We start from the raw sequence: 57,671 nt of genomic DNA on the forward strand, positions 1-57,671 counted from the left end.
TCGCATCCATCATTGAAATTTACAGCGGCGGATCTTTCTGAGTACTTACAAGTGACTCGGCGATCGACGGAAAGGCTGTTAAAGAAATTAGTTGATTACAGATATGCCAATATTTGCGGCGAGGAAATGCCCTATCAACAAGGGCGCCCTCGTGCAATATATGAGCTAAATTTACCGTTGTATTCGTTTCAAAAATTTTAAGCTTCTAGTTGTGCTTTTTGCTTTTTCAGTAGGTCTGCTTTTTCAATATCAGATAGCTTCGTAATTGTGAAGCCAGTTATACCATAAATGATTGAGATAATAGGTACGATGAAATTCAATATAGCATAAGGAGCATATTCGAATGCACCGACTCCAAGTGTTGCGAGTATAAATACACCACATGTATTCCAAGGTACGAAAACAGAAGTTAATGTTCCACCATCTTCTAATGCTCTGGATAAATTTTTAGAATGTAGTCCTTTTTCTGTGTACGCATTTGCATACATTCTTGAAGGAACAACAATCGAAATATATTGTTCAGAGCAAGTAAGATTCGTTGCAAAGCAAGATGCGATGGTAGAAGCGATAAGTCCTTTTGATGATGTCGCTAATTTTAAAATTTGATTTACAATTGAGCGAAGAATGCCAGTATGTTCTAGTACTCCGCCGAAAGTCATAGCGACAATTGTCATAGAAACTGTATTCATCATAGAGCTTAAGCCACCACGGTTAAATAGTTCATCTACTAGCTTGTTTCCAGTGTCTATGACAAATCCACTTTGGAGTGCACCGACAGCTGATGAGACAGAGCCACCTTGAATAAAGACTTGTGATAAGAATCCTAAAATAACACCTACGAGAATAGCTGGTATAGCAGGGACTTTTTTAGCGACCAATACCATAACGACTACGGGTATAATTAATAGAAAAGGCGAAATAACAAAGTTTTGTTGCAATACTTGTAACGTTTGATCGATGCTTTTTGCATCGATATTGTTATCGCCGAAGCTTCTTCCTAAGAAAGCATAGACGATAAGAGTAATAATTAAACCTGGAATTGTAGTAAATAACATATGACGAATATGTGTGAATAAATCTGTATTTGTTAATCCCGCTGCTAAGTTTGTCGTGTCTGAAAGCGGTGACATTTTATCGCCAAAATAAGAACCGGAAATTATAGCGCCAGCAACCATTGGAGCTGGGATTCCCATACTTAGGCCAATTCCCATTCCAGCAACACCGATTGTTCCCATTGTAGACCAAGAGCTACCGATTGCTAATGCAACGATAGAACAAATAATTGTAATTGAAACTAAAAATAGTGATGGAGTTAAAAGTTTTAAGCCGTAATAAATCATAGTAGCGACTATTCCGCCGCCAATCCAAGCACCGATCGTTAAACCTACAAGAATAATGATAACGATAGCGGGTAATGCAAGGCGAATTCCTTTATACATCGATTCTTCAATGTCATTCCATTTGTAACCGTACCGCCAAGCGACGATCGAAGCAACGGTTGTACCGATAATAAGTGGGACGTGAGGGCTTTGTTCTAATACAACAATTGTAACCATCATAACTGCAACTGTAATGATAATAGGGATTATTGCTATGCCAAAAGGTATTTCTCTTTTCATAAACTGCCTCCTCATTATGTATGTTTGTATTTTTAGAATTGTCGCAAAATAGACGTTATTAAGTTATAATAACTAAAAATAGATGTAAGCGTCAATATAAAAACAGAAAATATCGAATCTTCTATTTGTATGGATATCTTTATAAGATGAGTTGAAATCGGGTATTAACGGTATTAAAAAATAAACAATTGACTTTTTTCTTAAAATTCAATATGTTCATAAAAACATCTGTTTTTCATAAGTATAATTAATCTGAATGGTTTGTAATTAGGGGAAGGAGAATGAAGCTTTGAAAACATTAGAACTACAAGAGCGTTTAACTGAAATTTTTCAGCATTTACATGAAAACCCTGAAGTAAGCTGGAAGGAATATGAAACGACAGCTTATATTACTAACTTTCTAAAAGAAGAAGGAATTTCATATAAAATATTTGATGATTGCCCTGGCGTGATTGCTGAAATCGGAAGAGGGAATCCAGTTATCGCGATTCGTGCTGATATGGATGCACTATGGCAAGAAGTAGACGGAGAATTTAAAGCGAATCACTCGTGCGGCCACGATGCTCATATGACAATTGTGATGGGCCTTATTTTACAATTGAAAAATATGAGATGGGATAGTGGTACTGTTAGATTTATTTTTCAGCCGGCAGAGGAAAAAGGAAATGGTTCCTTAAAGATGGTAGAGAAGGGCGCCGTGGATGATGCTGATTTCTTATTTGGTGTTCATTTAAGGCCGATTGAAGAACTGCCTTTGAAACAAGCAGCCCCATCTATTCGTCACGGAGCTGCAGCATTTTTAGAAGGGATGATTCATGGAGATGATGCACACGGGGCACGCCCACATCAAGGTATAAATGCAATTGATGTCATTTCGATGATCAATATTGGATTGAAAAATATATGGTTACCGCCGCAGACGTCTTATTCTGTTAAGATGACGAGATGCCAAGCTGGTGGTGATAATCTAAATATTATTCCAGGTAACGGGCACTTTAGTTTAGATGTAAGAGCAGAAAATAACATATTACTAGATGAATTGAAGCGAAAAATAGAGCAAGTAATTCAGTCAGCTGAATCAATGGGATCTAAACTTTCTTATGAGTGGATTGATCTCGCACCAGGAGCTGAAGTGTCAGAAGAAGCTGAGCGTTTCATGCGGAAAGGCATTCTTGAAGTGTACGGGGAAGAGGGATGTACTGGACCACTGTATACGACAGGAAGCGATGATTTCCATTACTATACAGTGAAAAGACCACATTTAAAAGCTGTCATGCTTGGACTAGGGGCGAACTTACAACCTGGATTACACCATCCGTATATGAAGTTTGATCATAGCTGTATAATGGATGGAGTAGAAATATTGAAACAAACTGTATTGAAAGTATTAGAAGACAGGGGCTAGAAAGCTCCTGTTTTTTTGGTAGGAATTTGTTGTTAAGTCGATATATTCGATTTCGCGATAATATAATTTCACGTACCAATTGATTTGATAAAAATGAGCATTCAGTACGTGGTGTATAATAATAGTAATATTTCTTAATAGGAGCAAACGAATGAACGAACAATATTACGATGCTGTATTAAATATAAAAACTGTCGGCGAGCAAAAAGGATTTAATAAGTCTATGCATTATCACCGTTATGAACCGACGCCATATAGCGGATTAGATGAGTTATTGAATCAATATGAAATAACAAGTAGCGATCGAATTGTAGACTTTGGGTGCGGAAAAGGGAGATTGAATTTTTACATGCACCATAAGTGCGATGCATTAGCGGTTGGAATTGAAATGAATGAAGAGTTTTATAAAGAAGCAATGGATAATCGTGATCGTTATGCGCGAAAAGTGAGAAACAGTAAAGATAAAATTCGGTTTGAATGTTGTTTAGCGCAGGAATATGAGATTGATCCACGTGATAACCGGTTTTATTTCTTCAATCCATTTTCTGTACAAGTGTTTATGAACGTAGTGAATAACATTTTGCTTTCGGTAGAGGAAATAGAGAGGGAAGTGGATATTATTTTATACTATCCTTCTGAAGATTATATTTTCTTCTTAGAGAACCAGACTGCGTTTGAATTGAAGAGAGAGGTTAGATTGCCGGGTGCTTATGAGAAGAATGGGAATGAGAGATTTTTAGTTTATACATTAGGATTATAAAAAAAGCAGGTGCCTTGGCACCTGCTTTTTTAAAACTCACGTCTATATAATTAGTTACGGATTAAGTAATCAAATGCACCTAAAGCTGCATTCGCACCTGAACCCATAGAGATGATGATTTGTTTGTACGGATTATTTGTACAGTCACCTGCACCAAACACTCCTGGTACGTTTGTAGCGCCGTGCTTGTCTGTTACGATTTCACCGCGAACGCGTTCAACTGTTTCGCCTAACCAGTCTGTGTTTGGCACAAGACCGATTTGAACGAATACACCTTGTAATTCAACATGGTGTACTTCTTCAGTTTCACGATCGATGTAAGAAATACCGTTTACTTTGTCAGTACCAGTAATTTCTTTCGTTTGAACGTTTTTCAGAACAGTTACGTTAGGTAAGCTGTTAAGACGTTCTTGTAATACAGCATCAGCTTTTAATTCTGGCATGAATTCAAGAACAGTTACGTGCTTAACAATACCTGCTAAGTCAATAGCTGCTTCAATACCAGAGTTACCACCGCCGATAACCGCTACATCTTTTCCGATGAATAATGGACCGTCACAGTGTGGGCAGTATGCTACACCTTTGTTTTTGAACTCAGCTTCACCCGGTACACCAACATTACGCCAGCGAGCACCTGTTGAAACGATTACGCTCTTACTTTTCAGAATAGCGCCGTTTTCAAGTTCCACTTCAATAAGTTCTTTTTTCTCTAAACGTTTCGCACGTTGTAGATTCATTACATCGATGTTGTATTCTTTTACGTGCTCTTCAAGACTTGCTACTAGCTTAGGACCTTCAGTGCGTTTTACGCTGATGAAGTTCTCAATACCCATAGTATCCATTACTTGACCACCGAAGCGCTCAGCAACGATACCAGTGCGGATGCCTTTACGTGCTGCATAAATTGCTGCACTTGCACCAGCTGGGCCGCCACCAACAACAAGAACATCGTATGGATCTTTATCAGAAAGCTCTGATGCATCTGGACCGTTACCCATTTTAGCTAAAATTTCTTCAAGTGTCATACGACCGCTTCCGAAAGATTCGCCATTTAGGTAAACAGTTGGTACTGCCATGATGTCTTTACTTTCTACTTCCTCTTTAAATGCAGCGCCATCAATCATAGTATGTGTAATACCAGAGTTTAGAACGCTCATTACGTTAAGAGCTTGTACAACATCAGGACAGTTATGACAACTTAGGCTGATATAAGATTCAAAATGATATTCGCCTTGAATGTTTTTGATTTGATCGATTAATTTTTGTTCAACTTTTGGAGCACGTCCACTAACTTGTAGTAAAGCTAACACTAATGAAGTAAATTCGTGTCCTAATGGAATACCAGCGAATACGACACCAGTTTCTTCACCAGGGCGATTTACGCTAAAGCTTGGTGTTCTCTCTAGTTCAACTTTTTCTACTGTAATCTTAGATGACATAGTAGCTAATTCATCTACTAGAGATAACATATCTTTAGATACGTTATCGTCTCCTGCGCTTACTTTAAGTAAAATATCGTTCTCCATTAACTGAAGGTATTGGGATAGTTGTGTTTTTATATCTGCATCTAGTATCATTTTGATCGAACTCCTTAGATTTTGCCTACAAGGTCAAGGCTTGGTTTAAGTGTTGCAGAACCCTCTTGCCATTTAGCTGGGCAAACTTCACCTGGGTTGTTACGTACGTATTGAGCTGCTTTAATTTTGTTAACAAGGATGCTTGCGTCACGGCCGATACCGTCAGCATTGATTTCCATAGATTGGATAACGCCGTCTGGATCGATGATGAATGTACCACGAGCAGCAAGACCTTCTTCTTCCATTAAAACGTTGAAGTTTGTAGTGATTGTGCGAGTTGGGTCACCAATCATAATGTATTCGATTTTGCCGATAGTTTCTGAGCTATCGTGCCATGCTTTGTGAGTGAAGTGAGTGTCTGTAGATACAGAGTATACTTCAACGCCTAAGTCTTTTAGAGTTGCGTATTGGTTTTGTAAGTCTTCAAGTTCAGTTGGACAAACGAATGTGAAGTCTGCTGGGTAGAAACAAACTACGCTCCATTTTCCTTTTAAACTTTCGTCAGTAACTTGGATAAATTCTCCATTATGGTAAGCATTAGCTTTAAACGGTTTTACTTCTGTGCCGATTAATAACATATTAAAATTCCTCCTAAAGGTTGGTTTTGAGCATCGGAAATTAGTTTGCTCATAAAATATATTTTTTAATTAACTATAATAATTCTAATTCGATATTAATTATCATATAGAAGTGGTTATTTTGTCAAGAGAATAAACCAACTTTATACTAATTTAATTAATATTTATTCTCAATTAAGGCTGCTAGGGAATTAAAAGGTAATTTTCAAGTCATAAATTTTCAATGAGTGTTTGAAAGAGTAGTGTGTATGTTAGGACATGGTGTAAGTATAAATTCTTAGGAAGGAAATATTTCTTAGAAGTTGTGGATTTGAAAAGGAACTGCTTACTTCTATTTTACAAAGAATTGTGCAATAAATAAAACAAAATGTATCGGAATCTTTGTGAACAATTATTGTCATCTTAAATATATATAATAAGAAGTATATTGCAATGAGAAATAGAAACATTGACGCTCATTTCTAACAAGATATAATAAAAGCGAGATATGTATTGCAATAGAGAAGATATAGTATAGATTGAAAAAGTTTCAGTCTATTATTTTTTACGGCTTTTAGAAAACGTTTACATTTAGTGTGGAGGGGAAACCATGTCTAAGTTCACGAAGTATTTTTTAATGGAAGCTAAAGATGTGATTGCATATGTGCAAGAGAAATTACCTAAGTTCGAGCATGCAAAGGGGCTAAAGTGTAAAGAAATAGGTGATGGTAATTTAAATTATGTGTTCCGCGTTTGGGATGAACAGAAGAACATTTCTGTCATTGTAAAGCAAGCTGGGGATACAGCGCGTATTTCAGATGAGTTTAAGTTGTCGACGAATCGAATCCGTATAGAATCAGATGTTTTGCGATTAGAAGGAGAGTTAGCATCTGGACTCGTGCCAAATGTATATTTGTTTGATAGTGTGATGAATTGTTGCGTGATGGAAGATTTATCAGATCACACAATATTGCGTACAGCACTCATAAATCATCAAATGTTTCCGAGGCTTGCTGATGATTTAACTACTTTTATGGTAAATACCCTTCTATTAACATCAGATGTTGTAATGAATCATAAAGAGAAGAAGGAACTCGTGAAAAATTATATAAATCCTGAGTTATGTGAGATTACAGAGGACCTCGTATATTCAGAGCCATTCACAAACCATAATAAACGCAACGAATTGTTTCAATTAAATGAAGGATGGATTAGGGAGTATATTTATAGTGATAAAGAGCTTCGTATGGAAGTAGCAAAACTTAAGTTTTCGTTTATGACGAATGCACAAGCGCTACTTCACGGTGATTTACATACTGGTTCTGTTTTTGTAAAAAGTGATTCTACAAAGGTTATTGATCCTGAATTTGCTTTTTATGGACCTATGGGATATGACGTTGGGAATATAATGGCGAATTTAATGTTTGCATGGGTGAATGCAGATGCAGTGATGCAATCTGGTATTGAGAAAGATACATATATGAACTGGATAGAATCTACCATGATAGATGTAATTGATTTATTTAAGAAGAAGTTTTTAGATGCTTGGGATATTCATGTGACAGAGATTATGGCGAAGGAAGAAGGCTTTAACCGAGTTTATTTACAATCTGTATTAGAGGATACAGCTGCAGTGACGGGTCTTGAGTTAATTCGTCGTATTGTTGGTCTAGCGAAGGTAAAGGATATGACTTGTATTGAGAATGAAGAGGCGCGTGCTAGAGCGGAGCGAATTTGTCTTCAGACAGCGAAGAAGTTTATTTTACAAGCGAATCAATATAAAACAGGTAGCAGCTTTGTAGAAACGTTAAAAAAACAGTCAATGCATAGTGCGAAATAAGGGGAGAAGATGATGGCAGAGCAATTAATACCAATTCAGTGGAAAGATGATGCTTTAGTGTTATTGGATCAAACGGTATTACCGAACGAAGTAGTCTATGAATCTTTTAAAACGGCTGAGGGTGTGTGGGATGCGATTCAAGTAATGAAAGTACGAGGAGCGCCGGCAATAGGTGTTTCAGCAGCCTACGGTGTGTATTTAGGAGTAAAGGAAGTTGCGGAAAGTTCGGCGGAAGAATTCATAGCGGAAGTAAAAAAGGTATGTGCATACTTAGCGACATCAAGACCGACGGCAGTAAATTTATTTTGGGCGCTTGAAAGAATGGAAAGTGTCGCGAAAGAGAATGCTCACTTATCAATTGCGCAGTTGAAAGATAGATTATTAGAAGAAGCAAAAGAGATTCATAGAGAAGATGAAGAAATTAACCGTCAAATTGGAGAACATGCATTAACATTATTCCATGATGGCATGGGGGTATTAACGCATTGTAATGCAGGTGCGTTAGCAACGACTAAGTATGGCACTGCGACAGCTCCAATGTACTTAGCGAAAGAAAAAGGATGGGACTTAAAAATCTATTCCGATGAAACACGCCCTAGATTACAAGGTTCAACGTTAACGGCATTAGAACTGCAGCGAGCGGGAATTGATGTAACGGTCATTACAGATAATATGGCGGCAATGGTCATGTCACAAGGGAAAATCGATGCAGTAATCGTTGGATGTGATCGTGTAGCAGCAAACGGGGATGTAGCAAATAAAATTGGAACATTAGGTGTTTCGATTTTGGCTAAATATTATAACATTCCGTTTTATGTAGCAGCACCAACGCCGACAATTGATTTGAAAACACTGACAGGAAAAGAAATTCCAATTGAAGAAAGGGATGCTTCTGAAGTGATCAATCGTTTCGGACAATACTCTGCTCCTCAAGAAAGTAAAGTATACAATCCGGCATTCGATGTCACGCCATATGAAAATGTAACAGCGATTATTACGGAAAAGGGAATTGTGAGAGCACCGTTTATGGAGAATTTAAAAAAGCTATTTCAATAAGTAGATAGTTTTTAGAAAAATAGTCATCATAAGTTTCTTACTAGGGGGATGTATATGTTACTGCAAAAAGAAAGAGAAGAAGTTGTAGCGTACGGAAAGAAAATGATTTCTAGTGGTTTAACAAAGGGGACTGGCGGTAATATTAGTATTTTTAATCGTGAACAAGGTCTTGTTGCAATTAGCCCAAGTGGTCTAGATTATTATGAAACGACGCCTGAAGATGTAGTTATATTGAATTTAGATGGTGAAGTGATAGAAGGAGAGAGAAAACCATCAAGCGAATTAGATATGCACCTTATCTATTATAGAAATCGTGAAGATATAAATGCGCTTGTACATACACATTCTCCTTATGCCAAGACAATCGCATCATTAGGATGGGAACTTCCTGCTGTATCATATTTAATTGCTTTCGCAGGCCCGAATGTACGCTGTGCACCATATGAAACATTTGGTACGAAGCAATTAGCAGAGGCAGCTTTCGAGGGCATGATTGATCGCCGTGCAGTTTTACTTGCGAACCATGGTTTAATGGCCGGAGCGAATAATATAAAAATGGCGTTTACTATTGCAGAAGAAATTGAGTTTTGTGCTCAAATCTATTACCAAACGAAAAGTGTTGGGGAACCAAAATTATTGCCAGAAGACGAGATGGAGAATTTGTCGAAGAAGTTTGAAGGGTATGGACAGCAGTAAAATGAAATGAAAACACCCTCAAGAAAAAATCTTGAGGGTGTTTCTTACACTTTCTTAAGCAACAAATACATAAAGTAAGGTGCACCAATTAAAGCAACGACAATACCAGCTGGAATACCGCTAGGTTCGACGATATTTCGTCCAATTGTATCCGCTAGTAGTAATAACCATCCGCCGATTAAAACGGCGATAGGGATGAATATTTGATGTCTTGGACCTACTAAAGATTTGGCGATGTGAGGAGCCATAAGTCCGATAAAGCTAATGCCTCCTGTTACGGAAACAGCAGCGGCAGCAAGTGCAACGGCTGCGATTAATAAGTATCTTCGTTCTTTTTCAATTTCAATTCCAACACCGATTGCTACTGGTTCGTTTAATGCTAGTATATTTAATCGATTTGCTTTATAGAAGACAAATGGGATTAATACGATTAGCCATGGAAGCATTGCTAAAACAAATGTCCAGTCATCTCCCCAAATGTTTCCGGCAATCCATTTAGCGATAAAGTCTACTTTCATACGATCTGCAGATGAAATAAGTACAATCATCGCGCCAGATAGTGCAAAGGAAAAACCGATGCCGGTTAATGTTAATCTTATTGGCTGAAGGCCTGTGGATTTGCTATATGAAAATACGTAAATTAGAACAGCTGTTAGAAACGCACCGATAAATCCAACGACTGGTAGTAGGTAAAGGAATGAACCTACGTCTATCGGGAAGTATAGAAAGAAAAAAGCAACTGCAACACCAGCACCAGCGTTAATGCCGAGAATACCAGGTTCAGCTAAATCGTTTCGGGTAATACCTTGTAATACAGCACCTGATAAAGCGAGTGCCATACCAGCTAATAATGTAATGACGATTCTAGGTAGCCTTAAAGAATATAAAACGAATTCTTCTTTAAATGAACCTTGTCCCATAAGTGTTGGGATTAATCTGTCATAGGAGAGAGCGGCAGAACCGAGTCCCATTCCAATTACAATTGTTGTGATGGTAAGTATGAGTAATGCAAGTATGATAAGGCGTTGTTTCTTTAGAATAGATTGCATCATGAGAAAGTTCTTCCTCCTTTACGTACAATAAATAGGAAGAATGGTAATCCTACAATTGCGACGATTGCAGCAACTGGTGTTTCATACGGAGCGTTAATTGTACGTCCGATTGTATCTGCGAGCAGCATAAAGGAAGCACCAGCGATCGCTGACATCGGTATAACAAAACGGTAATCTGGTCCAACGATTGGACGAACCATATGAGGTATCATTAAGCCGATAAATGCCATGTTTCCGACAAGCGCTACAGAAGCACCTGCAAGCAAGATAATAATGATAAATAAAATTGTTTTAATGACGATAATTTTTTGGCCGAGTCCAACAGCAACTTCTTCACTGAAACTAAGGACTGTCAATTTTCTCGCAAGTAAGATAGCGAGAAATATACTTATTGAAATAACCGGAATAATAATTTTTAATTGGCTCCAACTCGTTCCAATTACTCCCCCGGCAGTCCACATTGATACATCTTGTGAAATTTTAAAGTAAATGCCAACACCTTCTGAGATTGCAAGTAGAAATGCTGAAACAGCAGCACCAGCTAATACAATTCGAAGAGGGGAAAGTCCGCCCTTTTTCACCATGCCAATTCCAAATACCATAATAGCGCCAATTGCAGCACCGATAAAGCAAGCTAGTGTTAAGTAAAGGTAGCTTATAGAAGGATTGAAGGCAAGTGTTAGTGCAAGTGCAGCATTTGCGCCACCAGTTAGGCCAAGTAATCCAGGATCGGCAAGTGGGTTTCGCGTTAATCCTTGCATAATTGCACCAGAAACAGCGAGTCCAGCTCCTACAAAAATAGCAGCAACTTCACGTGGTAAACGTATTTCACGAAGGATGGATAGCTTATCTCCTTTAGCAGAGGAAGTAAGTGCTAACCATACGTCTTTTATAGAAGTATCTGCAGCGCCTAACACCATTGCAAACATAAAAATAAGAAAGAATGCAATGATACTCAAAATTAATTTGTATGTAAAAGCGTTGGAACGTAGGTTGTCTTGCTCTTTTTTCATTCGTTTCACATCTTTTCTTTTCATAGAATAAAGGAAGAGGAATTCTTAAATTAAGAATTCCTCATGTTTGTATTATTGACCAAGAAAGCTCTTCTTGAAGAAGTCTAGTTGGAAATCTAATGTAAGTGGATCATTGAAATAGAATTCCATCATGTTTGCTTCATATACACGATTATTTTTTACTGCTGGAATGTTTTTATATGATTCTGTCTCTTGGAATGAGTTATCAGTATCTTTGTTTTTACTTACGATTAAGTAATCACCAGCAAACTCAGGTAATACCTCAGTAGATAATGCGTAGTATCCTTCTTTTAAAGCTTTTTCTTTTACTTTTTCAGGCATTTTTAATTTCATTTCTTGGTAAAGAATTTCTGTTCCGCGGCCCCAGTTTTCGCCGTATACGTAAAGCTGTTTGTTGAAGTTTTCAACAACAGAAACGGTTGCATCTTCACCGATCTTCGCTTTAATGTCTTTTCCAGCTGTTTGTGCGCGTTTCTTGAAATCATCAACCCAAGTTTTTGCTTCTTTTTCTTTATTTAATAATTTACCGATTTCTAAGTGTTGTGTTAAGTAATCAACTTTTCCGTAAGTGTATGTTACAGTAGGAGCGATTTTCTTTAACTTATCAACATTTTTAATATTTGATAAACCAATGATTAAATCTGGATTTAATTCAGCAATCTTTTCAACATTCTCATCTGATACTTCAGCGACATTTTTCAGTTTGCTATCGAAACGTGGGTTTTGTTTAGACCATGAATCTACCCCAACAAGATTTACACCTAATGACATTACGTTACCAGCGAATGATGATAGGACAACAACACGTTGTGGATTTGCTGGAACTTCTACTTTACCATTTTCAGATTGGTATGTAATTGTTTCTGATTTCTTACCTTTTGCGTCGTTCTTCTTGTCTGTTGAACCGTTGCTACAAGCACTCATAACAAGGACGAACAGAACTGTTAGTGAAATAAATAATTTTTTCATCGTCTTTCTCCTTTAGATAGATGATATGTGATATACAATAAATTGTTTAGCTTTGATCTTTTGAAAAGTTAGTGGTAATACAAAAGTCTTATTAACAATCTTGAACTTGAGATTTTACCATATAGTATTCACCATAGTAATAGAAGAAGATGTAATCTCACAGTTGCTAATAATTAACAAATTGATAATGATTATCACTATTGATTCTTTAAATACTATAATTTTATATAGGTGTATTGTCAATAGTGATTTTGATTGTAAAATTTATAAAAACAAGTTATATTTTATTGAGAATGATAATCAATTATTAGTAGCTGAGGAGTGACACGAATGAATCAAGAAGAATTGTTTGATGTAACTGTGATAGGCGGAGGACCTGCAGGGCTTTATTCAGCTTTTTATAGCGGACTAAGAGAGATGAAAACGAAAATAATAGAATTTCAACCACAGTTAGGTGGTAAAATACATGTTTATCCAGAAAAAATGATTTGGGATATCGGCGGATTATTACCGGTTACTGGTGAGAAATTAATTGAGCAACTTGTACAACAAGGATTAACATTTCAGCCTGAAGTTGTATTGAATACAAAAATAGAATCAATTATTCGTAATCAGGATGGCATTTTTACGTTGAAAACAAGCTCTGGGGAAGAACATTTTTCAAAAACAGTGATCGTCGCAACTGGGAGTGGTATATTGAATCCACAAAAGTTATCAATTGAAGGTGCTGAGAGATTCGAAGTCTCAAATTTAAATTATACAGTTAAATCGTTAAAACGTTTCAAAGATAAAACGGTAATTATTTCAGGCGGAGGGAACTCCGCAATTGATTGGGCGAACGAATTAGAACCAATCGCGAAAAAAGTTTATTTAACATATAGAAAAGAAGAATTATCTGGTCATGAAGCACAAGTAAAACAACTTATGAACAGTTCAGCAGAATGTTTCTTTAATACATCGATTACAAAATTAATTGCTGGTGATAACCATGAAGCGATTGAATATGTAGAATTAACAAATCATGAAACTGGAGAAGTTTCTCATTTATCTATCGATGAAGTTATTATTAATCATGGATATGAACGCGATATAACATTATTAGAAAATAGTGAGCTAGATGTTGCAATTGTTGATAATTATTATATTGCAGGGAATGCAAATAGTGAGTCCTCGGTAGACGGATTATATGCCGCTGGAGATATTTTAAAGCATGACGGAAAATTACATTTAATTGCAGGGGCATTCCAAGATGCTGGAAATGCTGTGAATAAAGCGAAACAATTTATTCAACCTGATGCAAGTGAGTACGGAATGGTTTCTTCCCATAATGAAGTATTTAAGAAGAGAAATCGAGAATTGATTAAGCAGATGATGAAATAATAAAGGAACAAGTATACCCCCATTTACATCTCTATTTCTATGGACGAGAGATACAAATGGGGTTTTTCCTGTTTACTATATTTTCAATCATTTTCATGACACCGTTTTCATTAGTTCATGTCATATGAATGTATTTCTATAAAAAGGGAACACAAAGACTTGAACATTTTATTTGTAAATCTTTCTAGGAAACAATGAATCTATAGTTGGTTTGTGCGGACCATTATTAAATTATGCTGTCCCTTTTTCCTGTTCATTAGGAAATGGGATATTTTGTATAGAAACAATATATTGTTTTCCATGTTGTCGAGCTAATGATTCTAATATTTGACGAACGCGTTTTGTAAGATTGCCTTGTTTTTTTATAGCTTCACAATATGCATCATAGAAAACGTATTTAGCCCAAAGGAAATCATCTTGTTGGAATAAGAAATGATTTTTGTACCATTCACCAATCGTATGATAACAATTATTTTCATGTACTGCTGCACTTTGTGAAAGAATACGATCGGATAAAGACTTAGATAGATGAGAAATTGTGTTTTCTGTTTCAACTCGTAATGTTTTTTCTAACATTGTAATGATGTGACGAGTAGCCATATGTTAACTCTCCTTTGTGTAAATGGGTAATACCATTCTATATTTAAAAAAATACTTACTATACTATTATACAATATATGGAATGCATCTACCTGCTTTTTAATTTGTATTTACAAAATCTTTTTTATTTGTTTACAAAAATAAAGTAAGATACATTATGTATATGAAAAAATAATAAAGGAATGAACACATTGTATATAACGATAGAAGAGGCTGCGGAGTATTTGAAATTACCAAAATCGTATGTTGAAGACTTAATTCAGCAAAAGAAAGTTCGTGCATTGTTTGATGGAGAGCAATATTTAATAAATAAGGAACAGTTTAATACACATTTAGAACAAATGGAGAAATATAAGCAGTTAGTGGAAGAAATATTAAATGAACCAATTCCAGAAGATATGGATGTTAAAGACGAAGATTAAATTTATAAAAAGCCCCCGTATTAAGATATGCAGAAATGTATCTTAATACGTGGGCTTTTTATATTAAGGGATGAAAAAGTCATCCGAAATCCTAGAGTTACTTTAAGGGAAAGAAGATTTTATGGGGATTAGTATTATTAGTTAAAAGCATATTTTTTCATAGCGGGGACAAACATAGCGAACATAACCTGTACAGATACATATACTATCAGTGCAAAAGCTTATAAATTAATGGAAGGGGTTTTCTCGTGAGTTTATTTCATTGTGATTTTTTGAAAGACTTAATTGGATCTTACGTGAGAGTAAACAGAGGTGGTCCAGAATCTCAAAAAGGAATAATAGTCGCAGTATGTTCGGATTACTTTGTATTAAAGAGTGAAAAAGGAGAGCTTTCTTACTATCAGCTTCGCCATCTAAAAAGTGTTACAAAAAATACGAAAGATTGTGAAGCAGACGATTATGGATGGTTGGAATATGAAGATGACTTTGAAAAGCTACTTCAAAGCTTCAAATATCGCTGGGTGAAAATTAATCGGGGTGGCCCAGAAAAAATTGAAGGTATTTTACAAGATGTTTCTTGTGATTATGTGACATTAATTGTAAAAGAAGAAGTTATATTAATCTCAATAGCTCATATTAAGAGTGTTAGTTATAGCCCAGTAGTGTGCGGAGAGAGCGAAGAAAGTAACAGTGAAAGCAACAGTGAAAGCAATAATTCAGGTCGAACTCGTGCACAAAGACAATCAAGTAGAGGAAGATAATAAGGAAGGAGGATACGAACTTGGAGAGCGTATTATGCTGTGATCAAATTAAAGGTTTAGTCGGTGAGAATGTAAAAGTAAATCTGCGCGGACCAGAAAGTCGAGTAGGTGTACTGTTATCGTTAGGAAAAGATTACCTTACACTACAATTACCTCATGGAGAAGTAGTGTATTATCAGCTGAAACATGTAAAGAGTCTAGTCAAGAAAGTGAAAGAAACAAAATGTGACGATTACTATGGTTCATGTTTCTATTCTGATGAAGATACTTTTTTTGATGTATTAAAAGATCTGAAGTATAAGTGGATAAAGATTAATCGCGGTGGACCAGAGTGTGTAGAAGGTTTATTAAGTGAAGTGCATGAAGAATGTATTATACTAGTAAACTGTGATGAAGTTATTTATATAATTAATTATCATATTAAGAGTGTGAGTCAAATAGTGAAATGTAAAAAGAATGAAGATGAATAATGTTTAATAAATAAGAGGGGCATTATGATTGGAAGTAAAGAACGATTTCATAGTTCGCTACAATTATGAACGATATATGAAAAGGATCTCTTACTATTAAAAGACAGAACATTGCCCTGATTATTTTTTTAGAAATGGAAGGCAGGAAAAGTAGTATTTTATAGAAAGGAGGATATAGATGAATGAGTTAAACAAAAATATTGGAGAAAATATATACGTTAAATTAATCGGTGAAAAAAGATTTAAAGGTGTATTAATTGATGTAGGAAATGATATTGTAGTTCTTTACAATGGACAAGACTATGTATATATATCTTTATACCATATCCAGTATTATAAATTTTTAAGAGAGCATGATGAAGAAATATTAAAGCCTGGTGTGGACTCTGTAATTAAGAGGGAATCACCTTCAATTTCTTTGAGAAAAGTATTAATCACATCTAAAGGGATTTTTACAGAAATTTATGTGGCAGGAAATGTTCCGATACACGGTTATGTTACAAGTGTGATGAACGATTATATTGTTTTTTATAGCCCTGTTTACAAAACTGTATATATATCTTTAAAGCATTTGAAGTGGTTAATTCCTTATAAAGAGAACCAAGTGCCTTATTCCCTCAATAAAAATGAACTCCCCGTAAATCCATTAAATATTACTCTAGCTAGAACTTTTGAAGAACAGCTTATTAAAATGTCAGGGAAAATTATGGTGTTTGATTTAGGCGAGGAATCTAATAAAATCGGAAAGATGACGAAAATTGATGAAGGGCATATTGAAATATTAAAAGCACGTGACGCAAAAATGTACGTGAATATTCAACATGTGAAATCTGTCCATTGTCCGTAGGCTAGTTGAAAGGGCTGGCTTTTTCTTTTATATATAGGGAAGAAAAGGTCGAGCCTATTTGTTTAATTCGATTTGGATATGAGGGGGAAATGAATTGAATATCATATAGGTATGTTAGTGTGATCTTTGAAGGGGCAATCTTGTACTAAAGGTGTACGAGCTACCTTTTTGTGTATTCAACTCACTTTTGAGGAAGTGCTGCTCAACTACTTTATTAAAGGGGTTTTGTTTGTGGAGCAGTTTCCAGATTCGTTTTCGATTACATTACTTGGCAGTGCTGGTGGAGCAGCAAAAGCAGTGTTAGCAATTTTGAATCAAGCGGTAGTAAATGAAAAAGATCCAATTTATGAAGTGATAAAGAATGTGAACTTCCATTTGGTGGATATAAAACAAAAAGAGAAAAGTTATTATGATGAGTTGTTTCCAAATTTGAAAGAGCAATTTTTTTTATATGAAATAAACCTTCAAGATGTAGTCAAATTTAAACATCATTTAAAGGAAAAAAGAACGAAGGTTGTTATTGATGTTTCAGGTGCAGATACAATTAGGGTACTGAGTTGTTGTAATGACCTTGGCATTTGTTATATTAATTCGGCTTTGGAAAATGAGGCAGTAGATCAAGACGATAGTTTACTTGGTTTTCAGCTTACGGAAAGGTATACGAGGTTTGAGAAGGAGAAAGAAACATTTACAAATACAAGAGCGATTATAGGCTCAGGTATGAATCCTGGTGTTGTTCAATGGATGGTTGTTGAGCTTATGAAAGAACGTCCAAATGAAAAGCCGCGAGCATGCTATATTGTAGAACATGATAATTCATTTTTGAATGATAAAGAGCTTATAAAACCTCATACACTTTATGCATCATGGGCAGTTGAGCGTTTTCTTGATGAAGCGATATGGAGTTATCCTATGTATATGAGTCATCATCGCCCACTTTACTTTTATGAGGATGTATATGCTTCAGAGTATAAAGTAAAGTTAGGTGAAAAAGAATTTTATGGTTGCTTAATGCCACATGAAGAAGTTTTAATTTTAGGGAAATCTTTTAATATGGAAGTGGGTTTTCTTTATCGGATCAATGAGTATACAACAAACTTAATTAGACAGAACTTAGACAAAGTGGAAGATTTATGGAATTGGAATCGTAAAGTATTTAATCCAGCAGAAGATGATATTATAGGAGAAGATTTAGTCGGTGTGTTACTCGTTTATGAACATAATGAGACATACATGTATAATGTAATGAATAGTAGCCAAGTTTTTCGAAAATATAAAACAAATGCGACGTACTTCCAAGTAGGGTGTGGAATTTATGCTGGCTTATGTAGTTTACTGTTAGATACTTTTGGACAAGGCGCTTATTATGTAGAAGAATTATTATTAAATACTGAAAGTAAGTATGGGGAATATTTAAATTTATATATGAAGGATTTTGTAGTAGGACATAATAATTTTACAGATGGATTGCTAAATGATAGGGTAAGATGGATATAAATTGTAACTGAAAAGGAAGGAGCTGTATCTCCTTCCTTTTAGTATTAGAAGGTTACATGTTGCTCTGAAAGCAATTTCATAATTATAATTTAAAGAGATAACACTTGAAATGTTTTTTTGTATTGATCAAGAGGAGTTTTTATATGAACAAATACAAGAGCTTGATTTATGAAGAAAGAGAAGCTTTAAAAGTATTTATATTATTATTCTATATTATATTCTTTTTATATGACGTTATCTATTATTTTGTTTATCCCGCTATGAATATTAATGAAGCAAGGGTAGGGTGGCCAGAAGGTGGTATGGGAATAGGTGTATATATATTAGTAATATCTTTATTTCCTATTTCAATATATCTTCAAAAACAAGGTTATGTATATTTTGTGAAATACTTATTTTTAATTGGGTACATGCTTATTGATCTTATTAATAACTTAATGATTTATTTACACAGTGATCGTGTTTTTGAAAATGGAAATATGGTTGAAATATTTTTAATTTTATTTGCACCGATTTTCGTGAACAGAAAATATTTTTATTTCGTTTCCTGTAGTGTAATTGGAAAATATGTATTTTTTACTTTGATATTACAAGATGTAAAAGTTGTGATTCCGCTTGTATTATGTATATTCTTTTTCATCATTTCGCATTCTTTATTAAAGAGATTTCAATCTTATGTAAGGACAGTTGTTGAGATGATGAACAGTATGAAAGAGACAGAAAATTTAGCGGTTATTGGGACTATGTCTACAACAATCGCTCATGAAATTCGAAATCCATTAACAGCTTTAAAAGGATTTACACAAATTCAAAAAGAAAGAAATCCTGAAGATACGATGAGCTATGAGATTATGCTGCAAGAAATTGAGAGAATTAATGGGTTTGTTAGTGAATTGATGTTATTAGGAAAACCGAAACCAACAAATTATGAATGGTGTAATATAGGGGAAATCCTTTTATATGTTGTACAGTTAATGGAAAGCTATGCGACTCAATATAAAGTTAAATTTAATTTGCAAGTAGATGGAAATTTACCCGTTATAAATGGTGATGATAAGCAATTAAAACAAGTGTTGTTAAACATCATCAAAAATGGAATTGAATCGATGCCAGGAGGCGGAAATATTCGGATTCTGGCATATGAAAAAGCTGGAGAGAACTTGTGTATTTCTGTTGAAGATCAAGGTCTTGGGATAGAAAATGAGAAAATAGAAAAGATCGGAAAAGCTTTTTATACAACAAAAGAGAATGGTACAGGTCTTGGATTAATGATTACATATAAAATTATTGAAGAACATCAAGGGAGTATCGCGATTGAAAGTAGTATGGGGATAGGAACGAAAGTGGAAATTTATTTACCAACAGTGTAGTGCATTAGACGAAATTACTTTTCAGAAAAGTGTTCTTGTTGTGTAAATATAAACATTTTATAAAATGTTTCAAGAAGGGTTTTTTTTATAAAAAACTTCGTTTATAATGGAGGAAAATATCGACATAGAGCTTTTAGCTCATGTAACGGTTCAGTAGTGTTATGAAAAGAAAAGAAGGGGTGCACGCGCATCCTTTTTTCTATGCGGATATGATGAAAGGGGTGGTATGATGGAATTAACATTAAATTCGACTGTATGTTTACACACGATTCAATTTCGAAAAGAGCAAAAGAACTATATTGTAAAAGATACGATTACAGGAGAGACATATGAAATGCCGCCACTTTGGATTGATGCACTAGCAATGATGCGTGACGGTTTTTTATTGGGAGAAATTGAGGAGAAATTAAAAGAAGAATATCCAGCAGAAGAAGTAAATATGGTAGCATTTACGAGGCAACTGTTAGAGCTAGAACTTGTCGAAATGGTAGATGGAGAAGAGATAGCTTGTACAAAGAAGAAAGATAAAGATTATTTAGCGTGGATACGACCAAAGGTGGAGCAATTCTTTTTTAACTTAAATAAAAAATATAAAAGCAAAGGTCAAAAGTGATCTTTGCTTTTTTTGTAGACCATGTTTAAAAAATAACAGCGAATGCCCTTGCGAAAGCACCGTCACTATTTTTAATTTTTAAAGGTGCTGCTGAGAAAAAGAATCGTTTCGCTTTAATGGCATCTAAGTTTGTTAAGTTTTCAATTAAGTAAATATTATTTCCTAACAGTATGTGATGAATCGGTGATGTTTCTGTCGTTACCTCATCAGGAGAAATAAAATCTAAACCGACAGATTTTACTTTTAATTGAACTAGTTCTTCAGCTAATTCTTCGGAAAGATAAAACGCTTCTTTCTCATAAGCTTCGGTATTCCATTTATTAGATAGATTGGAATGGAAAATGACAATATCGCCTTCTTTTATGTCGACAGTATGTAATACTTCCTTAGGTAATTTTCGCTCTTGAACATGAGTCACATCGATAAGAACAGCTTCGCCTACAAATTGATTTAGGGGTAATTGATCAATAGTGGTTGCGCCTGAAATGAAATGAGCAGGCGCATCACAATGCGTACCAACATGAACGACAGAATGAAAATTCGTAACTTGATAACCTGTTTCTTCAACGCTTGTAATGGCTTCTAGTTGGATTTTTGGTGTTCCAGGAAATTGAGACATATTATTTTCAAACGTTTGTGATAGATCAATTACTTTCATTTTACATACCTCCAATATATTTTTTTCAAATAATAAAAAGCCCACCCTTCATAATCAAGAAAGATGAGCTTTACATACTAGTTGAGTTTTATCTTCCAAAATGCAATGCATTTTGCAGGAATTAGCACCTATTCAGTTTGCATAAACTGAGGTTGCTGGGCTTCAAAGGACCGGTCCCTCTGCCTCTCTTGATAAAGGTTTATTCGGTTTTAAATTCGGAATATTTGTGATATTTAAATTGTAATTCATTTCCTTTTTTCGTGCAATACAAATTAGGTGTTCACCCAAATAAAGTTGCTCGCATATTGTAGCTTATGTAAGTAGAATGCTGCGAAGGAGTGAGTGCAGTGACAGGGAATGTATTGAATTATTATGCCGGTGGAAATACAGCTAGAGGATTTCACAGCTTATACGAAGAGAATTTGAAGGGGCTAGACAGGTTGTTTATTTTAAAGGGAGGCCCAGGAACGGGAAAATCTTCTTTAATTAAGGCAATAGGTCGTGAATGGGTTGAAAAAGGATATGATATTGAACTTTTGCATTGTTCTTCTGATAATAAGTCAGTTGATGGAGTGATTATTCCGAAATTAAAAGTAGGAATTGTTGATGGAACATCACCGCATGTTATTGAGCCGAAAATGCCAGGAGTTATTGAAGAGTATATAAATTTAGGAGTTGCTTGGGACTCAGATAAATTAAGAAAGCAGAAGTTAGAAATTGAACGGTTTGTATTAGAAGCGGGCAAGGCTTTCAAATCTGCTTACGGATGTTTTAAAGAGGCGTTAGTTATACATGATGAGTGGGAGAAAATATATATTAATAACATTGATTTTAATAAAGCAAATGAACTAACAGATCAGCTAATTCAGAAATTATTTGCAGATAAAAAGGGAAAACAATCGATTGTGAAACATCGTTTTTTAGGAGCTGCTACACCGAAAGGAGCAGTTGATTTTGTTCCTAATTTAACAGAAGGATTACCACATCGTTATTTTATAAAAGGACGCCCGGGTTCTGGAAAATCAACAATGCTTAAAAAGTTATCGAAGGCAGCAGAAGAAAAAGGTTTTGACGTTGAAGTATATCATTGCGGATTTGACCCGAATAGTCTTGATATGGTTATCGTAAGAGAATTAGGATTTGCAATTTTTGATAGTACCGCACCACATGAATATTTTCCAAGTCGCGAAGGTGATGAGATTATAGATATGTATACTCTTATTGTTAAAACAGGGACGGATGAGAAGTATGCTACAGAAATTCGTGACGTTTCCATTCAATATAAAGCAAAAATGAATGAGGCAATGTCTTTCTTAGCAAAAGCAAAATCAGTTCGTGATAAATTAGAACGAATTTATATTGCTGCTATGGATTTTTCAAAAGTGGATGCATATAAAGAGGAGATTCAAAATGAGTTTGAACGCATTGCGGCTACTGTAATGGAAAAGAAAAAATAAGTGCTTTATTGAGCTGTCAGAAATTTTCTGACAGCTGTTTTGGTATATAGTAAAATTAGTCGTATATTTGTCGAATTACCAGGGAAATAATCAAAAAATGGAGATGGTATGAAATGAGAGAGAAAATTGAATTAGAACTAGAACGAATTGAAAAAGAGAATGATGTGAAAATTTTATTTGCAGTGGAATCAGGGAGTCGTGCTTGGGGATTCCCATCGAAAGATAGCGATTATGATGTTAGGTTTGTTTATATACATCCAGTAGAATGGTATTTATCAATTCATGATAAGCGTGATGTAATCGAATATCCAATTAGTGATGATTTAGACATAAGTGGTTGGGATATTAAAAAGGCATTGCAACTATTCGCGAAGTCAAATCCAGCTTTACTTGAGTGGATTCGATCACCAATTTTTTATTCGAAAAACTCTAACTTTCCAGAACAGCTTCAGCAAAAGAGTGAAAAGAATTTTGATCCGAAAGCAACGATATATCATTACTTACATATGGCTTCAAAAAATTATCGTGAATTTTTGCAAGTTGAAAATGTAAAGTTGAAAAAGTACTTTTACGTACTACGTCCTATTTTAGCTTGCAAATGGTTAGAAGAGAAAGGGACATTGCCCCCAGTAGAATTTGACCGGTTAATTATGGAACTATCAGTAGAGCCTAGTGTATTAGATGAAATTGAAAAGTTGTTAATAAAGAAAAAAGCAGGTACGGAATTAGATGTTGGATTGAAAATTGAGGTGTTAAATCAATTTTTAGAAGAACAAATTGATTATTATGAGCAATACGTGAAAGGGATTGAAAAGGGATTAGGGATTGATATTGAGAGTTTGAATACATTATTTCGAAATATGTTGTTTGAAGTATATGAAAAAGAGCACAAGTGAGTTTGTGCTCTTTTTGTGTTTTAGGAATAAAGAAAACGGTGCTAGTTACGATTATTCTTACAAAAGGGAGTAAATGAAAACTCACGCTGAATCTGTAATTATTCGTTATCAACTCGCTTTAATGGTTGATCTGCTGGACCTTCCATAACATCCCCATCAATTGAAAAACGGGAACCGTGACAAGGGCAATCCCAAGTACAATCACCGCTATTCCATTCAACTTCACAGCCGAGGTGTGTGCAAGTTGTATCGACGATATGTAATTTTCCTTCTTTATCTTTATAAGCACCTGCTCGTTTACCGTTGACATGTACAACAGAACCTTCGCCAACTTCAAGATTTTCTGGCTTACGTAATGCGGTTTCAATTTTTCCTTCAATTAAGTGTTTAGCAACATCAATGTTCTGAGAGAGGAAAGTTTTTATATCCGGATTTGCATGAAAGCGTGATGGTGCAAACAGTTCTTTATATGGGCTGTGGACTTTTAGAATGGAGTCCTTCAGTAAATGAGCTGCTGCAGTTCCAGTCGTCATTCCCCATTTACGATATCCAGTTGCCACAAATATATTTGGATTCCTTTCGTTAATATGTCCGATATAAGGGAGTTTATCTAGCGTGATTAAATCTTGCGCTGACCATCTATAAGGAATTTCATCTACTCCAAAAGTAGATTCAGCAAAGGAATATAGTGCATCATAATGAAGCATCGTATTAATTCCTTGGCCTGTTTTATGGCTCTCTCCGCCAATCAATATCAACTTTTCTCCATTGCTTGTCGTATAACGTATGGAGCGTTTTGGATCATCGATACTTAAATACATGCCTCCTGGATAATCCGTTTTTGCTTTTATTGCGAGGGCGTAGGAGCGTTCTGCGTACATTCGCGTAAAGAAAAAGCTATTAGCATCATAAAAAGGAAAATGTGAACAAGAGACAATATATTTACAAGTGATGCGATGGTCACCCTTTGTAATTACTTGTGGATAATCTCCTTTTTCCACATCCATAGCTGTTGTTTGTTCATAAACTTTGCCACCCATCTCCACAAACTTTTCTAAAAGTGTTTTCAAATAAAGGAGGGGATGGAATTGTGCTTGATTTTTCATTACAAGTGCAGATTGTATTGGAATAGGAATCGATAGAGATTGAACATAGTCACAAGGTATATTTAATTTTTGATAAGCTTCATATTCTTTCGATAAATTTCTTAATCCGTTATCGGTAGTTGTATATAAATAGGAATCTTCATTTGAGAAATTACAGTCGATTTTATATGTTTGAACAGTTTCATTTATGAATTGTAGAGCATGATTATTTGATTCATAGTAAAGCCTGGCCTTTTCCACACCGAAATGATTTATTAATTCGTCGTAAATAAGATCATGTTGTGCTGTTACTTTCGCTGTTGTATGCCCAGTTGTTCCGTTTAAAATAAGACCAGAATCAATTAAAACAACGTCGATGCCTTCTTTTGCAAGTAAATAGGCAGTAGTAATACCTGTAATACCAGCACCGATAACAGCAACTTCTGTCTTTATATTTTCGGATAAATGAGGAAAAGTAGGAAATTGAGTAGATTCAATCCAATAGGATGATGGTAACTGCGGAAATGTGTCATCTGTCATTTTGAAAACCTCCAAATTAGAACAATTTTCCTTTTAATATTTCCATATTATATGGAATTCATGTATGTTGTTTTCGTAGCGTTCTATTTTTACTAAACGAAAGAAAAAATATTTTAATATAATTATTTTATTGGGGCAGTATGAAGAAGTAGGATTTATATAAAGATAAATTCAAGTGATTCCATTTGTTGATTACATAGAGAGTTCTTGAATAAGATAGAGTCTATGTTGTTTAAGTGGATATGTATATATAGCTGATAAAGCCTTATGAAATCTATGCTTTTTCTTTAGTGAAATAAAGTATAATTATAAAAATATAACCAACTTTTATTACTAGGTCATAAAAGTTGTTGACAATATAGAAATTCTATTGTTATGATTCATCATGTGGAAAGGTTGATAGAGAGTAAAGAGAGAAATGTTTTTCATTGATAATAAAAGCGAAAATTAAGTGACGATAGAGTGAGTATATTTTCCTTATGATAAATGCTTTTTGGATCACGTAGTAAAATCAATCTGGAAGCAAGAATTGATATATGCAAGTTGCGCGGGGCGCGGCATAAGAAAGGGGCAAAAGGATGAAGGAGCTTCATACGTTTGGGTGGTATGCAGCACGTGTAGCACCACATTTGCCGAAAAAAGCATTTAAACCAGTTCCTAATCGATTATTTGGTGGACTGGCTTATTTACTTGTGGCATTGGCTGGTTTAATAACGATCGGTGTATTTGAATTGAATGTGTGGGCAAATCTAGGAATTGCAATTGTTCTTGGATTATGTTTTGCTTCACTTGGATTTTTAGGACATGAAATTTTACATGGAACAGTTGTAAGAAAGGCATGGCTTCGTGATTTTTTAGGTGCGATAGCATTTATGCCATTATCAACTGGCCCAAAACTTTGGAGAAAGTGGCATAATGCAACGCATCATGTTCACACACAGCATGAAGAGAATGATCCAGATGCATGGCCGACATTTGAGAAACTGAAAAAGAGTAAGTTTTTGAGTTGGGTATATCGCATGCCTCTTCATGTACGTTCATTCTTTAGTTTCCTGTCACTAACAATTCAATTTACGTTACATTCGACTCGAATGTTCTTTCATTTTATAAAAGAATTTAAGTCATCCAATCAAAAATCTGTATGGCTTCAACTTCTTTTGCCCTGGACAGTTTGGATTAGTTTATTGTTTATTATGGGACCTACAAAGTGGTTCTTTGCATACGTGATTCCGTTGTTAATTGCTAACTTTATTGTAATGGCGTATATCGCAACAAATCACCGCTTAAATCCTATTGTTCCAGTAAATGATCCTTTAGCAAACTGTTTATCAGTAACAGTACCGCGCTGGGTAGACGTTTTACATTTCAATTTCTCATACCATACAGAACATCATCTGTTTCCTGCTATGAGTTCTAAATACTATCCATTAGTAAAAGATAAAATTAAAGAAATGTGGCCGGAACGCTATCACGAAATGCCGATGACAAAAGCTTTGGCAGCACTTTGGAATACACCACGTGTGTATTATCACGGAAGTGAATTAGTTGATCCGCATAGGGAGCATTTCTATGGTTCTTTAGGAAATGGATTGGATCCTCATAATATTTCATATCGTGAGGAACATATAGAGGAAAAAGAGACTATAAAAAAAGTAAATCAATAATAGACATATCTTACGATGAAAAAGCAAGCTCTCTTAGAGCTTGCTTTTTGTTATAAAGAGACTTCTTTCTTGTTCTTCGTCTTGACCTGGACAGAGTTATTTTCTTTTCGTTGTAGTCGTTTTTCTAGAAGACTAACAAGATAAGTAAATAGAAGAACTAGTGCGAGATAGTATACACCAACAATGATATATGTATCTAATTGCTGGAAGTTACCTGCGGCAATTGATAAACCGGATCCCCATAATTCGGACATTCCTACATAAGCGACAAGTGAAGAATCCTTTAATCCAATAATAAATTGGTTCCCTAGAGGGGGAAGAGACAGACGAAATGCTTGTGGTAATATAATCCGGCGCATCGCTAAAGGGTAAGGCATACCTAAAGAGCGAGCAGCTTCCAATTGTCCACGGTCAACGGACTGAATGGATCCGCGGAAAATTTCAGTAATATATGCACCGTTATGGATTGCTAAAGCAATTGCTCCTGCCCAAAAAGGAGTGAAGACAATAATCGATGTAATACCGAAATAGAGAATGGCAATTTGAACAATTAAAGGTGTACCACGAATAATGGCGATATATACATGAGCAATACTATTTAAAATCTTATTGTTAGAGATTCGAAAAAAAGCGAATAGTAATCCAATTAGTGAACCAAGTAATAGGGATGTTAGTGTTAATTGTAATGTGACAATAGTAGCCTTTAAGAGTGTGGGATAAGTAGACATAAAAATTTCAAACATATGTGTCACCTCATATTGTATGGATTTTAGTAGGGAATGAAATACCCCACATAAAAAGTGGGGCATAATGTATGAAACATTTGAATAGCTAATTTACTTCGTTTTTTCCTCTTCACCGAGAATATTACGCCCAAACCATTTTTTACTGATCTTTTCATACGTACCATCTTTAATGATTTCATCTAAAGCTTTATTTACTTTCTCAACCATTTCTTTATCATCTTTACGAATAGCAATTCCCATTTCATCAAGATTTAATGGTTTTCCAGCTTCTTTTATATTTGATTTACCTTCTTTGATCATACGTAAACCGACCATTTGATCAGTGATTACTGCATCAATACGTCCAGGCTCTAAGTCCATAAGTGCAGTAATATCGCTATCATATTCTGTGATTTGATCTGTATGTTTTGCAACAAGGTCTTTAAAGGTACTAGCTTTTACAACACCAATTTTCTTACCTTTCAAATCTTCTGGAGAAGAGATAGATGTATTCTTTTTAGCCACAAAAATTTGGGCACCAGAACGATAATAAGGATTGGAGAAACTAACAGCTTTTAAGCGTTCTTCTGTAATTGCCATACTGCCCAATATAGCATCATATTTTTTCGATTGTAGACCTTGAATTAGCGTTTCCCATGGATTTGTAATAGGAGTGGGTTTCATATTCATTTTTTTCGCAAGTGCCTCACCAATTTCCACATCAAAACCGGCAAGCTTTCCGTCATTTTCTTTATAGTTAAAAGGTTTATATAAGCCACTCATCGCATAACGAAATTCTTTTTCACCATTTGAAGAAGTAGTAGCACTTTCCTTACTACAGGCTCCTAGTATGAAGGATGTACATAATGTAATACTCGCAACAATGGTTAATAGTTTTCTTTTCATAAAACCCCTCCTATATATTGATCATACGGATGGTTTTAAGTATGTTACTGAGATATTTTATTTGGACAATTAGTTGTGCACCGTATGAATGTATTTCTTTTCATTTGAAACAGAAGTTACATTATAAAACGTTACGTAAAAATTGTTTTGCTCGTTCATGTGATGGAGCTGAAAAGAATTGTGCTGGCGGAGCGTCCTCTACAATCTTTCCGTCATCCATAAATATGACGCGATCAGCTACATCTCTTGCGAAATTCATTTCATGAGTAACAATAATCATGGTCATTCCTTCTTCAGCAAGTTCTTTCATAACTTGCAATACTTCTCCAACAAGTTCAGGGTCTAAGGCTGAGGTAGGTTCATCAAATAGCATAATTTTAGGATTCATAGCAAGAGCTCGTGCAATCGCAACGCGTTGTTTTTGACCACCTGAAAGTAGGTGAGGAGTTACATCCGCCTTATCTTGTAGGCCGACTTTTTGTAGGAGTTGATTCCCAACATCCTTCGCGTCTGCTGTCTCCAATTTTTTTACGTGAATAGGTGCTTCTATGATGTTTTCTAGTGAGGTCATATGAGGAAAGAGGTTAAAGTGTTGAAAAACCATACCGACATTTTCACGGACTTTGTTTAAATTTGAATGCTTCGGATCAATTCGTTCACCTTGTAAGTGAATTTCACCTTCATCGTACATTTCTAAAAAGTTAAGACAGCGAAGTAATGTACTTTTGCCGGAACCACTGGCACCGATTAAAACAACAACTTCTTTTTCTTTTACTTCTAAATCAATTCCTTTTAAAACATCAAGTGAGCCAAATGATTTTACTAGATTTCGAACTTGAATCATACAAAACCCCCAGTCAAAAATATATTTTACAAATGTTGCCCCTTATTTCTGTTATTAGTCATAAATTGTCAGAATCCTTTATTTTTTTTGACGGAATTTGATATTCAAGGGAATTATGATTTTTAAAATCTCTATATCTTTCTATAACGAAAATATGGATAATGATATATAGGTAGCACTTATATTGCTTATAAGAAGGGGGAAAGAAGAGATGGAAAAAGAAAGGAAGACATTTTCCTTTGGCTTACGTACACAACTTATGCTATTCACTACAGTTTTAGCTTTCATTACATATTCAACAAGTTTATTTTTTATTTACGTTATATATGATTATTTTCAAAGTTATGTAAGTCAAACTGTTTATAATATTATCGTTATGTTATTAGGTGTAGTATGGTCTGGAATTTTAGCGTATGGGGCAGCAATATTTTTAATTAAACCACTTCGAAAGTTGGAAGAAGCAGCAAGGAAAGCGGCTGATGGTGATATTCGTGAAGATGTCCCGTTGCCAAAAGTAGATGATGAGATTAAATCTTTAAGTGTTGCATTTAATATGATGCTCGAGAACTTAAGAGGTATGGTAAAAAATATTGATACTACATTTTCGTATACAAATAATCAAGTTCAGCAAATTAGAAGACAAACAGGGGAAGCGACAAAGCAAGCACGCGGTGTGTCTGAAACTCTTGCAGAGATTTCTTCTGGCGCCGAGCAATCAGCAGCTTCCATTCAGGCGATTGTTTCAACTGTCGATACAACAACCTCTATTGCGAGTGAAGTAGAAGAAAAAGCAAAACAGTCCGACGAGTTGTCTTTAGAAATGGTTCAAGCTTTAGGACAAAGTACACGTGTCTTTACTTCTTTAATTCAAGGCATTCAAACATTGGCAAAAGAGAATGAAGATTCGATGCAAAATGTACAGAAGTTAGAAGAACGAATGAAACAAGTAGAACATATTGTTTCTGTTGTGAGTGAGATTGCTAGTCAAACGAATTTATTAGCATTAAATGCTTCTATTGAGGCAGCTCGTGCTGGAGAGCATGGAAGGGGCTTTGCAGTTGTAGCTGAAGAAGTACGTAAACTTGCTGATGAAAGCGATCATTCTGCAAGAAATATATCGCAGTTATTACGAAATATGCAAGAGGAAGTGCAACAAGTCGCATTGAAAATGACGGAGCAAGTGAAAACAGCTAAAGAAGAGGCAAAACGAGGAGAAGCTACTGAATTAATTTTAAAAGAAATGTCATCGAGTATTATGGAAGTTGCCGATGCAACTAAGCAAATTAGTAGCTATATGAACGAACAAGTGAGTCACATTCATCAAACAGGAGCACAGACGAAGGCTGTAGCAGCAATTGCTGAGGAAACATCAGCTGGTTCACAAGAAGTGGCACGTGTGACGTTGCAACAATCTAAAAATATGGTAGTAATCGATCAATTATTAAAGGATTTAGAGAAGCAAGCAGCGGACTTGAAACAAACCATTGAACGATTTTCAATGTAAAAAGGAAGAACAGAATTCTGTTCTTCCTTTTTACGTATGGAAAGGAGGAATGCTTTGTTGAAAACGAAAAACATTACAAGGGTCATATGCTGTCTTCACTTTACGCAACCTTTGAAAATTAGAGCCATAATAACTAGTTTGCCAATTTTTTATGTCGATATCGGGCCAATTGACATAATCTCCTAGTGTGTAAGGATCTAAGCTTTCCCGTAAATCTTTAACCCAGCGTATATTTCGATTTTCTTCATCGTTGCATTTCCAAGAAGTAATATATTCTTGAGCAATAATTGCCTTGCGGTGGAAATAAGCTGTTTCATTAGGCGAAATGTTTTCTACAGCACCTACGAGTGATTGGTGCCAAATACTCGCATCTTTATTTGGTGCATGAGAAAGAAAATATTGTAAGATTTGAATACCTTTAAGAGGGATAGGTTTATATACGTAGGAACCAGAGCGTTTGAATTTTTCAGGAATATTGCCGCTATTAAAGAATTGAACAGCCTTTATATACGGGACTTCATCTATAAAGAGAGAAGGATTACCAGTTTCAAGAAGAGGAGATAATAGATGATAGAGTTCAGAAGGAGAGCCGACAAATTCACCTTTCACCTCGATTTTATTTCGTTGTTTAGAGAATAATTCAATTGATGAAGTGAGACGTTCATCTATATAAGGTGCCCAGTTTTGCCAAGCTTGAAATGCAGCAATAAAGTCTTTCCATTCCCATGTAAGTGAGAAAATTGATACGTTTTTAATAGGGTGGACTCGAAAGGTTAAGGAAGTAATAATCCCGAAATTTCCACCGCCACCGCCACGGCATGCCCAAAATAGGTTAGGGTTTTCTTGTTCATTTGCACGAATGATTTTTGCACCAAATTTCCCGCACGCTTGTACCATTTCGACTTCTACTAATTGATCACATGTTAGTCCAAATAAGCGTGAAAGCATGCCAATGCCACCGCCGAGTGTTAACCCCACAATTCCGACACTTGCACTTGTGCCAGCTGGTATTGTAACACCATATTTCCAAAGTTCTTTGTACACAGTGCCAAGATTTGCACCCGCTTCAATTGTTGCTGTTAATTTTCCTGTACTAACCGTAATTTGCTTCATTTCACTCACATCAATAATAAGCCCGCCATTTAAAAGAGAGAAATTTTCGTAGCTATGTCGTCCACCTCTTAAGCGAAATGGTATATGACGCTCACGTGCCCATTTTAAGGCGTTACACACATCATTTTTATTTTGACAAAAAACAATAATACAAGGAAATTTTGGAATGCTTAAATTTAAATTTATTCGGGCTATGTCATACCCAGGATCCGAGGGAACGACGATACGACCAGTTAATTTTGTTTGTTTCAATTTATATCTCCTTTCTGAAATAATATGAGCTTGTATTAGTATATGAAGAGTGTATTTAACACGCATGGACGAGAAGAAGAGAAGGGTTAGATTTATCCCGTTATTTGCGAGCGGTAAGACAATCCGGCTGAAAAAAAGGAGATAGGGCTGCTCGTAAAATCTCGATTGGTAAGGGCTAATAATCAGCGGGGAATGGACACCTCCTTAACGATTAAAGTTTCACTTTATCTTTGTGAGAAATAAATAAGGCATAAGAATAAGGAAACTACATAGAGTTCAATGAAAACAGTTGCAAACTATTCATATTTTGTTATGATAGTGTTACGAAAACGTTTGCATAAAAAATCCGATGGGATGCAAAAGGAGAGAATTAGTATGAATAAGACATGGTGGAAAGAAGCTGTCGCTTATCAAATTTATCCACGTAGCTTTATGGATTCAAATGGTGATGGTATTGGAGATTTACAGGGGATTATTGCAAAGCTGGATTATTTAAAAGATTTAGGTATAGATGTAATTTGGATTTGTCCAATGTATAAATCACCTAATGACGATAATGGTTATGATATTAGTGACTATCAAGATATTATGGATGAATTTGGTACGATGGAAGATTTTGATATGCTACTAGATGAAGTTCATAAGCGTGACATGAAGCTTATTATTGATTTAGTTATTAATCATACAAGTGATGAACATCCATGGTTTATTGAATCAAGTTCTTCTAAAGACAATCCGAAGCGTGATTGGTATATTTGGCAGGATGGTAAAGACGGCGCGGAACCAAACAATTGGGAAAGTATCTTTAATGGTTCTGCATGGGAATATGATGAAGTGACAGAGCAATATTATTTACATTTATTCTCGCGTAAACAACCAGATTTGAACTGGGAGAATAAAGAAGTTCGTGAAGTTTTATATGATACTGTTAATTGGTGGCTTGATAAAGGTATTGATGGTTTCCGCGTCGATGCGATTAGTCATATAAAAAAAGAAGATGGTCTGAAGGATATGCCAAATCCAAAAGGGTTAAAGTATGTGCCTTCTTTTGACAAACATATGAATGTAAATGGTATTCAGCCATTACTAGAAGAATTAAAAGAAAACACATTTGCTAAATACGATATTATGACTGTTGGAGAAGCAAATGGTGTGAAAGTTGAAGATGCTGATCTTTGGGTTGGAGAAGAGAATGGTAAATTCAATATGGTATTCCAATTTGAGCATTTAAGCTTATGGGATGCAGAAAAGAAGAAAGATCTTGATGTTGTTGAGTTGAAAAAAGTATTAACAAAGTGGCAAAAAGGTTTAGAAAATAAGGGATGGAATGCTTTATATATTGAAAATCATGATAAGCCACGTATTGTGTCTACTTGGGGAAATGATAAAGAATATTGGCGTGAAAGTGCAACGGCTTTAGGAGCGATGTATTTCTTTATGCACGGCACACCGTTTATTTATCAAGGACAAGAAATTGGTATGACAAATGTTCAGTTCCCAAATATTGAAGATTACGATGATGTAGCAATTAAAAATTTATATCGTGAGAAAATTGCAGAGGGCGTATCACATCAAGATATGATGGAAATTATATGGGCTTCTTGCCGCGATAATTCACGTACACCTATGCAGTGGAATGATGAAATGAATGCTGGCTTCACAACAAGTACACCTTGGTTTAGCATGAATCCAAATTACAAAGAAATTAATGTTGAAAAGCAAAAAAATGAAGAGAACTCTATTTTCAATTTCTATAAGAAAATGATTGCCTTGAAAAAAGAGCACGATGTACTGAACTACGGTACGTACGATTTACTTTTAGAAGACGATCCACAAATTTATGCATATACACGTACGTTACAGGATGAAAAAGTCATTGTAATTAGTAATATCTCAAAAGAGGAAGCTGTGTATAATACGAGTTTATTCGCATTAGAACGCAAACGTTTGCTTTTAAATAACTATAAAGTTGCGGAACATGAACAAATAACTACAATCACGTTAAAACCTTATGAAACAAGGGTTTATCGCATTTCATAATGAAAAAGGATGCTCCTTGAGCATCTTTTTTTATGAAAAAAAATAAATTTCTATTGCAATGTGAAAACGCTTTTATTAAAATAGATTTATGAAAACGGTTGCGTAAAGAGAAAAAAGTAACATAAGGAATCGTTTTCATAAGAGAAACAGAAATTATAATTTAAATCATTATGTTGTTATAAATAAAGGGGAGGAAGAACAGATGAAAATTACGTCTTTTGATTTTTGGCAAAAGTTCGGGAAAGCATTATTAGTGGTTGTAGCTGTAATGCCAGCAGCTGGTTTAATGATTTCCATCGGTAAGTTAATTGGGATGTCTGCTGGGGATATTAACGCAGTTCATACAATTGCTCGAGTAATGGAAGACATCGGTTGGGCAATTATTACAAATCTACACATCTTATTCGCAGTAGCAATTGGGGGATCTTGGGCGAAGGATCGAGCAGGTGGTGCATTTGCAGCACTATTAGCATTCGTCTTAACAAACAGAATTACAGGAGCTATATTTGGCGTAAACGCTCAAATGTTAACGGATTCAAAAGCGACAGTTTCTTCATTTTTAGCAGGAGATTTACTTGTAAAAGATTACTTTACTTCTGTACTTGGTGCACCAGCATTAAACATGGGAGTTTTCGTAGGGATTATCACAGGTTTCTTAGGAGCTACTTTATATAACAAATACTACAATTATAATAAACTGCCACAGGCATTAGCATTCTTTAATGGAAAACGATTCGTACCATTCGTTGTAATTGTTTGGTCTACAGTCACTGCGATTTTATTATCACTTGTATGGCCATTTATCCAAAGTGGATTAAATGAATTTGGTCGCTGGATTGCAGCATCTAAAGATAGTGCACCAGTTATTGCACCGTTTGTATATGGAACGTTAGAACGTTTATTATTGCCATTTGGATTACATCATATGTTAACAATTCCGATGAACTACACAGAGCTAGGCGGAACATATACGATGTTAACTGGCTCAAAGGTTGGACAAATTGTAGCAGGACAAGATCCGTTATGGCTTGCATGGATTACAGATTTAAATAATTTATTAGCAAATGGAGATACGAAAGCATATAACGATTTATTAAATAACGTTGTACCAGCTCGTTTCAAAGCTGGACAAGTTATCGGCTCAACGGCAGCGTTAATGGGGATTGCGTTTGCGATGTTCCGTAATGTTGATAAAGAAAAACGTGCAAAATATAAACCAATGTTCTTATCAGCTGCATTAGCAGTATTCTTAACAGGTGTAACAGAACCAATTGAATTCATGTTCATGTTTATTGCACCAGTATTATATGTTGTGTATGCAATTACAACAGGACTTGCATTTGCATTAGCGGATTTAATTAATTTACGTGTTCATGCATTTGGATTTATTGAGTTAATTACACGTACACCAATGATGATCAATGCAGGTTTAACGAGAGATTTAATCAACTTTGTCATTGTTTCATTAGTGTTCTTCGGCCTTAACTTTACGTTATTCAACTTCTTAATTAAAAAATTCAATTTACCAACGCCAGGGCGTGCAGGTAACTATATTGATAATGAAGATGAGTCAACAGAAGGAACAGGAAATGTACAAGATGGTTCATTAGCAACAAAAGTTATTGATTTATTGGGCGGAAAAGATAATATTGCTGACGTAGATGCTTGTATGACACGTTTACGTGTAACAGTAAAAGATTTAGATGCCGTTGCACCAGAAGCAAAATGGAAACAAAATGGTGCTTTAGGACTTATTGTAAAAGATAAAGGTGTACAAGCAGTATATGGCCCGAAAGCTGACGTATTAAAGTCAGATATTCAAGATATGTTAGGTGCGTAATAATATGAAATTGCTAACTTTAAATTGTCACTCTTGGCAAGAAGAGAATCAAATTGAAAAAATAAAGTATCTTGCTAAAGCAATTCAAGAAGAAGATTATGATGTGATCGCATTGCAAGAAGTAAGTCAGTCTATACAAGCTGAAAATGTATGCGGTAACAAGAAAAAAGATAATTTTGGACTTTTACTGCTAGAAGAGTTAAGAGCATTAAATGTAAAAGAATACAATATTATTTGGGATTTCTCTCATATTGGATATGACGTGTACGAAGAAGGATTAGCAATTATAACAAAGCACAACATTGTAAAGGAAGATACGCTCTTTGTCTCAGAAAATAAGGATACAACGTATTGGAAAACACGCAAAATTGTAAGTGCAACAATTGCTTATAATGATAAGAATATAACGTTTTATTCTTGCCATCTCGGTTGGTGGAATGATGAAGAAGAATCATTCAAAGACCAAGTTGATCGTTTAATGGAGCGTGTAAATAGCAATGAACTTTCCTTCTTAATGGGTGATTTTAATAACAATGCTCGTTTGGAAGGAGAGGGTTATGAGTATATGATGCAAAAAGGTTTATATGACACATATGAACTAGCGATAGAGAAGGATGAAGGAACAACTGTCCAAGGAGAGATTGCTGGTTGGGATGAAAATAAACAAAACTTACGAATCGACCTAATATTAAGCAATCAAAGTAAAACAGTTAATTCTTCAAAAGTCATTTTTAATGGAACAAATCGAAATGTAATTTCTGACCATTTCGGTGTAGAAGTACAATTAGATATATAATAGAAGAAATCCTCACAGATAATGAAAAGCTGTGAGGATTTTTTGATAAATACAAGTATTCCCAAGAGAAAATACTTGTATTTTTTATGACATTTCCTATATATTTGTTATTATTGAATGTAAAACTAATTTGGTCATTTTGTATGCATACTTTTTTTACTTCGTTATATAATGAAGTAAGTGAAATATTTAATGGGAAAAATAGTATGTTTTCGTTTAATCCACGATGTAGAAAGTGATATAATTACAAAATGTATGTATCATTTTCTAAAGAAGGAAAAATATATAATTAGGTGATAACTTTTATGAAACAAATTTGGCGTATTTATAAGACAGATTTACGGAATGTAGCCAAACATTGGGCTGCAATTGTTATTGTTTTAGGGTTAATGATTTTACCATCGTTATATGCATGGTTTAACATTAAAGCTTCTTGGGATCCTTACGGAAATACGAAAGGAATCCAAATTGCAGTTTCTAACCAAGATGTTGGATCAAATTTAAGAGGGAAAGATATTAACATCGGGGAAGAAATTGTAGATTCACTTAAGAAGGACAAAAATTTCGGGTGGAAGTTTGTTGATGAAAAGCAAGCAATTTATGGAGTAGAGCGTGGAGATTATTCCGCAAGTATTACTATTCCAAAAGATTTTTCTGAAAAGATTGCAACGGTCTTGAATGAAAATCCACAGAAACCAGAACTTGATTACTATGTAAATGAAAAAGTAAATGCGATTGCACCGAAAATTACAGCTAAAGGTGCATCGGGTCTTACAGAAGAGGTTAGTAAAAACTTTGTTAAAACAGCAAACGGTGAGATTTTTGAAATCTTCAATGACCTTGGAATCGATTTAGAAACTAACTTACCAAGCATCGAGAAAGTAAAAGATCTTGTATTTAAATTAGAAGCGCAGTTCCCAGAAATGAATACACTTATGGATAAGGCGTTAGATGATGCGACTCGAGCGGAAGATATCGTGAAAGTAGCACAAAAAGATCTACCTGTTGTAGAGAGTGTAATAAATGATGGGCAAGAAGCGTTGGCAAATTTAGATAAGTTCTTTGCAAGACAAGATCAAACATTAAAGAATGCTCCAGGAACGATAAGAAATGATTTAGTAGCAGCAAAAGGTGTTATGGATAGCGCAGCTGCATTTACTGACTTTTTAATGAATCCGGGTGTAGATTTAAATATCCCTGATTTTTCTGGAATGAATGGATTACCTGAATTCCCGGCGAGACCGGATCTTTCTAAGTTGAACAATGATGGTTACAAAAGTATAGCGCAAAATATTAATCAAACAGTAAATAATGTTTTAAGTTCATCCCGTGCAGGAACGGCTTATGGGAAAAGTGTTGTAAATGGATTGCAAAATGGAAAATTTGATCCGGAACAAGCAAAGAAAGATTTAAATGCGGTATCAGATCAATTGCAATCTCGTACAGAGGGTATTTCGTATCTTATTAATGTATTTACCGAACTTCAGAAATCAGTAACGACTGATTTTGGTAAAAGCTTTTTCCAAGGACGAGTGGATCGTCTGACGAAGCTTAAAGGCGGTATGGAAAATGCAAATAACGGTATTAAAGATATTGTAAATGCTATTGGTACAGGACAAGAAGTAAAGAAAGATGTAACAGATGTAGCTAATCAAAAATTAGATGCAGCAAATGCGTTAATTGATCAAGCTGAAAAAGATTATAATGAAACATTTGTAGCAGATTATAAAAAAGCAGTTAGCACAGTAGATCAAGCTAAAGCTGATGCAAATGAATTATATGATAATGCGAAAGCAGATTACGATAAAGCGAAAAATGGTTTTGAAAGTACTAAATCTAGTTTCCAAAAAGCACTAGAGGATGTACAAAATAGAGGCGTTAACGGTTTAGAAGGTTCGAAGGAAGCCTTAAAAAGTTTGAATGGTCAATTCCAATCTGGAATCGGTTTAATTGATGATATGATTCCCGTTCTAGAAAGCACAAATAAGGTTTTAGCAGATGTAAATAGTGATAAAAACCTTAATAATGGAATTGCAAAATTAAATAAAGCGAAAAGCAGTTTACAAAAAGGTGTAGAGGCAACGAATAAGGGTATTACACTTCTTAACAATGGCCAGAAACCGACAAAAGATGTAATTGAAAGTATTAACAATGCTGCGAAAGGCGGAGCAGCTCAATTAGCAGATGTATTATCGACGTATGATGCAGAAATTGTACCAGGCTTCAATACAGCAATTGCTCGTACAAAAGAGATGTCGAAAAATACAACTCAAATTTTAAATGATGCAGACAAAAAGCTTCCAGATGTTAAAAAATTACTAGAAGATTCATCAAAAGGCTTAGTAGACGGTAGAAAGAAATTAGCAGACATTAAAGCTGAAATGCCGGAGACTGAGAAAAAGATTAAAGAATTAGCAGATAAAATTCGTGATTTTGAATCTGAAGAGGATATAAAAGACATCATACGCTTATTAAAGAATGATGTTGAAAAGCAAAGTGACTACTTTGCAAATCCAGTAAATTTAAAAGAGAATAAATTATTTGCAATGCCGAACTACGGTTCAGCAATGTCACCATTCTATACAGTGCTTGCATTATGGGTAGGCGCATTATTAATGGTTTCATTATTAACGGTAGAAGTACACGAAGAGGGCGCGAATTATAAGAGCCATGAAGTTTACTTCGGACGTTTATTAACATTCTTAACGATAGGTCTTTCACAAGCGTTTATCGTATCAATGGGAGATATATTCTTACTCGGTACGTACGTAGTCGATAAGTTCTGGTTTGTGTTATTTAGTTTATTTATTGGGGGAGTATTTGTTTGTATCGTGTACTCACTCGTTTCTATTTTCGGAAACGTTGGGAAATCGATGGCGATTATTTTACTTGTACTACAAGTAGCAGGATCGGGCGGTACGTTCCCAATTCAAATGACACCACCATTCTTCCAAGCGATTTATCCGTTCTTGCCATTCACATATGCTATTAGTGCAATTCGTGAAACAGTAGGTGGAATGCTTTGGGATATAGTAACTAGAGATTTACTTGTGTTAAGTGCTTTCGTAGTAATCATGGTTGTGGCTGCATTATTACTGAAAACACCAATTAACAAATCAAGTGAAAAGTTTGTTGAGAACGCAAAAGGAAGTAAAATTATTCATTAAAAATAAAAGGTTCCTACCGATAGTGGTAGGAACCTTTTTGTTTAATCAAATTTTAATTTCTTTAATGCTTCTGCGAATGGATTGTTTAATGGTTCTTCTTCTTTGTTCTGCTGTTTCATATATTTTTGAACGTCGCGTTTATCAGCTTTGCTGCCGGATTCTTTTTTACGTCTCTCTTGGAATGTAGAAAGTTTCTCACGATAGCCACATTTACATGCGAAAATTTGGCCTGCTCCTTCACCACGAAGTTCTAGTTTCTTTTTACACTGAGGACAGCGTGCATTTGTAGTGCGGGATACATTTTTACGGTGACCACATTCGCGATCTTGGCATACAAGCATTTTACCTTTTTTACCGTTTACTTCTAACATTGGTTTACCACAGTCTGGACAAGACTTCGTTGAAATGTTGTCGTGTTTATATTTCTTATCACTCGATTTAATTTCAGCAACAATTTCTTTCGTATAGTTCTTCATTTCTGAAATGAATACTTCTTTCTTTAATTTTCCTTTAGCGATAGCTTCTAACTTTTGCTCCCATTCACCAGTTAGTGTAGGAGATTTCAGTTCTTCTGGCACTAAATCAAGTAACTGACGGCCTTTTGAAGTAATGTGAATATCTTTACCACGTTTTTCAAGCAAGAACGAATTGAATAACTTGTCGATAATATCAGCTCGTGTAGCTACAGTACCTAATCCACCAGTTGACTTTAACGTGTCAGCAAGTTGTTTGTTTTGCGTATCCATGTATTTTGTTGGGTTTTCCATTGCTGAAAGTAATGTTGCTTCATTAAAGCGTGCAGGTGCTTTCGTTTGACCTGATGTTTGGACAATTAGTTTTATGTTTAATGTATCGCCTTTTTCGATGCGAGGTAAGATTTGTTCTTTTACATCATCGCTTGCATCATCATCTTCAAACCGATTTGCATAAACCTCTTTCCAACCAGCATGTAAAATCGTTTTTCCGCGTGCGATGAACGTTTCGTCACCAATTTTCGTGCGCAATGTTAGTTGTTCATATTCAAAGGCCGGGAATAAAACAGCTAAGAAACGTTTTACAACTAAGTCATAAATTTTACGTTCTTTATCTGTGAAAGCTGAGAAGTTTACATAGCTCTCTGTTGGAATAATTGCGTGATGATCACTTACTTTACTATCATCAACAAATGATTTATTAGATTTTACAGGTTTCTGCAATACTTTATGTGCTAAAGGACGGTATTCTCCAACTCCGCAAGCCTTCAGACGCTCTGGAAGTGTTCCGACAATATCAGATGAAATATAGCGTGAATCTGTACGAGGGTACGTTAAAACTTTATGCTGTTCATATAATTTTTGCATAATGTTTAATGTTTCTTTCGCAGAGTAACCAAATATTTTATTCGCATCACGTTGTAGTTCAGTTAAATCGTAAAGACCAGGAGCGAACGATTTCTTTTGTTTTTTATCAATGTCTACAACAGTAGCATTTTGTTTACTAATTTTGTTCACGATTGCATCAGTTTTTTCTTTATTAAAGCTACGGCTATTTCCTTTTGTATCTTGCCAAGTTAGCTTTAATCTCTCAGCTGTTTGAGCTTCGATACCATAGTAAGTTTGAGCTTTGAAATGTTTGATTTCATCTTCACGGCTTGCAATCATGGCTACAGTAGGTGTTTGAACACGACCACAATTTAGTTGGGCATTAAAGCGAGTAGTTAATGCTCGAGTCGCATTAAGTCCGATATACCAGTCAGCCTCTGAACGTGCGACAGCTGAAGCGTATAGATTGTCATATGCTTTTCCTGGTTTTAAATTTGCGAAGCCATCTTTAATTGCTTTATCGGTAACAGATGAAATCCATAGACGTTTAATCGGTTTCTGCATTTTAACTTTATCGATAATCCAGCGTGCGACCAACTCTCCCTCACGACCGGCGTCAGTAGCTATAATGATTTCATTTACATCTTTTCTAAGAAGCTGACTTTTTACAGCGTTAAACTGTTTCCCTGTTTGTTTAATAACGGTTAGTTTTAAACGTTCCGGTAGCATTGGTAAATCTTCTAAATTCCACTGTTTATATTTCACATCATAGCTTTCTGGATCAGCTAATGTAACGAGATGACCTAAAGCCCAAGTAACAATATATTTACTACCTTCAAGATAGCCGTTCCCTTTTTTATCACATTTCAGTACACGTGCGATATCACGTGCAACAGAAGGTTTTTCAGCAATTACAATACTTTTTGCCATATTTAAAAACATCCTTTCAAATTTCCATACGTTAAATATAGCATACATCTTTGTTCTATTCAGTCTTGCTGACGGTTTGAGTTATTTGTGGTGAAATATACGTGTGAGAGTTTTACTTATATAAAGGCGAAGAATGGTTGAACCAAGAGAGTTCTGATCTCTATCATTCTATAAAAGTAAAGAACTTGTTATTTTACTAGAATAAGAGTAGACTTTGAAGTAGATGAATAATAAACACATGGGAGTTTGTGGATGCAAACTGAGAGTATGACTAGTCCGTCATTGACCATTTGAACCTGTTGGATAATGCCAGCGTAGGGAGAGTGTAAAAGCACATGTTCAGGCACTTTGCGTACGCGCAAAGTGCCTTTTTGTGTATCTCCCATTACTATAGTTAGGAGATGAAAAGGATGAATATGAAAGAAATTAGTAAAGTAGTGGATTTGGTGAGAGAGTCTAATCCACTCGTGCATAATATTACAAATGTTGTTGTAACAAATTTTACAGCAAACGGTTTGTTAGCATTAGGAGCATCACCTGTAATGGCGTATGCAAAAGAAGAAGTAGCAGAAATGGCTAGCATTGCGGGAGCCCTTGTTTTAAATATGGGTACACTTCGTCCTGAAGAGGTAGAAGCGATGTTACTTGCTGGTAAATCAGCAAATACGAATGATGTACCAGTATTGTTTGATCCAGTTGGGGCAGGAGCAACTTCTTATCGAACAGAAGTTGCGAGATATATTCCAGCTGAAATCGATTTAGCTGTTATTCGCGGAAATGCAGCTGAAATAGCTAACGTTATTAATGAGAAATGGGAAATTAAAGGTGTAGAAGCTGGTACTGGCAACGGTAATGTTGTAAATATTGCAAAACAGGCAGCGGATGACTTAAATACAGTTGCGGTAATTACTGGACAAGAAGATGTTGTTACAGATGGAGAGCGAACTATTTTTATTCGAAATGGCCATCCTATTTTAACGAAAGTTACTGGAACAGGTTGTTTGCTAACTTCTGTAATAGGAGCATTTGTAGCGGTAGAAAAGGATTATGTAAAGGCAGCAGTAGCGGCATTAACGTTTTATGGTGTAGCTGCGGAACTGGCAGCTGCTAAGACAGTGGAGAAGGGACCTGGTAGTTTCCAAATTGAATTTTTAAATCAGTTAGCAAATACAACTTCAGATGATATTGAGAAGTATGGGAAGATTGAGTTTATATAGTAAGGAGGGGAACTAGATGTCGCGCATTACAATGGATGAAATGTCTAGGTTATTACGAGTATATTTTATTATGGGAAGTAACAATTGTACGAAGGAGCCACTACAAGTATTGAGAGATGCACTTGAAGGCGGTATAACAATTTTTCAATTTCGTGAAAAGGGAGAAGGGGCTTTAACGGGAGAGAAACGTATTGATTTTGCGAAAGAACTGCAAGCGCTTTGCAAGGAGTACGATGTACCATTCATCGTAAATGATGATGTGGAACTAGCCCTCGAGTTAGATGCAGATGGCGTGCATGTTGGACAAGATGATGAAGGAATTACATCTGTTCGTAAAAAAATGGGAGATAAAATTATTGGAGTATCTACACATACAATTGAAGAAGCACGCTGGGCGATTGAAAATGGAGCCGATTATTTAGGAGTTGGTCCAATTTTTCCGACGAGTACGAAAAAAGATACAAAAGCGGTTCAAGAAACGAAAGGTCTAAAGTATTTTAGGGAACAAGAGATTACAATACCGATCGTTGGGATTGGTGGGATTACGATTGAAAATACAGCTTCTGTTATAGAAGCGGGTGCGGATGGTGTTTCAGTTATTTCAGCGATTAGCTTAGCGGAATCTGCGTATGAAGGTACGAAGAAATTAGTTGAGGAAGTAAATAAGAGTTTGTAGAAAAAGCCTATGTAATATTTTAAATGCTATATGGAGGAATAGACTGCCAAAAAAGTTTAAACAAACGTTTGATTAAAAAAGCACAAACCTTTTTAAATAAAGGTTTGTGCTTTTTCTTTAAAACATAATTGAAATTAAGAGCATTCCAATTCCAATAGAAGTAAAGGTTGCGATCAGGCCCGGAATCATAAAGCTATGATTTAAAACATATTTACCAATTCCTGTTGTACCAGTACGGTCAAAGTTAATTGCAGCAACGATTGTCCCGTAGTTTGGAATGAAGAAATATCCATTTACTGCAGGGAACATCGCAATAAGTAATGCCGGCGGAATACCAAGTGATAGTCCAAGTGGCACTAAAGCACGAACTGTTGCTGCTTGGCTATACAGTAAAATAGATAGAATGAATAGTGCAATAGCAAATAGCCATGGTGCACTTGTCACTAAGTGTTGAATTGATCCTTGAATTATATTTAAGTTTCCGTTGAAGAAAGTATCTCCCATCCAAGCGATACCAAAAATAGCAACAACTGCTGTTGCGCCTGCTTTAAAGACGTTACCAGTTACAATGCTTTCCACATTTGGTTTACAGAAAATAATAATGAGAGCAGCAATGGTTAACATGACCATTTCAATTGTGTTTGGCATGGAAAGACGAGCTAACTTCCCGTCAACCATCCATCCCGGACGAAGGGCTTCAAATGAACCAAGAAGTACGACAAGGAAAGTTCCTACTAGGAAAAGGATAACTGATAATTTAGCGCCTTTTACACCCGCAAATTCTTTTTTCTCTTCAAGTTTAGGGATCATTCCCTCTTTTAATCGCTTCAAGTATTCAGGGTCTTCATTTAATTCTTTTCCCATTTTACTAGCAACGAATGCAGCTACCATACAAGCAATAAAAGTAGAAGGGATACTGACTTTTAAAATATCTAACAAGGTGATTTTATAGTCGGCTAACATTGCTAAAAGTGCAACTGTTGCAGCCGATATTGGACTAGCTGTAATTGCCTGCTGGGAAGCGATAACGGCAATTGACATTGGTCGTTCAGGTCTAATTCCTGATTCGCGAGATACTTCGGCGATAACGGGAAGTACAGAATAAGCGACATGACCAGTTCCCGCGCATAGCGTGAATAAATAAGTAACAATAGGAGCAAAAAATGTAATACGCTTTGGATTTTTTCGTAATGCTTTCTCAGCAAGGTAGACAAGGTAATCCATTCCTCCAGCAGCTTGCAAAGCACCGGCAGCTGTAATTACTGCTAAAATCATAAGCATTACATCAATAGGAGGGGCTGTAGGTTGTAAGTGGAAGACGAAAACAAGTATTGCCATACCAACGCCACCCATTACTCCTAGACCAACTCCGCCTAGGCGTGCGCCAATAAAAATGCAGAGTAGTAACGTAAGAAATTGTAGCCAAAACATGATAAACTACCTCCGAAATTCGTAAGTTAAGATATATTCGAATAATTTAATTTGAATGAAAATTAAATAAATATCCGTGATAATCCTTATTTTATATACATTTTTTATTATATAACACAAGAAATGTAACATTCACGTACTTTGTTAAATTATTTCGAAAAAATAATCCGTTAAAACTTTATATTTATATGTACAAATGGGTGGACATTTTAATTTTTATGTTGTAATCTTTGAAAGAGAATATTGTAATTCTCATAGAACTCCCATATCGTTCAACTCGTTCAGCGAGAAAGGCAAACTGATGGAAACATGAGGACGCAAAACTACAGGAGCTAAGGTCGAAAGGCTATGCTAGCCAGTTACCGGACGGATAGGGTTGGTCTTGGCCAATGCTTTTACATTGGTCTTTTTTTATTCTCGAACATATTGAGAATCATTTCTAAACAAAATATTCGTATATTTTGTTTTTTTGTTTTTAATTTTGATAATTAAGGAAGGTGAATATTAGTGAAAAAGTATTGGCATAAGTTATCATTTCTTCAAAAGAACGTCTTATTAACTGTCTTAGTTATTTTGACGCTTGTTGGAAGTATGGGTGCATTAAGCTTCAACATGTTTCAAAATAGTATGATGTCTTTATTTGAAAGACAGTCTATTGAAACGGGAGAGATAGTGCTAAAAAAACTGGATGTAGAATTAGTTAGAGACATGACGAAAGATCCTACAGCCGAAAGAGTGAAAAAAGAAAAGTTAACAGGGCAATTAGATGAAGTGTCAAAAGAATTGAAAAGTGTTGGACAAACGTATGTTACAGGAGCAAAAGCGAATGAAAAGCGAGAGTTACAACTCGTTGGTTTGACTACAGAGTTAACAAATGCAGTCCCTGTAAAGCCGGGAGATTATTATGAACAACCCGCTCATTGGATGAATGCATACGATAAAGTGATGGATACGAAAAAGGCTCAGATGACAGAAGTATATGAAGATGAATTAGGTTCGTGGGTGACAATATTAGAGCCAATTACGGATGGAGAAAACAATATTGTTGCAATTGTTGCGGCTGACTTAGATGCTTCTATCGTTCCTAGTACAAAGAAGAATTTTGTGATACAGGGTATACTCTTTATTATTATTTCATTAGCAATGGCAACTATTACTCAATTCTTTATCGTACGTCACTCGTTAGCTCCATTAAAAGATTTACGAGAGGGATTACGTAAGATTGGTGAAGGTGATTTAAGTATTAAATTAAAAGAAAGACCAGATGATATTGGAATTATTAATATATATTTCAATAACACGATTGATAAATTTAAAGGGATTATAGATAAAGTAAGACAGACTGCTGAGCAAGTTTCTTCTTCTTCACAAGAATTGTCGGCAAGTACAGAGGAAAACAGTATGGCAGTTCAAGAGATTGCAAGTTCTATTGAAGGTTTAAGAGTAGGAGCGCAATCTCAAGAAACTTCAGTACAACAATGCCTAGGAATTGTACATGGAATGGAAAATAAGGTAGAAGAGATAACTGGGGCTGCGAAACAAGTTGCAGTTGCTTCAGAAGGTATGGAGCAACATTCAATTGAAGGTAATGAAGTCATTGGACAAATCATTAATCAAATGAGTTTAATCCAAAATGCAGTACAAGATTTATCTTCTATCATCTATTCGTTAGAAACAAGGTCAAAAGAAATTAGTGATATTGTAACTGTAATTACAGGTATTTCAAATCAAACAAATTTATTAGCCTTAAACGCTTCTATTGAAGCTTCACGTGCTGGAGCAGCTGGAAGAGGGTTTGCAGTTGTTGCTGATGAAGTGCGCAAATTAGCAGAACAAACTGAAACGTCAGCGAAAGATATAGCGAAATTAATTAGTGAAACGCAGACTGAAACAGAAGAGGCTGTAGTTTCAATGCAGAAAGGTTCAAAAGAAGTAGAATCTGGAATTACTCTTGTTCAAAGTAGTGGTGCGTTCTTCGAGAAAATTTCAAAGTCAGCACAGTCTGTTACAGATCAAGTTAGGGCTGTTTCTAGCAACTCAGGTGATATTTTACAAAATAGCCAGAATATCGTTCAAGTCGTAAATGAATTATCGCATATCGCGAATACTTATGCGAATAGCAGTAGTAATGTTGAAGAAAGTATGAAGGAGCAAGAAATATCAGTACAAGATATTGCAGAATTAGCTACATCTTTAAGTTGGCTTTCACAGGAGTTACAAGAGTTGATTGGAGAATTTAAAAGTTAATAAAAAATATAAGGTGTAGATATAATCTGCACCTTTATTTCTTTAATTAATAGTCTAATATCTAAATTTAAGGATGTTAGAAGTAAAACTTTAATCAGTGGGGGATGAACACCCCCACTGATTAAAGTTTTACTTTATTTTATGGAGAGCGAGAGGATTCAGTATGAGTATTTTCTTAAAACGTTCATATGTGGAGAGATATGAACAATTTTTGCAACAAAATTATGAACCACTTATGATACCGAAGGATTTTCAAGTAAACGAATATAAGCAGATGAAAATTGAGGATATACAAGCGATCGAACATAGTAAGTTAGATATCATAGTCGCTACTTTTGTATGGTTGCATCATGTTAGTAATGAAAAATGTATAGTGATTCCTCATTATATGGAACAGAGTAGTTATCCGTTATGTATTACGATTTCAGAGGAACTTTCTTATGAAGAGCTAAAAGTAGAAATTAATAATCAAATTGTGCAGTTAGAAAACATGGAAGAAGTACAAAAGGTATTATTACAATATGATGAGGGAAAATGGGGGGAACCTGCAGTTACAGTAGGAATAGAGAATAGAAATAGTCAGTTGAACTTTATTGAATTAAAGAATAATTACTTTGAGGTTTCTTATAATAAAATGCAATTGGAAGAAAAAACAGCGACTCGTTATATAGAGCAAATTGAGTATGTATTACAGCAAGGAATTACAAACGAGAAGCAATGTATTGTAGCTATGGATATTATTCCAGAAGAAGAGTTAGCAATATATAAAGAGATAAATCATACAGAAGTACCATATCCGAATAAGAGTATTTCCGATATGTTTTATGAAACAGTAAGGAAGTTTTCAAATCGTATAGCTTTATCTTCGTTAGAAGGAACATTAACATATGAACAACTAAATAAAAAAAGTAACCAAATCGCTCATATGTTATTACATAATGGAGTGAAACAAGGCGATTATGTTGGTATCTTTATGAAGCGAAGTATTGATACGGTAGTAAGTTTATTAGCGGTTTTAAAAGCAGGCGCTGCGTATATTCCAATCGATCCAGATTATCCTGCCAATCGGGTGCAGTATATTATTGAGGATAGCCAATCGAAATTAGTGCTAACAAAAGAAACAAAAATTCCGTATGAAGGCATTCGAGAGTTGTCTCTTTATAATCTTGAAAAATTTTCAGATGCAGATGTGAAATTGTCAATTCATCTTGATGATATTGCATATATGATTTACACATCAGGTTCTACAGGAAACCCGAAAGGAACAATGCTTGCGCACCGCGGGGTAGTTAATTTATGTACATGGATGCAAAGATATTATGAATTAACTGAAGAAGATATTTTTGCACAGTTCCCATCATTTAGTTTCGATGCGTCTATTTGGGAGTTATTTGCTTCATTGTTCTGTGGTGGAAATGTATATGTTTTATTAGATGAGCAAAGACTTTCAGTCGATGCTTTTGCAAATGCAATTTATAAAGAAAAGGCAACATCTATTTTAGGATTAGCTACAATTTTCTTACAACAAGTAGCAACATACCTTCCAGATGAAAGTAAATATAAGTTGGATTCATTAAAGAGAATTGCAGTTGGTGGAGAAATGCTTACTGCTGAAGTAGTGAAATTATGGCGACAGAGAATTGGTACTCATGTTCAATTGAATAATGCATATGGTCCGACGGAATGTACAATTACAACAACTACTTATCCAATTCCAGAGGAGTTAAATGATAAATTTGCTAGTATTCCAATTGGGAAGCCAGCGGGTAATTATAAAGTTTGGATATTAAATGACAATATGAAAGTTTGTCCAATTGGTATTCCGGGAGAATTATATATAGAATCAGTAGGTATCGCGAAAGGTTACTTTAATAAGCCAGAGAAAACAGAAGAAGTGTTTATTCCACACCCCTTAAATTACGATAGTAAGATATATAAAACAGGTGATGTTGTTAAAATATTGGAAGATGGAAATATTGAATTTCTACACCGTAAAGACAATCAAGTGAAAATTAGAGGGCACCGAATTGAACTAGGTGAAATCCAAAATACAATTGCAAAATATGAAATGATAAAAGATGCCGTTGTATTTACGAAGAAAAGTGAAGAAGGTAGTCATTATTTAGTTGCTTTCTATACAACTGTTAATGAAGTTGCTATGGAAACCTTAATACACGATTTAAGAGAACAATTACCAGATTATATGGTGCCATCTAAGTTAATTTATATTAATGAACTGCCACTTACACCAAATAAAAAGGTTGATGTGAAGCGATTAGCACAACTGGAAGAAGAGTATGAGCCAGTTCGTTCACAAGAATATATCGCACCATCCACTGAAGCGGAAGAAAAAATAGCAAAAGCTTGGATTGATGTATTAGGTGTCTCAAAAGTTAGTGTCAATGACGACTTCTTTACAGTTGGTGGGCATTCATTAAAGGTATTACGAGTTTTAACTCTGTTGAAAGAGGATTTTCCGCATTTAACAATTCAAGACTTTTTCCAGGAACGCACAATATATAGGTTATCGCAAATTCAAAGGGAATTAAAAGTAGAGGAAGAAGACGTATTCCGTGAATATAAAGTAATTCATGAGCCAGCAACAATTTCACATATAAAAGAAGTGAAAAGCGGTAAAGTTTCAAATATCTTTTTAACAGGAGCTACTGGTTATTTAGGTTCTCACATATTATATGAATTACTAAAAGATACAACAGCACATATTTATTGCTTAGTAAGACCAACGCAAGATATACAACAAAGAATTGTTAATACATTAACAAATTACTTTAAAAATATAAAGAAAGAATGGCTCCAGCGTATAACAGCAGTACCTGGTGATCTTGGGGCAGAGAATCTTGGTATGAGTGAGGAAGAATTTAAAGTCATTCGTTCCAAGGTTGATACTGTAATTCATTGTGGTGCAGATGTAAGACATTTTGGAGATGTGGCTCAGTTTGAAAATGTGAATGTGCAAGGAACGGGTCGTATGCTAGCGTTAACTGAAGAAGGAGCGACATTCCACTTTGTTTCAACAATTGGTATTCCGATAGAATTAGCGGTGGATCAATGGGATATATATGAAAAAACAGGTGATTTTAACTACGATGTGGTGTTGGAGAATGTGTATTCTAATAGTAAACTACAGGCAGAAAACCTTGTTCGTGAAGCGATAAAAGATGGTGTACGAGGAAATATTTATCGTGCGGGTAACTTAGCTTGTCATTCAAAAACAGGAAGGTTCCAACAAAATATTGAAGGAAATGCATTTTATCGCCTGATTAAAGCGATGTTACTTATTGGACAAGCTCCGAATGTAAAGTGGAAAATTGATTTTACACCAATTGATTTTGCTAGTAAATCGATTGTAACATATGTACAAGATTCACAAATAGCTGGAGAAATGTTACACATCTGTCACCCATATCAAGTTGAATTTGAACATTTTATAAAGCTAATTGAGAGATGTGGATACAACCTTGAAATGGTTCCACTTTCGGAATATGTAAATACCGGGCTTGAATTAGCGAAGGGAAATGAAGTAATAGCAGAGCTAATTGCTTCTCAAGTTGCAGGAGATGGAGCACAGCAATCTGAAATTGTAATGGGTACTCGTAGAACGAATGAATGGATTAAGAAAAAAGAACTGGTAGTGCCAGCGATTAATAAAGAATTTATTCAGCAATTATTAGCTCATGGTGAAGAAGTTGGATATTTTCCAAAAATAATGAAATGATATGTACGCTTTTGTTTGTTCAATAAAATAAATCATGCTACAATGAAAACGAATTAAGAACCGGGGAGCCAATTGGCTGAGAGGATGTAAGTATACATCGACCCTCAACCTGATCTGGATAATGCCAGCGTAGGGAGTTACTTTAAAGTGATGTAGCATAAGTTATTATAGAATAACTTGTATACAAGGCTTTCCTACATGGTAGGAAAGCCTTTTCTTTTTTTCGAAACCATATTTTGTAAGGGGGATTTTATTATGTCACAACAAGTTACAATTTCATTTTCAGTAGTACCACAAGCGAAGAACAAAGATGTGTATTCCGTTGTTGATAAAGCAATTGAAGTTGTACAACAGTCGGGAGTTCGTTATGAAGTAGGGGCAATGGAAACAACGTTGGAAGGAGAATTAGATGTACTTCTTGACGTCATTAAACGCGCGCAACAAGCTTGCGTCGATGCTGGAGCAGAAGAAGTAATCACTTCTATTAAAATTCACTATCGTCCAAGTACAGGCGTAACGATTGACGAAAAAGTTTGGAAGTACCGTGATGAATATGCAAAACCAGAAGCGATCTAAAATAATCACAACAATTTGGCTTATCCTTCTCATTGCTATATGGGAAGGATCTGTTTCATTATTTAAAATTGATCCGTGGATTTTACCGAAGCCGTCTGCAATTGTGCAAGAGTTAATTGGAATGAAAGATTTACTATTACCGAATACAGTGCAAACGTTACAGGAAGTAATAATTGGGTTGTTTTTTGCAATTTTACTTGGGACGAGCATTGCTATCATTATGGATGTCATCCCTTTATTTCGGATTTTAATGAATCCATTGCTCGTTATTTCGCAAACAATTCCAATCGTTGTGCTCGCACCATTATTTATTATTTGGTTTGGATACGGAATGTTGCCAAAAGTAATGGTTGTTATTCTTGTTTGCTTCTTCCCAATTGCGCTTAGCATTTTAGAAGGTTTCCAAACGGTAGATAAAAATATGCTGAAACTGTTACAAACAATGAAGGCAACGAAATGGCAAGTTTACCAGAAAGTAAAGTTTCCAGCAGTACTCCCATACTTTTTCTCAGGTTTAAAAATTGCTGTTACATATAGTGTGATGGGGGCAATTATTGGGGAATGGCTTGGTGCCAGCGAAGGATTAGGAGTTATGCTTACAAGAGCAACAAAATCCTTTTTAACGGCTCGAGTATTTGGTGTTGCAGCGATTATCGTCATGGTGACATTATGTCTGTACTTTATTGTTGAATTTATGGCAAGAATAACAGCACCATGGATATACAGAAAGGGCGGCAGAAAATGAAAAAAGGTTTAAAAATTATGTTAGCTGCATTATTAGCAGTAACTGTTGCTGGATGTAATCCGGCGAAGAAAGAAGAAAGTTCAAGTAAAGATAAAAAAGTAAAAGTCGTTTTAGATTGGTTTCCAAATACGAATCATACTGGCTTATATGTAGCGCAAACGAAAGATTATTACAAAAAGCAAGGGCTTGATGTAGAAATTATCCAGCCTGGTGATAATGTAACGGCAGAGCAGATGATTGCTTCTGGGAAAGCAGACTTTGCGATAAGCGCACAAGAAAATGTAACATTAGCTCGTGTTGAAGGAATCCCAGTTGTTTCTGTTGGTGCAATTATTCAGCATAATACCTCTGCTTTTGCATCTCTAAAAAAAGATAATATGACGTCACCGAAAGATTTTGAAGGTAAACGTTATGGCGGCTGGGGGGGACCAGCAGAAGAAGCGACGTTAAAGACGATTATGGAGAAACATCAAGCTGATTTTAATAAAGTTGAAAAAATTATTCTTGGACAAACAGATTTCTTTAAATCAATCGGTCGTGATGCAGACTTTGAATGGATTTATTATGGATGGGATGGAATTGAAGCGAAGCGTCAAGGAAAAGAGTTAAATACAATTATGGTAAAAGACTTAGATCCAGCGCTTGATTTCTATAGTCCTGTTATTATTACAAGTGAAAAACATACGAAGCAAGATAAAGATTTTGTGAAAAAATTTATGACGGCAACGACAGAAGGTTATGATTTTGCAATTAAAGAACCGAAAGAAGCTGCGGATATTTTAATTAAAGCTGTTCCGGATGTGAATAAAGAATTAGTACAAGAAAGCCAAAAGTGGTTAAGTACAAAGTATCAAGATGATGCAAAAGCGTGGGGAGTACAGAAGGAAGAGATTTGGACAAATTACATGAATTTCTTATATGACAACAAAGTTATTAAAAAGAAAATCGATGTAAAAGATGCCTTTACAAATGAATTCCTTCCAAGTGAAAAATGAGTGGATTACAAATAAAAGATATTTTAAAAGCTTTCGATGGAAAGAATGTATTAGCAAATATTAGTGCGTCTATACAAGAGGGAGAGTTTGTCTCTTTTGTAGGTCCGAGTGGTTGTGGAAAAAGTACATTATTAAATATGATTGCAAGTGTTGAAGAGCCAACGAGCGGAGAAGTGTTTTATAACGAGGAGTATGTAAAAAAACAAGATGTTGTTAGTTATATGCCGCAACAAGATTTATTACTACCGTGGCGATCGGCTTTGCAAAATATCGTTCTTCCATTGGAAATCGAAGGGAAGCCTAAAAAACAAAGGCTGACAGAAGGAATGGAAGCATTAAAGCAATTTGAGCTAGATGAATATGCAGATCATTATCCAGATGAATTATCAGGTGGAATGCGTCAAAGAATTAGTTTCCTTCGTACGTATTTATGTGAAAAGCCAATTATGCTGCTGGATGAGCCTTTTGGAAAATTAGATGCATTTACAAAAATGGAAGTACACAGTTGGCTTTTAAATTCTTGGCATCAAGAAAAGCAAACAATTGTTATGGTTACACATGACTTAGATGAGGCAATTTTACTTTCTGATCGCGTATTTATTTTATCTCAAAGACCAGCATCAATAGTTGGCGAGGTCCAAGTGGAATTACCTAGGCCGCGAACGATGGATATGTTAACATCTCTTGAGTTAAAGAAGGATAAGGAAGAAATTTTAAGAGTATTGGCTCCTTACATGAAAAAATAGAAAAAAGTCTTTTAACAGTTTTTTGTATAATTGCTGTTAAGAGGCTTTTTTCTATTGAAGGAGAAAGATGAAATCTATAGGGGAAATAGTGGGTTCATTAACATCGGATAAATTGGAAGAAGGAACAAAAGAAAAAGTAGAGAATAGAATATAACAGAGTGGTTTATACTCTTAATATAACAAATGTTAAAGGAGTGAAAGGATAAAATGACTTTATCAACTGTTCTTCAAATGGTTTTAGCTTGATACGGGAGAAGTCTGCCCATTTTTAACAAATAAGCTAAATTGAAGACAGCAGGTAAAGAACCTTAATCCTTTCTTACTATAATATGTAATGGGTAAGGTGTATTCACCTTACCCATTTTTATATGTATAACTAAATAAGGCTTTATACTGTTGTTCTCTCTATTTAGCTTATGGATCATAAGAAAAGGAGAGAAAAAAGATGAGTATATTAACAGTAGAAAATGTAAGTCATTCATATGGTGAGAAAACCATTTTATATAATGCGTGCTTTCGATTATTAAAGGGCGAACATGTTGGGCTAGTAGGGAAAAATGGAATTGGAAAATCCACATTATTACGCTTGTTAACAGGAGAACTTATACATGATGATGGAAACATTGAATGGTTTCCACATGTGAAGATTGGCTTTTTGCAACAGCATATAGATTTACAAGAAGGCATAACAATTGAAGAATACTTGCAAAGTGCGTTTTCTAACCTGTATGAGTTGGAACGTGACATGTTAAAACTTACAGAAGAGATGGCTGGAGCAGGAGAAGTAGCGAAATTGTTAGTAAGGTATGGAGAGTTACAAACTATATTGGAGAATTCTAATTTTTATCAAATTCATACAGAAATTGAGGAAGTAGCAACAGGTTTAGGCTTGTTTGAAATAGGATTGGAAAAGGATGTTTCAAAGTTAAGTGGTGGTCAGCGGACAAAGTTGTTACTTGGGAAACTCCTTTTAGAAAAAGCGGATGTTTTATTATTAGATGAGCCAACTAACTATTTAGATACAGCACATATAGAATGGTTGCAATCATATTTACAAATGTATGAAAAAGCTTATATTATCATTTCGCATGATGAAATATTTTTGAACAATATTACGAATGTTATTTATCATCTAGAAGAACGAAAGGTTAAGCGCTATGCGGGAGATTATGAAACCTTTTTGCAAAGTTATCAATTACAAAGGAAACAATTACAAGCGGCGTATGCGAAACAACAAAAAGAAATTGCACATTTAGAGGGTTTTATTCAAAAAAATAAAATTCGTAAAGCGAAACAAGCGAAAAGTCGTGAAAAAGTATTAGAGAAAATGAAAAAGGTTGAAAAGGTTAACGATGTACCTCGCGCCCGTTTTGATTTTAATGTTTATACTGAGCCAGTGAGTCGTATATTACAGGTAGAGAAACTGAAAATTGGTTATGGTGAACCGTTATTTCCAGAATTGGATTTTCAAGTGAAAAAAGGGGAAAAGATTGCGATTATTGGTCATAATGGGATTGGAAAAACAACAATGTTAAAAACATTACTAGGACAAATAAAACCGTTAGGCGGCTCAGTTTCTGTTGGGGAACGAGTAAAACCCGCTTATTTTGCACAAGAGGAATTTTCCTCAGAAATAACTGCACTAGAAAGAGTATGGGCAGGGAGACCAGATATGACAAGAAAAGAAATCCGACAAGCATTAGCAAAGTGCGGATTGAAAGAAGAACATGTATTAAAACCTATCCAGTTATTAAGTGGAGGAGAACAAACAAAAGTACGATTATGCGAACTTATCGTAACTAAAAGCAATGTTTTAATTTTAGATGAACCAACTAACCATTTGGATACAGAGACTAAGACGGATTTACAGGAAGCGTTAAAACAATATAAAGGTACAGTTTTAATTGTTTCACATGAGCCCTCTTTCTATGAAGCATGGATAACGAAAATATGGAATATCGAAAAATGGAACGTTTAACAATAATCACAAAGAAAAGGCGTTAGCTTTTATGAGCTAATGCCTTTTCTTTGTGATTAACATGATTTTCGAGAACTCTCAAATGAGAATTGTAAGAAAAAGAACTCTTATGGTGCGCTTATAAGCGCACCATAAGAGTTCTTTTTCTTTGGTTATATTTATAATAATACTAGATGCCTTTCCCTAATAGGCTACTATCTTTTTTATATATACAGATAGTTTGAAATGGAATGGAAATGATTCCTATATGTAAAGGATAATGTGATTAGTATGGGAAGACAATAGAACTTAAAGGAAATTCATGTAAAATTCAGATGAACTTCACGCGAACTTCATATTAGAAACTAAATATAATTATAATAGGTTATTATAATATAAATTGTGATTTTTCATAAAATTAAAAGTTTGAATTTAGGATAGAGCACTCAAACCTAAATTCAAACTTTAGTGAAATAATTAATGGAGGTTACGTTTAGTTTTCATTAATGGATGCATTTACAAGTTCGGCGGGATTGCCTGTTCCTGCCCCTCCGATTGTAACTGATCCACCAGGAGGAATTTCACCATTCCATCCTGCATTCGTAATTACGTAATGATTATTTATTTTACTACTAATTTTAGAATCCCAAACTTGTGTTAAATTGCCGTTATAATCAAATTCTAATTTCCAGTTTTTAATAGGGGTCGTTCCGCTATTTTTAATTATAATTGAGAAGTTGTAACCACTTCCCCAATTTGAAGTGACTGAAAAGGTAGCATTGCCATTTCCAACAGGAGGTGTTGTGTTAGCATCATCTGTTTTTATAAGAATAGAAGTAGGTTGTGATTTGTTACCAGCAGCATCTTTTGCTAATACTGAAAATGTGTATTCTGTATTAGGTTTCAAGTTTTTAATTGTAATGCTATTTGTTGTTGTACTCCATTTCTCTTCTCCGGCAGTAATTTCATATTCAGTAACGCCTACGTTATCAGTAGATGCAGTCCAGTTTAATTGAACTGAGTTTGAATTTTTATTTGTAACAGCAATATTTTTTACGTTTGTTGGTGGTTCAGTATCTTTTTGAGTAATAGGTCCACCAAG

Annotated in this window: 47 protein-coding genes, 1 pseudogene and 4 riboswitches (2 of these 52 cut by a window edge); of the genes and pseudogenes, 32 read left to right on the forward strand and 16 right to left on the reverse strand. The window is 35.1% G+C overall.

The genetic code is table 11. The annotated features are described in order from the left end of the window. Window positions 1-201, forward strand: partial view of a transcriptional regulator gene (locus tag JFU54_RS18120; protein WP_201065760.1) — the 3' portion only. The gene continues 1,077 nt to the left of window position 1, outside the view; only the last 201 of its 1,278 coding nucleotides appear in the window; the start codon falls outside the window, past its left edge; the stop codon is at window positions 199-201. Here JFU54_RS18120 and nhaC read toward each other — a convergent pair. Further along, complete coding sequence (gene nhaC, locus JFU54_RS18125) at window positions 198-1,619, reverse strand: Na+/H+ antiporter NhaC (protein WP_002010164.1); 1,422 nt, start codon at window positions 1,617-1,619, stop codon at window positions 198-200. The two genes, JFU54_RS18120 and nhaC, sit on opposite strands and share 4 nt — an antisense overlap. Before the next feature lie 289 nt (window positions 1,620-1,908). On the opposite strand from nhaC, the gene JFU54_RS18130 reads away from it, so the two are divergent. Both JFU54_RS18130 and JFU54_RS18135 read left to right on the forward strand, forming a co-directional pair. Further along, the gene (locus tag JFU54_RS18130; protein ID WP_002124929.1) at window positions 1,909-3,024 is read left to right on the forward strand and encodes a M20 peptidase aminoacylase family protein; all 1,116 of its coding nucleotides are present in this window, start codon (window positions 1,909-1,911) and stop codon (window positions 3,022-3,024) included. A 151-nt stretch (window positions 3,025-3,175) separates the two neighbouring features. Then, on the forward strand, window positions 3,176-3,784 hold the full coding sequence (locus JFU54_RS18135; protein ID WP_002169275.1) for an SAM-dependent methyltransferase: 609 nt from the start codon (window positions 3,176-3,178) through the stop codon (window positions 3,782-3,784). A 50-nt stretch (window positions 3,785-3,834) separates the two neighbouring features. Here JFU54_RS18135 and ahpF read toward each other — a convergent pair whose 3' ends face one another. Continuing rightward, entirely contained in the window at window positions 3,835-5,361 is a 1,527-nt protein-coding gene (ahpF, locus tag JFU54_RS18140; protein WP_012260245.1) for an alkyl hydroperoxide reductase subunit F, read from the reverse strand. A gap of 14 nt (window positions 5,362-5,375) precedes the next feature. Then, the gene (gene ahpC / locus JFU54_RS18145) at window positions 5,376-5,939 is read right to left on the reverse strand and encodes an alkyl hydroperoxide reductase subunit C (protein WP_000924420.1); all 564 of its coding nucleotides are present in this window, start codon (window positions 5,937-5,939) and stop codon (window positions 5,376-5,378) included. A gap of 589 nt (window positions 5,940-6,528) precedes the next feature. Here ahpC and mtnK point away from each other — a divergent pair. The 3 genes from mtnK to JFU54_RS18160 are packed head-to-tail and all read left to right on the forward strand — an operon-like array spanning window position 6,529 to window position 9,510. Continuing rightward, a complete protein-coding gene (gene mtnK, locus JFU54_RS18150) occupies window positions 6,529-7,758 on the forward strand; it encodes an S-methyl-5-thioribose kinase (protein ID WP_201065761.1) in 1,230 nt (409 codons plus the stop codon). Between the two features lie 12 nt (window positions 7,759-7,770). Beyond that, window positions 7,771-8,814: an S-methyl-5-thioribose-1-phosphate isomerase gene (gene mtnA, locus JFU54_RS18155; RefSeq protein WP_002124936.1), complete on the forward strand. Its 1,044-nt coding sequence runs from the start codon at window positions 7,771-7,773 to the stop codon at window positions 8,812-8,814. Window positions 8,815-8,868: 54 nt separating this feature from the next. Further along, on the forward strand, window positions 8,869-9,510 hold the full coding sequence (locus JFU54_RS18160) for an L-fuculose-phosphate aldolase (protein ID WP_002010177.1): 642 nt from the start codon (window positions 8,869-8,871) through the stop codon (window positions 9,508-9,510). 44 nt (window positions 9,511-9,554) lie between these two features. Here JFU54_RS18160 and JFU54_RS18165 read toward each other — a convergent pair whose 3' ends face one another. Genes JFU54_RS18165 through JFU54_RS18175 form a run of 3 tightly spaced genes read right to left on the reverse strand, consistent with a single transcriptional unit; the run spans window position 9,555 to window position 12,565 of the window. After that, window positions 9,555-10,562 (reverse strand): FecCD family ABC transporter permease, encoded by a 1,008-nt coding sequence (locus JFU54_RS18165; protein ID WP_002191791.1) that lies wholly within the window; start codon window positions 10,560-10,562, stop codon window positions 9,555-9,557. Beyond that, window positions 10,559-11,599 carry a FecCD family ABC transporter permease gene (locus tag JFU54_RS18170; RefSeq protein WP_133059760.1) on the reverse strand — a complete coding sequence of 347 codons (1,041 nt, stop codon included), beginning with the start codon at window positions 11,597-11,599 and terminating at the stop codon, window positions 10,559-10,561. The genes JFU54_RS18165 and JFU54_RS18170 overlap by 4 nt, the downstream gene beginning before the upstream one ends. Before the next feature lie 48 nt (window positions 11,600-11,647). After that, window positions 11,648-12,565, reverse strand: coding sequence for an iron-hydroxamate ABC transporter substrate-binding protein (locus JFU54_RS18175; protein ID WP_000732562.1), 918 nt, complete (start codon window positions 12,563-12,565; stop codon window positions 11,648-11,650). Between the two features lie 330 nt (window positions 12,566-12,895). On the opposite strand from JFU54_RS18175, the gene JFU54_RS18180 reads away from it, so the two are divergent. After that, the gene (locus tag JFU54_RS18180; RefSeq protein ID WP_002091284.1) at window positions 12,896-13,945 is read left to right on the forward strand and encodes an NAD(P)/FAD-dependent oxidoreductase; all 1,050 of its coding nucleotides are present in this window, start codon (window positions 12,896-12,898) and stop codon (window positions 13,943-13,945) included. A 231-nt stretch (window positions 13,946-14,176) separates the two neighbouring features. On the opposite strand, the gene JFU54_RS18185 is transcribed toward JFU54_RS18180, so the two are convergent. Continuing rightward, on the reverse strand, window positions 14,177-14,545 hold the full coding sequence (locus JFU54_RS18185) for a hypothetical protein (RefSeq protein ID WP_002010187.1): 369 nt from the start codon (window positions 14,543-14,545) through the stop codon (window positions 14,177-14,179). A 182-nt stretch (window positions 14,546-14,727) separates the two neighbouring features. Here JFU54_RS18185 and JFU54_RS18190 point away from each other — a divergent pair, with 182 nt between their 5' ends. The 7 genes from JFU54_RS18190 to JFU54_RS18220 all read left to right on the forward strand — a co-directional run bounded on the left by JFU54_RS18190 (window position 14,728) and on the right by JFU54_RS18220 (window position 20,525). After that, complete coding sequence (locus JFU54_RS18190) at window positions 14,728-14,967, forward strand: helix-turn-helix domain-containing protein (protein ID WP_002010190.1); 240 nt, start codon at window positions 14,728-14,730, stop codon at window positions 14,965-14,967. Between the two features lie 248 nt (window positions 14,968-15,215). Continuing rightward, window positions 15,216-15,728: a hypothetical protein gene (locus JFU54_RS18195; RefSeq protein WP_002091282.1), complete on the forward strand. Its 513-nt coding sequence runs from the start codon at window positions 15,216-15,218 to the stop codon at window positions 15,726-15,728. 20 nt (window positions 15,729-15,748) lie between these two features. Next, entirely contained in the window at window positions 15,749-16,198 is a 450-nt protein-coding gene (locus tag JFU54_RS18200) for a hypothetical protein (RefSeq protein ID WP_002140223.1), read from the forward strand. A gap of 178 nt (window positions 16,199-16,376) precedes the next feature. After that, window positions 16,377-17,045 (forward strand): LSm family protein, encoded by a 669-nt coding sequence (locus tag JFU54_RS18205; protein WP_002016710.1) that lies wholly within the window; start codon window positions 16,377-16,379, stop codon window positions 17,043-17,045. Between the two features lie 231 nt (window positions 17,046-17,276). Next, window positions 17,277-18,542: an S-adenosylmethionine decarboxylase related protein gene (locus tag JFU54_RS18210; RefSeq protein WP_201065762.1), complete on the forward strand. Its 1,266-nt coding sequence runs from the start codon at window positions 17,277-17,279 to the stop codon at window positions 18,540-18,542. A 143-nt stretch (window positions 18,543-18,685) separates the two neighbouring features. Beyond that, entirely contained in the window at window positions 18,686-19,912 is a 1,227-nt protein-coding gene (locus JFU54_RS18215; protein WP_002140225.1) for an ATP-binding protein, read from the forward strand. A 229-nt stretch (window positions 19,913-20,141) separates the two neighbouring features. After that, on the forward strand, window positions 20,142-20,525 hold the full coding sequence (locus tag JFU54_RS18220) for a hypothetical protein (protein WP_033715352.1): 384 nt from the start codon (window positions 20,142-20,144) through the stop codon (window positions 20,523-20,525). 25 nt (window positions 20,526-20,550) lie between these two features. Here JFU54_RS18220 and JFU54_RS18225 read toward each other — a convergent pair whose 3' ends face one another. Further along, a complete protein-coding gene (locus JFU54_RS18225) occupies window positions 20,551-21,183 on the reverse strand; it encodes a cyclase family protein (protein ID WP_002091277.1) in 633 nt (210 codons plus the stop codon). A gap of 85 nt (window positions 21,184-21,268) precedes the next feature. Next, window positions 21,269-21,381, reverse strand: a riboswitch (SAM riboswitch). 149 nt (window positions 21,382-21,530) lie between these two features. Between JFU54_RS18225 and JFU54_RS18230 the strand changes: the two genes are divergently transcribed. Both JFU54_RS18230 and JFU54_RS18235 read left to right on the forward strand, forming a co-directional pair. Then, window positions 21,531-22,640 carry a PRK06851 family protein gene (locus tag JFU54_RS18230; RefSeq protein ID WP_201065763.1) on the forward strand — a complete coding sequence of 370 codons (1,110 nt, stop codon included), beginning with the start codon at window positions 21,531-21,533 and terminating at the stop codon, window positions 22,638-22,640. 113 nt (window positions 22,641-22,753) lie between these two features. Continuing rightward, window positions 22,754-23,536, forward strand: a complete 783-nt coding sequence (locus JFU54_RS18235) for a nucleotidyltransferase domain-containing protein (protein ID WP_201065764.1) — start codon at window positions 22,754-22,756, stop codon at window positions 23,534-23,536. Window positions 23,537-23,634: 98 nt separating this feature from the next. Here JFU54_RS18235 and JFU54_RS18240 read toward each other — a convergent pair whose 3' ends face one another. After that, window positions 23,635-25,161 (reverse strand): FAD-dependent oxidoreductase, encoded by a 1,527-nt coding sequence (locus tag JFU54_RS18240; protein WP_016103229.1) that lies wholly within the window; start codon window positions 25,159-25,161, stop codon window positions 23,635-23,637. 578 nt (window positions 25,162-25,739) lie between these two features. On the opposite strand from JFU54_RS18240, the gene desB reads away from it, so the two are divergent. Beyond that, window positions 25,740-26,825 (forward strand): Delta(10) desaturase DesB, encoded by a 1,086-nt coding sequence (gene desB / locus JFU54_RS18245; protein WP_002091268.1) that lies wholly within the window; start codon window positions 25,740-25,742, stop codon window positions 26,823-26,825. A gap of 50 nt (window positions 26,826-26,875) precedes the next feature. Here desB and JFU54_RS18250 read toward each other — a convergent pair whose 3' ends face one another. The 3 genes from JFU54_RS18250 to JFU54_RS18260 form a co-directional block, all read right to left on the reverse strand. After that, entirely contained in the window at window positions 26,876-27,568 is a 693-nt protein-coding gene (locus JFU54_RS18250) for an amino acid ABC transporter permease (RefSeq protein ID WP_002140233.1), read from the reverse strand. Window positions 27,569-27,661: 93 nt separating this feature from the next. Continuing rightward, window positions 27,662-28,456: an ABC transporter substrate-binding protein gene (locus JFU54_RS18255; protein ID WP_002016697.1), complete on the reverse strand. Its 795-nt coding sequence runs from the start codon at window positions 28,454-28,456 to the stop codon at window positions 27,662-27,664. A gap of 121 nt (window positions 28,457-28,577) precedes the next feature. Beyond that, the gene (locus JFU54_RS18260) at window positions 28,578-29,300 is read right to left on the reverse strand and encodes an amino acid ABC transporter ATP-binding protein (RefSeq protein ID WP_002029539.1); all 723 of its coding nucleotides are present in this window, start codon (window positions 29,298-29,300) and stop codon (window positions 28,578-28,580) included. Between the two features lie 376 nt (window positions 29,301-29,676). On the opposite strand from JFU54_RS18260, the pseudogene JFU54_RS30480 reads away from it, so the two are divergent. Together JFU54_RS30480 and JFU54_RS18265 are read left to right on the forward strand one after the other, a co-directional pair. Next, window positions 29,677-29,862 (forward strand): annotated as a pseudogene (locus tag JFU54_RS30480) (HAMP domain-containing protein); the annotation flags it as partial. A gap of 15 nt (window positions 29,863-29,877) precedes the next feature. After that, complete coding sequence (locus JFU54_RS18265; protein ID WP_435868542.1) at window positions 29,878-30,804, forward strand: methyl-accepting chemotaxis protein; 927 nt, start codon at window positions 29,878-29,880, stop codon at window positions 30,802-30,804. A gap of 30 nt (window positions 30,805-30,834) precedes the next feature. On the opposite strand, the gene JFU54_RS18270 is transcribed toward JFU54_RS18265, so the two are convergent. Continuing rightward, on the reverse strand, window positions 30,835-32,169 hold the full coding sequence (locus JFU54_RS18270) for an FAD-binding oxidoreductase (RefSeq protein ID WP_201065768.1): 1,335 nt from the start codon (window positions 32,167-32,169) through the stop codon (window positions 30,835-30,837). Between the two features lie 375 nt (window positions 32,170-32,544). Here JFU54_RS18270 and JFU54_RS18275 point away from each other — a divergent pair, with 375 nt between their 5' ends. The 4 genes from JFU54_RS18275 (at window position 32,545) to JFU54_RS18290 (ending at window position 40,012) form a co-directional block, all read left to right on the forward strand. Continuing rightward, window positions 32,545-34,209 (forward strand): glycoside hydrolase family 13 protein, encoded by a 1,665-nt coding sequence (locus JFU54_RS18275; RefSeq protein WP_061688654.1) that lies wholly within the window; start codon window positions 32,545-32,547, stop codon window positions 34,207-34,209. Window positions 34,210-34,411: 202 nt separating this feature from the next. Further along, the gene (locus JFU54_RS18280; RefSeq protein WP_201065769.1) at window positions 34,412-36,049 is read left to right on the forward strand and encodes a PTS transporter subunit IIBC; all 1,638 of its coding nucleotides are present in this window, start codon (window positions 34,412-34,414) and stop codon (window positions 36,047-36,049) included. A gap of 4 nt (window positions 36,050-36,053) precedes the next feature. Then, window positions 36,054-36,845 carry an endonuclease/exonuclease/phosphatase family protein gene (locus JFU54_RS18285; protein WP_002016686.1) on the forward strand — a complete coding sequence of 264 codons (792 nt, stop codon included), beginning with the start codon at window positions 36,054-36,056 and terminating at the stop codon, window positions 36,843-36,845. 305 nt (window positions 36,846-37,150) lie between these two features. Further along, window positions 37,151-40,012, forward strand: coding sequence for a YhgE/Pip domain-containing protein (locus JFU54_RS18290; protein WP_063217679.1), 2,862 nt, complete (start codon window positions 37,151-37,153; stop codon window positions 40,010-40,012). 41 nt (window positions 40,013-40,053) lie between these two features. Here the strand turns inward: JFU54_RS18290 and topB are convergent, their stop codons facing one another. Next, window positions 40,054-42,243, reverse strand: a complete 2,190-nt coding sequence (gene topB / locus JFU54_RS18295) for a DNA topoisomerase III (protein WP_002140241.1) — start codon at window positions 42,241-42,243, stop codon at window positions 40,054-40,056. Window positions 42,244-42,471: 228 nt separating this feature from the next. Further along, window positions 42,472-42,581, forward strand: a riboswitch (TPP riboswitch). A gap of 72 nt (window positions 42,582-42,653) precedes the next feature. On the opposite strand from topB, the gene thiM reads away from it, so the two are divergent. Both thiM and thiE read left to right on the forward strand, forming a co-directional pair. After that, a complete protein-coding gene (gene thiM, locus JFU54_RS18300; protein ID WP_063217680.1) occupies window positions 42,654-43,460 on the forward strand; it encodes a hydroxyethylthiazole kinase in 807 nt (268 codons plus the stop codon). A gap of 16 nt (window positions 43,461-43,476) precedes the next feature. Next, window positions 43,477-44,136, forward strand: a complete 660-nt coding sequence (gene thiE, locus JFU54_RS18305) for a thiamine phosphate synthase (protein WP_088038306.1) — start codon at window positions 43,477-43,479, stop codon at window positions 44,134-44,136. 117 nt (window positions 44,137-44,253) lie between these two features. Here thiE and JFU54_RS18310 read toward each other — a convergent pair whose 3' ends face one another. Next, window positions 44,254-45,567 (reverse strand): anaerobic C4-dicarboxylate transporter family protein, encoded by a 1,314-nt coding sequence (locus tag JFU54_RS18310; protein WP_002029556.1) that lies wholly within the window; start codon window positions 45,565-45,567, stop codon window positions 44,254-44,256. A 282-nt stretch (window positions 45,568-45,849) separates the two neighbouring features. Next, a riboswitch (cyclic di-GMP riboswitch) is annotated at window positions 45,850-45,934 on the forward strand. A gap of 140 nt (window positions 45,935-46,074) precedes the next feature. Here JFU54_RS18310 and JFU54_RS18315 point away from each other — a divergent pair. From JFU54_RS18315 to JFU54_RS18345, 7 genes are all read left to right on the forward strand, one after another. Then, window positions 46,075-47,814, forward strand: coding sequence for a methyl-accepting chemotaxis protein (locus JFU54_RS18315; protein WP_078204733.1), 1,740 nt, complete (start codon window positions 46,075-46,077; stop codon window positions 47,812-47,814). A gap of 163 nt (window positions 47,815-47,977) precedes the next feature. After that, window positions 47,978-51,550, forward strand: a complete 3,573-nt coding sequence (locus tag JFU54_RS18320) for a non-ribosomal peptide synthetase family protein (protein ID WP_207192684.1) — start codon at window positions 47,978-47,980, stop codon at window positions 51,548-51,550. A gap of 51 nt (window positions 51,551-51,601) precedes the next feature. Continuing rightward, window positions 51,602-51,703, forward strand: a riboswitch (TPP riboswitch). A 102-nt stretch (window positions 51,704-51,805) separates the two neighbouring features. Continuing rightward, a complete protein-coding gene (locus JFU54_RS18325; RefSeq protein ID WP_000082898.1) occupies window positions 51,806-52,126 on the forward strand; it encodes an MTH1187 family thiamine-binding protein in 321 nt (106 codons plus the stop codon). Further along, the gene (locus JFU54_RS18330; protein WP_078204732.1) at window positions 52,098-52,871 is read left to right on the forward strand and encodes an ABC transporter permease; all 774 of its coding nucleotides are present in this window, start codon (window positions 52,098-52,100) and stop codon (window positions 52,869-52,871) included. Before JFU54_RS18325 ends, JFU54_RS18330 begins: the two co-directional genes overlap by 29 nt. Further along, window positions 52,868-53,866 carry an ABC transporter substrate-binding protein gene (locus JFU54_RS18335; protein WP_002124979.1) on the forward strand — a complete coding sequence of 333 codons (999 nt, stop codon included), beginning with the start codon at window positions 52,868-52,870 and terminating at the stop codon, window positions 53,864-53,866. The genes JFU54_RS18330 and JFU54_RS18335 overlap by 4 nt, the downstream gene beginning before the upstream one ends. Next, on the forward strand, window positions 53,863-54,612 hold the full coding sequence (locus JFU54_RS18340; protein WP_078204731.1) for an ABC transporter ATP-binding protein: 750 nt from the start codon (window positions 53,863-53,865) through the stop codon (window positions 54,610-54,612). The genes JFU54_RS18335 and JFU54_RS18340 overlap by 4 nt, the downstream gene beginning before the upstream one ends. A 445-nt stretch (window positions 54,613-55,057) precedes the next feature. Beyond that, window positions 55,058-56,590, forward strand: coding sequence for an ABC-F family ATP-binding cassette domain-containing protein (locus JFU54_RS18345; RefSeq protein WP_002140244.1), 1,533 nt, complete (start codon window positions 55,058-55,060; stop codon window positions 56,588-56,590). 472 nt (window positions 56,591-57,062) lie between these two features. On the opposite strand, the gene JFU54_RS18350 is transcribed toward JFU54_RS18345, so the two are convergent. After that, window positions 57,063-57,671, reverse strand: the 3' end of a protein-coding gene (locus JFU54_RS18350) for a glycosyl hydrolase family 18 protein (protein WP_201065775.1). The gene runs 1,416 nt beyond the window's last position; the window shows 609 of its 2,025 coding nt (coding positions 1,417-2,025); the start codon falls outside the window, past its right edge — the gene reads right to left on this strand; the stop codon is at window positions 57,063-57,065.

The organism is Bacillus sp. TH19, from assembly GCF_016651075.1.
GTDB classification, from domain to species: Bacteria; Bacillota; Bacilli; order Bacillales; family Bacillaceae_G; genus Bacillus_A; species Bacillus_A mycoides.

Bases quoted from the DNA above. Each gene is read 5' to 3' on its own strand.
- nhaC (WP_002010164.1), bottom strand. From the start codon at position 1,619: ATGAAAAGAGAAATACCTTTTGGCATAGCAATAATCCCTATTATCATT.
- JFU54_RS18135 (WP_002169275.1), top strand. From the start codon at position 3,176: ATGAACGAACAATATTACGATGCTGTATTAAATATAAAAACTGTCGGC.
- ahpF (WP_012260245.1), bottom strand. From the start codon at position 5,361: ATGATACTAGATGCAGATATAAAAACACAACTATCCCAATACCTTCAG.
- ahpC (WP_000924420.1), bottom strand. From the start codon at position 5,939: ATGTTATTAATCGGCACAGAAGTAAAACCGTTTAAAGCTAATGCTTAC.
- mtnK (WP_201065761.1), top strand. From the start codon at position 6,529: ATGTCTAAGTTCACGAAGTATTTTTTAATGGAAGCTAAAGATGTGATT.
- mtnA (WP_002124936.1), top strand. From the start codon at position 7,771: ATGGCAGAGCAATTAATACCAATTCAGTGGAAAGATGATGCTTTAGTG.
- JFU54_RS18160 (WP_002010177.1), top strand. From the start codon at position 8,869: ATGTTACTGCAAAAAGAAAGAGAAGAAGTTGTAGCGTACGGAAAGAAA.
- JFU54_RS18165 (WP_002191791.1), bottom strand. From the start codon at position 10,562: ATGATGCAATCTATTCTAAAGAAACAACGCCTTATCATACTTGCATTA.
- JFU54_RS18170 (WP_133059760.1), bottom strand. From the start codon at position 11,599: ATGAAAAGAAAAGATGTGAAACGAATGAAAAAAGAGCAAGACAACCTA.
- JFU54_RS18175 (WP_000732562.1), bottom strand. From the start codon at position 12,565: ATGAAAAAATTATTTATTTCACTAACAGTTCTGTTCGTCCTTGTTATG.
- JFU54_RS18180 (WP_002091284.1), top strand. From the start codon at position 12,896: ATGAATCAAGAAGAATTGTTTGATGTAACTGTGATAGGCGGAGGACCT.
- JFU54_RS18185 (WP_002010187.1), bottom strand. From the start codon at position 14,545: ATGGCTACTCGTCACATCATTACAATGTTAGAAAAAACATTACGAGTT.
- JFU54_RS18190 (WP_002010190.1), top strand. From the start codon at position 14,728: ATGAACACATTGTATATAACGATAGAAGAGGCTGCGGAGTATTTGAAA.
- JFU54_RS18205 (WP_002016710.1), top strand. From the start codon at position 16,377: ATGAATGAGTTAAACAAAAATATTGGAGAAAATATATACGTTAAATTA.
- JFU54_RS18215 (WP_002140225.1), top strand. From the start codon at position 18,686: ATGAACAAATACAAGAGCTTGATTTATGAAGAAAGAGAAGCTTTAAAA.
- JFU54_RS18220 (WP_033715352.1), top strand. From the start codon at position 20,142: ATGGAATTAACATTAAATTCGACTGTATGTTTACACACGATTCAATTT.
- JFU54_RS18225 (WP_002091277.1), bottom strand. From the start codon at position 21,183: ATGAAAGTAATTGATCTATCACAAACGTTTGAAAATAATATGTCTCAA.
- JFU54_RS18235 (WP_201065764.1), top strand. From the start codon at position 22,754: ATGAGAGAGAAAATTGAATTAGAACTAGAACGAATTGAAAAAGAGAAT.
- JFU54_RS18240 (WP_016103229.1), bottom strand. From the start codon at position 25,161: ATGACAGATGACACATTTCCGCAGTTACCATCATCCTATTGGATTGAA.
- desB (WP_002091268.1), top strand. From the start codon at position 25,740: ATGAAGGAGCTTCATACGTTTGGGTGGTATGCAGCACGTGTAGCACCA.
- JFU54_RS18250 (WP_002140233.1), bottom strand. From the start codon at position 27,568: ATGTTTGAAATTTTTATGTCTACTTATCCCACACTCTTAAAGGCTACT.
- JFU54_RS18255 (WP_002016697.1), bottom strand. From the start codon at position 28,456: ATGAAAAGAAAACTATTAACCATTGTTGCGAGTATTACATTATGTACA.
- JFU54_RS18260 (WP_002029539.1), bottom strand. From the start codon at position 29,300: ATGATTCAAGTTCGAAATCTAGTAAAATCATTTGGCTCACTTGATGTT.
- JFU54_RS18265 (WP_435868542.1), top strand. From the start codon at position 29,878: ATGGTAAAAAATATTGATACTACATTTTCGTATACAAATAATCAAGTT.
- JFU54_RS18275 (WP_061688654.1), top strand. From the start codon at position 32,545: ATGAATAAGACATGGTGGAAAGAAGCTGTCGCTTATCAAATTTATCCA.
- JFU54_RS18280 (WP_201065769.1), top strand. From the start codon at position 34,412: ATGAAAATTACGTCTTTTGATTTTTGGCAAAAGTTCGGGAAAGCATTA.
- JFU54_RS18285 (WP_002016686.1), top strand. From the start codon at position 36,054: ATGAAATTGCTAACTTTAAATTGTCACTCTTGGCAAGAAGAGAATCAA.
- JFU54_RS18290 (WP_063217679.1), top strand. From the start codon at position 37,151: ATGAAACAAATTTGGCGTATTTATAAGACAGATTTACGGAATGTAGCC.
- topB (WP_002140241.1), bottom strand. From the start codon at position 42,243: ATGGCAAAAAGTATTGTAATTGCTGAAAAACCTTCTGTTGCACGTGAT.
- thiM (WP_063217680.1), top strand. From the start codon at position 42,654: ATGAATATGAAAGAAATTAGTAAAGTAGTGGATTTGGTGAGAGAGTCT.
- thiE (WP_088038306.1), top strand. From the start codon at position 43,477: ATGTCGCGCATTACAATGGATGAAATGTCTAGGTTATTACGAGTATAT.
- JFU54_RS18310 (WP_002029556.1), bottom strand. From the start codon at position 45,567: ATGTTTTGGCTACAATTTCTTACGTTACTACTCTGCATTTTTATTGGC.
- JFU54_RS18320 (WP_207192684.1), top strand. From the start codon at position 47,978: ATGAGTATTTTCTTAAAACGTTCATATGTGGAGAGATATGAACAATTT.
- JFU54_RS18325 (WP_000082898.1), top strand. From the start codon at position 51,806: ATGTCACAACAAGTTACAATTTCATTTTCAGTAGTACCACAAGCGAAG.
- JFU54_RS18330 (WP_078204732.1), top strand. From the start codon at position 52,098: ATGAATATGCAAAACCAGAAGCGATCTAAAATAATCACAACAATTTGG.
- JFU54_RS18335 (WP_002124979.1), top strand. From the start codon at position 52,868: ATGAAAAAAGGTTTAAAAATTATGTTAGCTGCATTATTAGCAGTAACT.
- JFU54_RS18340 (WP_078204731.1), top strand. From the start codon at position 53,863: ATGAGTGGATTACAAATAAAAGATATTTTAAAAGCTTTCGATGGAAAG.
- JFU54_RS18345 (WP_002140244.1), top strand. From the start codon at position 55,058: ATGAGTATATTAACAGTAGAAAATGTAAGTCATTCATATGGTGAGAAA.